General features: G+C 71.5%; 45 protein-coding genes and 1 pseudogene. 21 read left to right on the top strand and 25 right to left on the bottom strand.

Features of this window, described 5'->3' with window-relative positions; translation table 11 throughout:
* A partial coding sequence (locus ACFQ7Q_RS02205; protein ID WP_383548601.1) for an FAD-dependent monooxygenase occupies window positions 1-903 on the bottom strand: 903 nt, incomplete at its 3' end.
* 276 nt (window positions 904-1,179) lie between these two features.
* Here ACFQ7Q_RS02205 and ACFQ7Q_RS02210 point away from each other — a divergent pair.
* Window positions 1,180-2,220 (top strand): isopenicillin N synthase family dioxygenase, encoded by a 1,041-nt coding sequence (locus tag ACFQ7Q_RS02210; RefSeq protein WP_383548604.1) that lies wholly within the window; start codon window positions 1,180-1,182, stop codon window positions 2,218-2,220.
* Window positions 2,221-2,387: 167 nt separating this feature from the next.
* Here ACFQ7Q_RS02210 and ACFQ7Q_RS02215 read toward each other — a convergent pair whose 3' ends face one another.
* Window positions 2,388-3,497, bottom strand: coding sequence for a citrate synthase 2 (locus ACFQ7Q_RS02215; RefSeq protein ID WP_383548607.1), 1,110 nt, complete (start codon window positions 3,495-3,497; stop codon window positions 2,388-2,390).
* A 218-nt stretch (window positions 3,498-3,715) separates the two neighbouring features.
* Here ACFQ7Q_RS02215 and pdxH point away from each other — a divergent pair, with 218 nt between their 5' ends.
* Window positions 3,716-4,348, top strand: a complete 633-nt coding sequence (pdxH, locus tag ACFQ7Q_RS02220) for a pyridoxamine 5'-phosphate oxidase (protein ID WP_383548720.1) — start codon at window positions 3,716-3,718, stop codon at window positions 4,346-4,348.
* Here the strand turns inward: pdxH and ACFQ7Q_RS02225 are convergent.
* Window positions 4,340-5,218 (bottom strand): winged helix-turn-helix transcriptional regulator, encoded by an 879-nt coding sequence (locus tag ACFQ7Q_RS02225; protein ID WP_383548609.1) that lies wholly within the window; start codon window positions 5,216-5,218, stop codon window positions 4,340-4,342. The genes pdxH and ACFQ7Q_RS02225 overlap by 9 nt on opposite strands.
* Before the next feature lie 122 nt (window positions 5,219-5,340).
* On the opposite strand from ACFQ7Q_RS02225, the gene ACFQ7Q_RS02230 reads away from it, so the two are divergent.
* From ACFQ7Q_RS02230 to ACFQ7Q_RS02245, 4 genes are all read left to right on the top strand, one after another.
* Complete coding sequence (locus ACFQ7Q_RS02230) at window positions 5,341-6,144, top strand: ABC transporter permease (protein WP_383548612.1); 804 nt, start codon at window positions 5,341-5,343, stop codon at window positions 6,142-6,144.
* A 1-nt stretch (window position 6,145) separates the two neighbouring features.
* Window positions 6,146-7,120, top strand: coding sequence for an ABC transporter ATP-binding protein (locus ACFQ7Q_RS02235; RefSeq protein WP_383548614.1), 975 nt, complete (start codon window positions 6,146-6,148; stop codon window positions 7,118-7,120).
* Window positions 7,117-7,938 (top strand): ABC transporter permease, encoded by an 822-nt coding sequence (locus ACFQ7Q_RS02240; RefSeq protein ID WP_383548617.1) that lies wholly within the window; start codon window positions 7,117-7,119, stop codon window positions 7,936-7,938. The genes ACFQ7Q_RS02235 and ACFQ7Q_RS02240 overlap by 4 nt, the downstream gene beginning before the upstream one ends.
* A 443-nt stretch (window positions 7,939-8,381) precedes the next feature.
* A complete protein-coding gene (locus tag ACFQ7Q_RS02245; RefSeq protein ID WP_383548620.1) occupies window positions 8,382-9,719 on the top strand; it encodes a PAS domain-containing protein in 1,338 nt (445 codons plus the stop codon).
* Window positions 9,720-9,741: 22 nt separating this feature from the next.
* Here the strand turns inward: ACFQ7Q_RS02245 and ACFQ7Q_RS02250 are convergent, their stop codons facing one another.
* Genes ACFQ7Q_RS02250 through ACFQ7Q_RS02265 form a run of 4 tightly spaced genes read right to left on the bottom strand, consistent with a single transcriptional unit; the run spans window position 9,742 to window position 13,293 of the window.
* Window positions 9,742-10,941, bottom strand: coding sequence for an ABC transporter permease (locus ACFQ7Q_RS02250; RefSeq protein ID WP_383548623.1), 1,200 nt, complete (start codon window positions 10,939-10,941; stop codon window positions 9,742-9,744).
* Window positions 10,941-11,756, bottom strand: coding sequence for an ABC transporter ATP-binding protein (locus ACFQ7Q_RS02255; protein WP_383548625.1), 816 nt, complete (start codon window positions 11,754-11,756; stop codon window positions 10,941-10,943). The genes ACFQ7Q_RS02250 and ACFQ7Q_RS02255 overlap by 1 nt, the downstream gene beginning before the upstream one ends.
* On the bottom strand, window positions 11,753-12,814 hold the full coding sequence (locus tag ACFQ7Q_RS02260; protein WP_383548628.1) for a peptidoglycan-binding protein: 1,062 nt from the start codon (window positions 12,812-12,814) through the stop codon (window positions 11,753-11,755). Before ACFQ7Q_RS02260 ends, ACFQ7Q_RS02255 begins: the two co-directional genes overlap by 4 nt.
* Entirely contained in the window at window positions 12,811-13,293 is a 483-nt protein-coding gene (locus tag ACFQ7Q_RS02265; protein WP_383548630.1) for a hypothetical protein, read from the bottom strand. The genes ACFQ7Q_RS02260 and ACFQ7Q_RS02265 overlap by 4 nt, the downstream gene beginning before the upstream one ends.
* 89 nt (window positions 13,294-13,382) lie before the next feature.
* Here ACFQ7Q_RS02265 and ACFQ7Q_RS02270 point away from each other — a divergent pair, with 89 nt between their 5' ends.
* Both ACFQ7Q_RS02270 and ACFQ7Q_RS02275 read left to right on the top strand, forming a co-directional pair.
* A complete protein-coding gene (locus tag ACFQ7Q_RS02270) occupies window positions 13,383-14,042 on the top strand; it encodes a response regulator transcription factor (protein ID WP_383548632.1) in 660 nt (219 codons plus the stop codon).
* Window positions 14,039-15,247 (top strand): ATP-binding protein, encoded by a 1,209-nt coding sequence (locus ACFQ7Q_RS02275; protein WP_383548634.1) that lies wholly within the window; start codon window positions 14,039-14,041, stop codon window positions 15,245-15,247. Before ACFQ7Q_RS02270 ends, ACFQ7Q_RS02275 begins: the two co-directional genes overlap by 4 nt.
* A gap of 14 nt (window positions 15,248-15,261) precedes the next feature.
* Here ACFQ7Q_RS02275 and ACFQ7Q_RS02280 read toward each other — a convergent pair whose 3' ends face one another.
* Both ACFQ7Q_RS02280 and ACFQ7Q_RS02285 read right to left on the bottom strand, forming a co-directional pair.
* Window positions 15,262-15,525, bottom strand: coding sequence for a hypothetical protein (locus ACFQ7Q_RS02280; RefSeq protein WP_383548637.1), 264 nt, complete (start codon window positions 15,523-15,525; stop codon window positions 15,262-15,264).
* 4 nt (window positions 15,526-15,529) lie between these two features.
* A complete protein-coding gene (locus ACFQ7Q_RS02285; RefSeq protein ID WP_383548640.1) occupies window positions 15,530-20,179 on the bottom strand; it encodes a DUF6531 domain-containing protein in 4,650 nt (1,549 codons plus the stop codon).
* A 186-nt stretch (window positions 20,180-20,365) separates the two neighbouring features.
* Here ACFQ7Q_RS02285 and ACFQ7Q_RS02290 point away from each other — a divergent pair, with 186 nt between their 5' ends.
* Window positions 20,366-20,875 (top strand): hypothetical protein, encoded by a 510-nt coding sequence (locus tag ACFQ7Q_RS02290; RefSeq protein WP_383548643.1) that lies wholly within the window; start codon window positions 20,366-20,368, stop codon window positions 20,873-20,875.
* 37 nt (window positions 20,876-20,912) lie between these two features.
* On the opposite strand, the gene ACFQ7Q_RS02295 is transcribed toward ACFQ7Q_RS02290, so the two are convergent.
* A complete protein-coding gene (locus tag ACFQ7Q_RS02295; protein ID WP_383548646.1) occupies window positions 20,913-21,641 on the bottom strand; it encodes a DUF6333 family protein in 729 nt (242 codons plus the stop codon).
* 147 nt (window positions 21,642-21,788) lie between these two features.
* Here ACFQ7Q_RS02295 and ACFQ7Q_RS02300 point away from each other — a divergent pair, with 147 nt between their 5' ends.
* The gene (locus ACFQ7Q_RS02300) at window positions 21,789-24,107 is read left to right on the top strand and encodes an LPXTG cell wall anchor domain-containing protein (protein WP_383548649.1); all 2,319 of its coding nucleotides are present in this window, start codon (window positions 21,789-21,791) and stop codon (window positions 24,105-24,107) included.
* A gap of 153 nt (window positions 24,108-24,260) precedes the next feature.
* Window positions 24,261-25,001 (top strand): DUF2470 domain-containing protein, encoded by a 741-nt coding sequence (locus ACFQ7Q_RS02305; RefSeq protein ID WP_383548652.1) that lies wholly within the window; start codon window positions 24,261-24,263, stop codon window positions 24,999-25,001.
* Here ACFQ7Q_RS02305 and ACFQ7Q_RS02310 read toward each other — a convergent pair.
* Entirely contained in the window at window positions 24,998-25,765 is a 768-nt protein-coding gene (locus ACFQ7Q_RS02310) for an SIS domain-containing protein (protein WP_383548655.1), read from the bottom strand. The genes ACFQ7Q_RS02305 and ACFQ7Q_RS02310 overlap by 4 nt on opposite strands.
* Window positions 25,766-25,914: 149 nt before the next feature.
* Here ACFQ7Q_RS02310 and ACFQ7Q_RS02315 point away from each other — a divergent pair, with 149 nt between their 5' ends.
* Window positions 25,915-26,607, top strand: coding sequence for a metal-dependent transcriptional regulator (locus tag ACFQ7Q_RS02315; protein WP_362362954.1), 693 nt, complete (start codon window positions 25,915-25,917; stop codon window positions 26,605-26,607).
* A 501-nt stretch (window positions 26,608-27,108) separates the two neighbouring features.
* The gene (locus ACFQ7Q_RS02320; RefSeq protein ID WP_383548659.1) at window positions 27,109-27,960 is read left to right on the top strand and encodes an alpha/beta fold hydrolase; all 852 of its coding nucleotides are present in this window, start codon (window positions 27,109-27,111) and stop codon (window positions 27,958-27,960) included.
* A gap of 9 nt (window positions 27,961-27,969) precedes the next feature.
* Here the strand turns inward: ACFQ7Q_RS02320 and ACFQ7Q_RS02325 are convergent, their stop codons facing one another.
* The 4 genes from ACFQ7Q_RS02325 to ACFQ7Q_RS02340 form a co-directional block, all read right to left on the bottom strand.
* Window positions 27,970-29,166, bottom strand: coding sequence for a serine hydrolase domain-containing protein (locus ACFQ7Q_RS02325; RefSeq protein ID WP_383548662.1), 1,197 nt, complete (start codon window positions 29,164-29,166; stop codon window positions 27,970-27,972).
* 132 nt (window positions 29,167-29,298) lie between these two features.
* Window positions 29,299-30,165 (bottom strand): arginase family protein, encoded by an 867-nt coding sequence (locus ACFQ7Q_RS02330; RefSeq protein ID WP_383548665.1) that lies wholly within the window; start codon window positions 30,163-30,165, stop codon window positions 29,299-29,301.
* Between the two features lie 12 nt (window positions 30,166-30,177).
* Complete coding sequence (locus ACFQ7Q_RS02335; protein WP_383548668.1) at window positions 30,178-30,420, bottom strand: DUF397 domain-containing protein; 243 nt, start codon at window positions 30,418-30,420, stop codon at window positions 30,178-30,180.
* Entirely contained in the window at window positions 30,417-31,235 is an 819-nt protein-coding gene (locus tag ACFQ7Q_RS02340) for a helix-turn-helix domain-containing protein (protein WP_383548671.1), read from the bottom strand. Before ACFQ7Q_RS02340 ends, ACFQ7Q_RS02335 begins: the two co-directional genes overlap by 4 nt.
* An 82-nt stretch (window positions 31,236-31,317) precedes the next feature.
* On the opposite strand from ACFQ7Q_RS02340, the gene ACFQ7Q_RS02345 reads away from it, so the two are divergent.
* Window positions 31,318-31,728, top strand: a complete 411-nt coding sequence (locus ACFQ7Q_RS02345) for a hypothetical protein (protein WP_383548673.1) — start codon at window positions 31,318-31,320, stop codon at window positions 31,726-31,728.
* Between the two features lie 20 nt (window positions 31,729-31,748).
* Here ACFQ7Q_RS02345 and ACFQ7Q_RS02350 read toward each other — a convergent pair whose 3' ends face one another.
* The 6 genes from ACFQ7Q_RS02350 to ACFQ7Q_RS02375 all read right to left on the bottom strand — a co-directional run bounded on the left by ACFQ7Q_RS02350 (window position 31,749) and on the right by ACFQ7Q_RS02375 (window position 38,022).
* On the bottom strand, window positions 31,749-32,846 hold the full coding sequence (locus ACFQ7Q_RS02350; RefSeq protein WP_383548676.1) for a hypothetical protein: 1,098 nt from the start codon (window positions 32,844-32,846) through the stop codon (window positions 31,749-31,751).
* A gap of 116 nt (window positions 32,847-32,962) precedes the next feature.
* Window positions 32,963-33,706, bottom strand: a complete 744-nt coding sequence (locus tag ACFQ7Q_RS02355; protein ID WP_383548678.1) for a class I SAM-dependent methyltransferase — start codon at window positions 33,704-33,706, stop codon at window positions 32,963-32,965.
* Between the two features lie 279 nt (window positions 33,707-33,985).
* Window positions 33,986-34,444 carry an SSI family serine proteinase inhibitor gene (locus ACFQ7Q_RS02360; RefSeq protein ID WP_383548681.1) on the bottom strand — a complete coding sequence of 153 codons (459 nt, stop codon included), beginning with the start codon at window positions 34,442-34,444 and terminating at the stop codon, window positions 33,986-33,988.
* A 381-nt stretch (window positions 34,445-34,825) separates the two neighbouring features.
* Complete coding sequence (locus tag ACFQ7Q_RS02365; RefSeq protein ID WP_383548684.1) at window positions 34,826-36,436, bottom strand: transporter; 1,611 nt, start codon at window positions 36,434-36,436, stop codon at window positions 34,826-34,828.
* Window positions 36,433-37,278 (bottom strand): ABC transporter ATP-binding protein, encoded by an 846-nt coding sequence (locus tag ACFQ7Q_RS02370; protein ID WP_383548687.1) that lies wholly within the window; start codon window positions 37,276-37,278, stop codon window positions 36,433-36,435. Before ACFQ7Q_RS02370 ends, ACFQ7Q_RS02365 begins: the two co-directional genes overlap by 4 nt.
* A 57-nt stretch (window positions 37,279-37,335) precedes the next feature.
* Window positions 37,336-38,022 (bottom strand): bifunctional DNA primase/polymerase, encoded by a 687-nt coding sequence (locus tag ACFQ7Q_RS02375; protein WP_383548690.1) that lies wholly within the window; start codon window positions 38,020-38,022, stop codon window positions 37,336-37,338.
* Window positions 38,023-38,285: 263 nt separating this feature from the next.
* Between ACFQ7Q_RS02375 and ACFQ7Q_RS02380 the strand changes: the two genes are divergently transcribed.
* The 3 genes from ACFQ7Q_RS02380 (at window position 38,286) to ACFQ7Q_RS02390 (ending at window position 42,658) form a co-directional block, all read left to right on the top strand.
* Window positions 38,286-39,668, top strand: coding sequence for a transcriptional regulator (locus ACFQ7Q_RS02380; RefSeq protein WP_383548692.1), 1,383 nt, complete (start codon window positions 38,286-38,288; stop codon window positions 39,666-39,668).
* Between the two features lie 179 nt (window positions 39,669-39,847).
* On the top strand, window positions 39,848-41,359 hold the full coding sequence (locus tag ACFQ7Q_RS02385) for a hypothetical protein (RefSeq protein WP_383548695.1): 1,512 nt from the start codon (window positions 39,848-39,850) through the stop codon (window positions 41,357-41,359).
* A 60-nt stretch (window positions 41,360-41,419) separates the two neighbouring features.
* Complete coding sequence (locus ACFQ7Q_RS02390) at window positions 41,420-42,658, top strand: glycosyltransferase (protein WP_383548697.1); 1,239 nt, start codon at window positions 41,420-41,422, stop codon at window positions 42,656-42,658.
* On the opposite strand, the gene ACFQ7Q_RS02395 is transcribed toward ACFQ7Q_RS02390, so the two are convergent.
* The gene (locus ACFQ7Q_RS02395; protein WP_383548700.1) at window positions 42,645-43,937 is read right to left on the bottom strand and encodes an ABC transporter substrate-binding protein; all 1,293 of its coding nucleotides are present in this window, start codon (window positions 43,935-43,937) and stop codon (window positions 42,645-42,647) included. The two genes, ACFQ7Q_RS02390 and ACFQ7Q_RS02395, sit on opposite strands and share 14 nt — an antisense overlap.
* Before the next feature lie 204 nt (window positions 43,938-44,141).
* On the opposite strand from ACFQ7Q_RS02395, the gene ACFQ7Q_RS02400 reads away from it, so the two are divergent.
* Complete coding sequence (locus tag ACFQ7Q_RS02400; RefSeq protein WP_383548723.1) at window positions 44,142-44,588, top strand: hypothetical protein; 447 nt, start codon at window positions 44,142-44,144, stop codon at window positions 44,586-44,588.
* Window positions 44,589-44,634: 46 nt separating this feature from the next.
* A complete protein-coding gene (gene purU, locus ACFQ7Q_RS02405; RefSeq protein WP_383548703.1) occupies window positions 44,635-45,486 on the top strand; it encodes a formyltetrahydrofolate deformylase in 852 nt (283 codons plus the stop codon).
* A 63-nt stretch (window positions 45,487-45,549) separates the two neighbouring features.
* On the opposite strand, the gene ACFQ7Q_RS02410 is transcribed toward purU, so the two are convergent.
* Together ACFQ7Q_RS02410 and ACFQ7Q_RS02415 are read right to left on the bottom strand one after the other, a co-directional pair.
* Complete coding sequence (locus tag ACFQ7Q_RS02410; protein WP_383548705.1) at window positions 45,550-46,830, bottom strand: maleylpyruvate isomerase N-terminal domain-containing protein; 1,281 nt, start codon at window positions 46,828-46,830, stop codon at window positions 45,550-45,552.
* Window positions 46,827-47,408 carry a sigma-70 family RNA polymerase sigma factor gene (locus ACFQ7Q_RS02415; protein ID WP_383548708.1) on the bottom strand — a complete coding sequence of 194 codons (582 nt, stop codon included), beginning with the start codon at window positions 47,406-47,408 and terminating at the stop codon, window positions 46,827-46,829. Before ACFQ7Q_RS02415 ends, ACFQ7Q_RS02410 begins: the two co-directional genes overlap by 4 nt.
* Window positions 47,409-47,629: 221 nt before the next feature.
* Here ACFQ7Q_RS02415 and ACFQ7Q_RS02420 point away from each other — a divergent pair.
* Window positions 47,630-47,995: pseudogene (locus ACFQ7Q_RS02420) on the top strand (STAS domain-containing protein); the annotation flags it as partial.
* Between the two features lie 153 nt (window positions 47,996-48,148).
* Window positions 48,149-48,667 carry an EF-hand domain-containing protein gene (locus tag ACFQ7Q_RS02425; RefSeq protein ID WP_383548711.1) on the top strand — a complete coding sequence of 173 codons (519 nt, stop codon included), beginning with the start codon at window positions 48,149-48,151 and terminating at the stop codon, window positions 48,665-48,667.
* On the opposite strand, the gene ACFQ7Q_RS02430 is transcribed toward ACFQ7Q_RS02425, so the two are convergent.
* A complete protein-coding gene (locus ACFQ7Q_RS02430; RefSeq protein ID WP_383548726.1) occupies window positions 48,654-50,174 on the bottom strand; it encodes a class I adenylate-forming enzyme family protein in 1,521 nt (506 codons plus the stop codon). The two genes, ACFQ7Q_RS02425 and ACFQ7Q_RS02430, sit on opposite strands and share 14 nt — an antisense overlap.
* Window positions 50,175-50,199: the final 25 nt, after the last annotated feature.

Raw genomic sequence — 50,199 nt, forward strand, 5'->3', positions numbered from 1 at the left:
CTCGCCGTAGCGGTCGACGATCCGGTGGCTGATGCGGAAGACGGAGGACCAGCGCAGCGCGGAGACGCGGGTGGGTGTGGGTGCCAGCCGGTCGACCACGGCCTGGATGTGGGACAGCTCCGGCGCCCGGCTGCCCTCCAGGCCGTGCGCCACGCCGTCGCCGCTCGCGTCGCCCCCCTGCGCGGAGAGCTCCGGCGGGACCGTCATCGACATGCGGTAGCGGCCCGTGCCGGGCAGCGGGATGCAGACCAGCGCGTCGTCGGTCGAGCCGTCCTCGGCGTGGCGCAGGGACCGCAGGCCGTAGCCGTACGGCAGGTCCCAGTCGGCCTCGACGTCGCCCAGCATGTACTCCTCGGGGAAGGCCCCGCCCTCGAAGCCGAGGCCGAGACCCTTGCGGACGGTGCTGTGCGCGCCGTCGCAGCCGATCAGATAGCGGGTGCGCAGCTCCTCGTCCTCGCCGGAGGCGGTCCGCAGCCGGGCGGTCACCCCGTCCTCGTCCCGGGTGAAGGACAGCAGCTCGGTGCCGCGTTCGATGGTGGTGTCCAGGCCCGCGACGTACTCCTCCAGGAGGCGCTCGGTCTCGTACTGCGGCAGCGCGGCGAATCCGTACGGCACCTCGGGGGGCAGCGCGAGCTCGATCCGCGCGACCTCCCGGCCGTTGACATGGATCAACTGGCCGCGCAGGGGGACGGCGGCCTCCAGGACGGAGCGGGCCAGCCCCATCCGGTCCCAGATCTCCAGGGTGCGCGGCTGGATGCCGACCGCCTTGGCGTACGGAAGGCGGGCCGGCAGCCGGTCGATGATGCGGCAGGGCACCGCGCGGCGGCGGAGTTCGGCGGCCGCGCTCAGCCCCACGGGGCCGGCGCCCACGATCAGTACGTCGGTTGTACGGGCGTGTGCCACGGGTGCCTCCCTGAACACCTGGCCCCCGGACCGGTCCGTACACCATGGTGACCCGGTGGCGTGACCCGCGCCACATACGTCTCGCGCGCCCCGCAGTACGCTGGTCCCATGCTTTCGCTCGTACGCCGTCGCCACGTGGACTTCGTCCGCGTCACGAGCATGGGCTGTCGGCGCTCCGCCTGACCTCGTAGCCCCCCTCTCCACTTCAGGCACCCGCGCCCCCGCCCCACCCCTGGCGGCGCGCCCGGGCCCCGTAACACCCCGCGGACGCACACCATGACGCAGACCTCGTACAGCTCCCAGCTCCCCATCGTCGACCTCGCCGCCGCCGACCGCGGCCCCCAGGCCCGGCGACTGCTCCACGCGCAGCTCCACAGTGCCGCTCACGACGTCGGCTTCTTCCAGCTGATCGGGCACGGTGTGACCGAGGACGAGACCCGGGCGCTCACCTCCGCCATGCGGGCGTTCTTCGCGCTGCCGGAGGCCGACCGGATCGCCCTCGACACCACCAACTCGCCGCACTTCCGCGGCTACACCCGCATCGGCGACGAGCGCACCGGCGGCTCCCGCGACTGGCGCGACCAGCTCGACATCGGCGCCGAGCGCCCCGCGCACGTCCCCGGCCCCGGCGAGGCCCCGTACTGGTGGCTCCAGGGCCCGAACCAGTGGCCCGCCGCCCTCCCCGAGCTGCGGCTCGCCGCCCTGAACTGGGTCGAGCGCCTCAGCAGGGTCGCCGAGCGGCTGCTGCAGGAGCTGCTGGCCTCGATCGGCGCGCCCGCCGACTTCTACGACGACGTCTTCGGTGACCGGGCCCACCCGCACCTGAAGCTGGTGCGCTACCCGGGAAGCGCCGATGACGGCGCCGACCAGGGCGTCGGCGCCCACAAGGACTACGGCTTCCTGACGCTGCTCCTTCAGGACCACGTAGGCGGCCTCCAGGTGGAGCGCGAGGACGGCGCCTTCCACGACGTACCGCCGCTGCCCGGCGCGTTCGTCGTCAACCTGGGCGAGCTCCTCGAAGTGGCGACCAACGGCTATCTGATCGCCACCAACCACCGGGTGGTCTCCCCGCCCGCGGCGACGGAGCGCTACTCCGTCCCGTTCTTCTACAACCCGCGGCTCGACGCCCGGATCGCCCCGCTGCCGTTCCCGTTCGCCTCGACGGCGCCCGGGATCACGACCGACCCGGCGAACCCGCTGTTCGCCGAGTACGGCCGCAACGAGCTGAAGGGCAAGCTGCGCGCCCACCCGCTGGCCGCGGCCCGCCACCACGCGGACCTGCTGCTCGCGGACGAGCGCCCACTCGCAACCGCCTGACCCCACCCACCACCTACGCCCCGAGCTGACCGGGGCCCCGGACACGGCTGAGCCCGCCCGGGGCCCCGCCCCGGGGCCTGACATGGCGGAGCCCGGCCCCCGCGGTCGCGGAGCCGGGCTCGGGCGGGGCGGGCTGTGCGGGCGCGCCCCGGTACGCCTGTGCGGGATCAGCCCGCGAACGCCGCCAGGTCGGCGTAGCCCGCGATCTCCTGCGGGTCGCGCCGGCCGGGACCGATGTAGCGCGCCGAGGGCCGCACCAGGCGTCCCGTGCGCTTCTGCTCCAGGATGTGCGCCGACCAGCCGGCCGTACGGGCGCAGCTGAACATCGACGTGAACATGTGCGCCGGGACCTCGGCGAAGTCGAGCATGATCGCGGCCCAGAACTCGACGTTCGTCGCGAGGACGCGGTCGGGGCGGCGGTTGTGCAGCTCCTCCAGGGCGGCCTTCTCCAGCGCCTCCGCGACCTCGAAGCGCGGCGCGCCGAGCTCCTTGGCCGTACGGCGCAGGACGCGGGCGCGCGGGTCCTCGGCGCGGTAGACGCGGTGGCCGAAGCCCATCAGACGCTCGCCCCGGTCGAGGGCCTGCCGCACGTACGCCTTGGCGTCGCCGGTCCGCTCGATCTCCTCGATCATGCCGAGGACGCGGGACGGGGCGCCGCCGTGCAGCGGACCGGACATGGCGCCGACGGCGCCGGACAGGGCCGCGGCCACGTCCGCGCCGGTGGAGGCGATGACGCGCGCGGTGAACGTGGAAGCGTTCATGCCGTGCTCGGCGGCCGAGGTCCAGTACGCGTCGACGGCCTTGACGTGCTTCGGGTCGGGCTCGCCGCGCCAGCGGATCATGAACCGCTCGACGACCGACTCGGCCTTGTCGATCTCGCTCTGCGGCACCATCGGCAGACCCTGGCCGCGCGCAGACTGGGCGACGTACGAGAGCGCCATGACGGCGGCCCGGGCGAGGTCCTCGCGGGCCTGCTCGGCATCGATGTCGAGGAGGGGCTTGAGGCCCCATACGGGGGCGAGCATGGCGAGCGCGGACTGGACGTCGACGCGGATGTCGCCGGAGTGCACGGGGATCGGGAACGGCTCGGCCGGCGGCAGACCGGGGTCGAAGGCCCCGTCGACGAGCAGGCCCCAGACGTTGCCGAACGAGACGTGACCGACCAGATCCTCGATGTCGACGCCGCGGTACCGAAGAGCGCCGCCCTCCTTGTCAGGTTCGGCGATCTCCGTTTCGAACGCGACGACTCCCTCGAGTCCGGGTACGAAGTCGGACATCAGGCGGCTCCTCTATCGATGATCAATCATCCGGGTGTTGGTCGGGAATCAACAGTCATCCAGCGGAAGAGTCTGTACGGTTCCGATGATGCGGGGAAGCGTGACATCCGGCACACTGCGCCGATCCGGCGAGTAAGGGTTAGCGGACAGCCGTGCCGGGCAGACTGCGTCTCTGCGGCAGGATGGCCTCTGTGACAGACGCTCTCGATCCCGCCGACATGCGCGAGCAGTACCGCACCACGGAGCTGACTGTGGCCGACCTCGCCCCCGAACCGATCGAACAGTTCACGCGCTGGTTCAAGGAGACCGCCACCAACCCGGCGATCCACGAGCCGAACGCGATGGTCGTCTCGACCGCGGCCCCCGACGGCCGCCCGTCCTCCCGCACGGTGCTGCTGAAGCACTTCGACGAGGCCGGCTTCGTCTTCTACACGAACTACGGCTCCCGCAAGGGCACCGAGCTGGCGGCCAATCCGTACATCTCGCTGCTCTTCCCCTGGCATCCGCTGGCCCGCCAGGTCATCGTCACGGGCCGGGCGGTGCGCACCGGCCGGGACGAGACGGTCGCCTACTTCCGCACCCGCCCGCACGGCTCCCAGCTGGGCGCCTGGGCCAGCCACCAGTCCTCGGTGATCGAGTCCCGCGAGGAACTCCTGACCCGTTACGAGGAACTGGCCGCACGCTACCCGGACGACGAGCAGGTTCCGGTACCGCCGGAGTGGGGCGGCTTCCGGGTCGTGCCGGAGACGGTGGAGTTCTGGCAGGGCCACGAGAACAGGCTGCACGACCGGCTGCGGTACGTGCGGGCGGAGGACGGCGACGACTGGCGCGTGGAGCGCCTCTCACCCTGACGCCTTCGCCGCCTCCGTGAGCGCCGTCTCCACCGCGTGCGGGATGTCCGTGACCGGGAACTGCGCGTGCCGTACGGTCCGCTCCCGGTCCACGACCAGGACCGCGCGCTTGAGCCGCAGGGCCTGTCCCGCGCGGAAGGTCGGCAGTCGGAGCGCCGCCGAGAGCCGGGCGTCCATGTCGGACAGCAGCGGGAAGGGGATCTCCTCGGCGGCGGCGAAGGTCCGCTGCTCGTCGGGGCGCTGGGTGGAGACTCCGTGGACGGCGACGCCGGCGGCCGTGAACCGCTCGTACGCGTCCCTGAAGAGCCGGTTCTCCAGTGTGCAGCCGACCGTGCCGGGGATGTCGTTCCAGCCCTCGGGCAGCGGGCTCGGCCGCCCGGTCGCGGGGTAGCAGAAGAGCACGGTGGCGGTGGCTTCCGGGTCCACCGGGTCCCGCTCGTCGCCGGTGTGCGCGGGCAGCGTGAGGCGCGGCAGCCGGGTCCCGGGGAGCTCGTGGACGCGGTGGGCCTCGGCGCTGTGCTCGTCGGCGGAGGCGGTGAGGGTGCCGTCGCCGAGCAGCCAGCGGTCGGACCAGTCCTGCATCGCGACCAGGACGGGGAGCAGGGCGCGGCCTGCGGGGCTGAGCCGGTACTCGTACCGCACCGGCCCCTCCTGGTAGGGCACCTTGTCGAGCACGCCGCTGTCGACCAGGTGGTTCAGTCGCTCGGCGAGCACCTTGCGGGAGATGTCGAGCTCGCGCTGGAGCTCGTCGAAGCGGTGCCGGCCGCGGGCGGTCTCCCGGACGAGCAGCAGGCTCCACCAGTCGCCGACGACGGCGGCGGCCTGGGCGATCGCGCAGGCGGCGTCGCGCTCGGGCACGGCTCGGGCCATGGTCTCCTCCTCGGTCGGTCGACCGCTCCATCTTGCGCCATCGAGTGAGTTCCCGATAGAAACTCACAGTAAGTTTCCAATCGGAACTCACTGATCGATTCACGGGGGAGGGGATCGCCCACATGCCCATAGCCTGGGCAACCGTCTGGCGCACCTGGCAGATGACCCGCCGCGCCTATCCATGGACCTACGCCGTCGGCACGGTCCTCCCGGCCGCGCTCGCCATCTCGCTCGCGTACCTCGGCTATCACGCAATCGGCGGCGGAGCCGTCGCCGGCGACTTCGCCGAAGGCAGCGGCACCACCGCCTACCTCGCCTACATCGTCGTCGGCGCGACCGCCTTCCAGTTCACCGTCCGGCTCATCCTCTGGTCCGCGAAGGCCCTGATCACCGAGCAGCGGCAGGGCACCCTCGGCGCCCTCCTCATCGCACCGGCCGGCCGCTTCCCGTACCTCGTCGGCTTCACCGCCTTCGCCGTCCTCAGCAGCCTCGTGGAGTTCCTCGCCCTGGGCGTCGTCGTCGCCCTGCTCCAGATCTCCGTCCCGGTGGCCTCCGTGACCGGCCTGCTCCTCGGCGGCCTCGCGCTGATCGGCGCGGTCTTCGCGCTCTCCGTCGGGCTCGGCGGCCTCATGATCGCCGCCGGTGAGGCGCACATCTCCCAGAACACCGTCTTCATCGTCCTCGGCCTGGTCGGCGGCTTCACCTTCCCGCGCACCTACCTGCCCGAACCCCTCCAGTGGTTCGCCGAAGTACTCCCCACCACCGCGGCGACGGACGTCCTGCATGCGGCGACCACCGGCGGGCAGCCGCTGACCGACCTCCTTCCGAGGCTGGCCGTCTGCGCGCTGCTGAGCGGCGCCTACCTGTTCCTGGGCCTGAGGTGCCTGCCGTGGGCCGAGGCCCGCGCCGTAGAAAGGACGTACTGACATGACGGGCATTCAGGTGCGCGCGCTGCGCAAGGACTTCCCGGTACGCGACAAGGGGCCCTTCGGCCCCCGCAGCCTCAAGAAGGCCGTCGACGGCCTCGACCTCGACATCCCGCCCGGCCGGATCACCGGCCTTCTCGGCCTCAACGGCGCCGGCAAGACCACCACCATCAAGATCCTCGCCACCCTGCTGCGTCCGACCTCGGGCGCGGTCACGGTCGACGGCCTCGACACGGTCGCCGACGCCCGCGCCGTACGCCGCCGCATCAACCTCATCGCGGGCGGCGAGCGCATGGTCTACACCCGGATGACCGGCCGGGAGAACCTCTGGTACTTCGGTCAGCTCTACGACGTCCCGAAGCGCGAACTGCGCACCCGGATAGACGAGTTGCTGACACTGGTCGGCCTGTCGGACGCGGCGGACACCATGGTCGAGCGCTACTCGCGCGGCATGACCCAGCGCCTCGCCATCGCCCGCGGGCTGATCAACCGGCCCGCCTACCTCCTGCTCGACGAGCCCACCCTCGGCCTGGACGCCCCGATCGCCCGCGACCTGCGGCGCGTCGTCGCCCGCCTCGCCGAGGAGGGTACGGGCGTCCTGCTGACCTCCCACTACCTCGCCGAGGTCGAGGAGCTCTGCGGCCATGTGTACGTCATCTCCGCCGGCCGTCACCTCGCGGAGGGCAGCCCGGCGGAGCTGAAGGCGGCCACCGGCAGTCACCGCACGATCCGCCTGACGGTCACCAACCCGAGCGAGGCGACGGCCGCGGTGGCCGCGCGTCTCGGCGCGAGCTCCGAACTCCTGCCCTCCGGAGCCGAGTTGATCACCCTGCGCCATCCGGACGACATGGCGGGCCCGCTGACGGCCGCGATCGTCGGGGCGGGCGGCTCGATCGGAGGCCTGGAGATCGCCGAGGCCAGCCTGGAGGACGCGATCCTCGCGCTCGCCGAGACCGGCGAGGAGGCCCTCGTATGAACCACGCCGTCCGCGTCTTCGCGGCGGAGGCCCTGAAACAGCACCGCCGTCTCTTCGGCCAGCCCCTCGTCGTCTTCTCGATGCTGGTCTGGCCCGTCCTCCAACTCGCCACCACCTACTACACGTTGCGCCCCGTCGCCACGGCCTCCCCGGCCGCCGCGAACTGGCCGCTCGCCGCCGACCCCGACCGGCTCCTCGCCTTCCTGGCCACCGGCACCCTCGCGTACGCCTTCTTCTTCTCCCTCGTCCAGAGCGCCTGGCACCTCTCCTTCGAGCGCGCCACCGGCACCCTGGAACTCCTCTTCCTCTCCCCGGCCGGACGCCTCACCCTCATGCTCGCCAACGGTGCCGGCGCCCTGCTCCAGAACGCCTGGCTCCTCACCTGCTTCACCGTCGCCGCCCTCACCGGCTTCGGCGCGCTGTCGGTCTCGGCCTGGTGGATGTACGGCATCGTCTTCCTCGCCCTGCTGATCCCGGCGGTCGCGTGGGGAGCGTTCCTCAACAGCCTGCTGGTCTTCTCCCGGGACTCGGCGTTCCTGTACACGATCCTCGACGAGCCGCTCTGGTTCGTCTCCGGCGTGCGCCTCCCGCACTTCGCCCTGCCCGCGGCGATCCAGATCGTCGGCGCCGTCTTCCCGCTCACCGGCAGCCTGATCGCGGTCCGCGGAGCCCTCCTCGAACACCGCACCCTCACGGAGCTGGCCCCGACGCTCCTGGGCCTCGCCGCCCTGAGCGCGCTCCTGCTCGGCGCGGCCGCGGTGATCCTGCGGGTGGGCGAGGCCAGGTCCCAGCGGACGGGCAGGCTCTCGCTGGCCTAGGACCCGCCCGGCGGAGAACGCAGACGACCCGTGGGCCTTGGTCCCGTCCGCTCGAGTTCGGACGAGAGCCGGCCGGACTACCGGCGGCCCACGGGTCGGGTGACTGCTTGGGTTTCGGCAGGTGGCCTGCCGAGGTGCACAGAGTGCGACGGCAGGCCGTTAGCCCGCAGTCACCTCACGAATCCGAAAAGAAATCATGTTCTCGGATCACCTCCTTTCGCGTGTGCTCCACACCATAGGAAGCGTTCCGCGAAGCCTCAAGCGATTTATTCTCCGATTTCCCGGCGGGCCCGCCGGGCCGGCGCGGGCGGCCGCATCCCCCGTGTTCGTTTCCGGGACGCAACGATTTCATGGAACCGGGTGTGTCCTGCGTCACGTTCAAGTTGAATGATCGGGGGCGTGCGGGTGCACGCGACGTACACCGTCCTGCAGGGGGTGCCGGGATGAGTGCTGCCAGGAGTGAGACCACGTCCGTGCCGGGTGACGATCTGCTCGCCGCGTTGCTCGACGGGATGGACGCGGCGCTCTGCGCATTCGACGCCGGCGGGACCGTCACGCACTGGAACAAGGAGGCCGAGCGGATCCTCGGCTGGTCCGCCGGGGAGGCCGTCGGACGGCGCGGGTTCGAGGGGTGGGCCGCGCGGCGGGCCGACGCGGCCCAGGCCCTGGAGCGGCTGATGGCCGCGATGGCGGCGCCGGGGCGGCTGGTGCACGAGTTCGCGCTGGTACGGAAGGACGGCGGGCGGGTTCTCGTACGGACGCAGTCGGCCGGGGTGCGCGGCGCGGACGGCAAGCCCGCCGGGGTGTACTGCGCGTTCAGCGAGGTGCACGCGCAGATAGATCTGGAGCGTTCGATCGCGCTCAGCGAGGCGCTCTTCGAGGACGCGTCCTGGGGTGTCGTCCTCGTCGACGTGGACCTGCGGCCCACCACCGTGAACGGGCATGCCGCCCGGGCGATGGGCGGGGGCCGCACCACACTGCTCGGCCGGCCGCTCGGGGAGCTGATCGTGCAGGGCGTCGAGGAGCTGGAGGGTGCGCTCCAGCACGTGCTGGCGGAGGGTGCGCCGCGGGCCCTGGCCGAGGTGTGGGTGACGCTGCGCACCGCGGAGGGCGACCGGCGGCGGTGCTGGCGCAGCGGCTTCGTACGGCTGTCGTCACCGCTCGCGGAGGAGCCGGTGCCGCTGGGCGTGGGGTGGCTGTTCCAGGACGTCACCGAGGAGCGGCTCGCGGAGCAGGAGGCGGACCGGCTGCGGTTCCGGTACAGCCAGTTGCACCGGGCGGGCGTGGCGGCGGCCGAGTGCGAGGACCCGAGGGAGGCGGCGACGGTGCTGCTGGACTTCGCGCTGGCCGGGTTCGCCGACCACGCGCTGGTGGACGTGGCGGTGGGGGATCGGCGGCTGGTCCGTGTGGCGGCCACCCCGGGGGGCGAGCCCGGCCCGGTCGTCCCGGTCGCGGGCGGCGGCATTCCGGTGCGGTACCCGGCGGGTCACCCGGTCCTCCAGGCGGTGTCCCGTACGGGCCCGGTGCGCGCGTCGGCCGCGGCGGCGAGCCCGAAGGGCGCGGAGGAGTGGGCGGCGGAACGCCACTGGCCGCGCGACGCGGTCCACGCGCTGTGCCTGCCGCTCCGCAGCCGGGGCCGCACGGTCGGCGCGGTGACCTTCCTCCGCGGCGCCTCCCGCACGGCCTTCGAGCGCCCGGACGCGGTCTACGCGGAGGCGGTGGCGGTCCGTGTGGCGTCGTCCCTGGACCTGGCGACCGTGGTCACCCCGCCGACGCCGTGACGAACGGCCACCACCCCGTCCTCTACGCCGTCGCCAGGGCCAGCGTCGGGGACAGGCGGGAGGCGCGGACCGCCGGGTAGAGGCCCGCCACCGTGCCGATCGCCAGCGTCGCCGCGAATCCGCCGCCCACCGCCCACAGCGGCACCACCCACGGCAGCCCGCCCGTGGACGCGTACACGCCCGTCGCCGCCGCGCCCAGCGCCACACCCGCGAGGCCGCCGAGGCCCGACAGCATCAGGGACTCCGTCACGAACTGGATCCTGATCTGCCCCCGCGTCGCGCCCAAGGACCGCCGCAGCCCGATCTCGTGGCGGCGCTCCAACACCGAAATGATCATGGTGTTGGCCACCCCGACCCCACCCACCAGGAGCGCGATCCCGCCCAGCCCGAGCAGCAGCGTCGAGAACGCCCCTTCCGTCGCCGCCTTCGCCTTGAGCGCCGACGAAGGGTCGCCGACCGACACGTTCTGCGGGTTCTGCGGGTCGATCGTCGGGGCCAGGAGCCGCTGGACGTCCCGTACGGACGCGTCCGTGGACCGCTCGTACACCGCCGTCGGATGCCCGTCGAAGCCCAGGAGCGGCCCCGCGCCCTCCCAGCCGGCCAGCGCCGAGCGTTCGATCTCGGGGGCGAGCGGCAGCGGGTCGAGGACGCCGATCACGGTGAAGTACCGGTCGTCGATCCACACCTGCTGCCCCGGCCGGGTGATGCCCAGCCGCTCGGCCGCGACATGGCCCAACACCACGGATGGATAGCGCCCGTTGGCGGCGTTCAGCCACGTCCCGGACGCCATCCCGCCGCGCAGGACGTCGAGCAGTCCCTCCGTCGCCGCCTTCACCGAGATCCCGCCGGTCTCGGCCTCCGGGATCTTCTCGGAGCGGCGTACGGAGCTCTTGAGGTCCCCGGTGCCGGCGGCCTCCTCGACCCCGGCGATACGGCCGACCATGCCCACCGCGTCCTTGGGCAGCTTGACCTCCTGCCCGCTGAACATCCCCTCGCCCGGCTCGGCGACCAGCATGTTCGTGCCGAGCGCGTCGAGCTGCCGGAGCAGCTGGGCCTGGCTGGAGGCCGAGATGCCGACGACCGCGATCATCGTGGCGATGCCGATGGCGATCCCCAGCGCGGAGAGCGCGACCCGTACGGGTCGGCTCCGCAGCCCGGCGGAGCCGACATGGAGGACGTCACGCGGGCCGAGCCGGGCCGCCGAGAGTTTCGTACGGGACATCAGGCCGCCCCCTCTCCGCCACCGGAGCGGGGGGCCGCGGCATCGGCGCCCATCCACGCACCACGGGGTCCACACGCGGACCCCCCACCTCCTCCGTCACCGACACGGTCCGCGGGGCCCACACGGAACCGCCCGTCGCCCCCGCATCCCGTGTCCCCCACCACACGTCCGTCCCGGATCCTGACCTGGCGGGGCAGGCGGGCCGCGATCTCGCCGTCGTGGGTGATCACCGCGATCGTCGCGCCCTCCGCGTTCAGGTCGTGCAGCAGCTTCATCACCGCCTCGCCCGACGCCGAGTCCAGCGCGCCCGTCGGTTCGTCGGCGAGCAGCAGGGCCGGTTCGCCGACCACCGCGCGGGCGATGGCGACCCGCTGCTTCTGCCCGCCCGACAGCTCGTGCGGCCGGTGCTTCATCCGGTCGGCGAGCCCCACCCGGGCCAGCGCGTCGGCGGCCATCCTCCGGCGGCGGGCCCGGGGCAGCCCCGAGTACAGCAGCCCCTCGGCCACGTTCTCCAGCGCCCCCACGCCCGGCACCAGGTGGAACGCCTGGAAGACGAAGCCGATACGACGCGCCCGCAGCGCCGACAGCCTGCGGTCCGTCAGGGAGGCCACGTCGTGCCCGGCGATCTCGACCGTTCCGGCGCTGGGCCGGTCCAGGGTGCCGACGATGTGCAGCAGCGTCGACTTTCCGGAGCCGGACGGTCCGACGATCCCGAGCAACTCCCCTTCCCCGATGGTGAGATCGACGCCGTCGAGGGCCCGGACGCCGCCCGCGTACTCCTTGGTGACCCCGGAGAGTCGTACGACCGTGGTCATGCGGACGGCACCCCGACCTTCATGCCCTCGCGCAGCCCGTCGCCGCTGACCTCGACCCGGCCCTGCCCGAACATGCCGAGCTCGACCTCCACGTCCCTGGCCGTCCCGTTCTCGACGACCTGGACGCCGAAGCCGCCACCGGGCAGGGCGAGCAGCGCGTTGACGGGTACGGACAGGACGTCCCGGCGGGTCTCGCCGGTGAGGTCGACGGTGACCGGGGACTGGTCGACGCCCTTGACCTTCGCCGGGTCGTCGAAGGAGACCGTGACGGGGATCTTCGGGGTCCTGTCCTGCGGGTCGTCGCCGACCTTCGCGGTCTTCCCGACCGCCGACACCTTCCCGGGCAGCTCCGTTCCGTCCGGCAGCAGGACCTTCACCCGGGTGCCGGCCTTCGCCGACGGGGCGTCCGAGACCGGGAGTTCGAAGCGTACGACCCGCTCGGAGCCGGTCACGGTGAGCACCGGACCGCCCGGTGCGACCCGGTCGCCGGGCGAGGCGCCCGCCTCCTTGATCCGTACCGCACTGCCCGCGAAGGCGATCTGCTCCGGGCCGACCGTGCCGGTCTGCTTCAGCTCGTGGGACTTCTGCCAGCGCTTGACGGCGGCCGCGGTCTTCGCGGTGTACTCCTCGTCGACGTCGAAGCCGGTGTACCCGAGGGCGGCGAGGTTCTCCTCCAGCTGGTGGACGTCCTTGCCCTTGTCGCCGGTCCTGAGCGTCCTGTACATGGGTTCGGCGCCGTACATCAGCCGGACCGGGCTGCCCTCGACCTCGTACAGCCGCCCGTCGCGTTCGACGACCGAGCCGGCGCCCGCGACCCAGGTGAGGATCCCGGCCGGGCCCGCGTTGATCTTCCGCTCGCCGAGGTGGCCGAGGGTGCCGTCCTGCTGGGAGCTGTTGCTGAGGTCGCCGCGGGTGACGGGTGCGGTGGCCTTCGGCAGCCCCTTGGAGTCGGCGGTGACCTCGGGCTTGTCAGGAGCGGTCAGGGCGGTGACGGCCGCCCCGCCGCCGGCGACCGCGACGATCGCCACCAGGGCGACGACGAGCCTGCGCCGGCTCATCGGGCCACGCTCTCGCACGCCTTGGCCGCCTTGTCGAACTTCTGCTTCTCGGCGCCCTTCGGTATCGGCATCGCGGCCTGCGCGCCGCCGTCGAACTTCGGATCGGGCATGTTGAAGCCGTTCTCGCGCATGCACTTCGCGTACGCGAGGGCCTTGTCCTTGTCGGCCTGCGTGGGCTCCTTGCCGAGACCGGCGCCGCCGCCCTTGCCCCGGCACGCCTTGAACGCCTTCTCCATCTTCTCCTTCGACATCCCGTCGCCTCCGATGGTGAGCCCGACGCCCTGCTCGCCCGGCTTGGGCTCGGGCACGTCGAGGCCCTGCTCGCGCAGGCACTTGCGGTGCTCGAAGGCCTGGTCGGCCTTCTTGCCCTCCTCGTTCGCCTCGGGGGCGTCGTCGCCGCCGGAGCAGGCGGCCGTGAACAGGGAGAGGGCGGCGAACGAGGCCGCGGCGGCCAGCTTGGTCTTGCGTGAGGTCGTCATGGGCGGGAGCGTGCCGCGAAGGGATGTTTCGCTTCTCTCAGCGGATGGGTTAACACCGGCGAAAGGTCCCCTTCGGATACACAGGGGCCATGCGCGTACTGGTGGTGGAGGACGAGGCGTTTCTCGCCGAGATGATCGCCGAGGGGCTGCGCCGCGACGCGCTCGCCGTGGACGTCGCGGCCGACGGCCTCGAAGCGCTGCGCAAGCTGCAGCTCGGCGAGTACGACGTCCTCGTCCTGGACCGCGACCTGCCCGGGATGCACGGCGACGACGTGTGCCGGCGGGTGGTCGAGCAGCGGCTGATGACCCGGGTGCTGATGCTGACCGCGGCGGGGACGGTACGGGACCGGGTCGAGGGCCTCGGTCTCGGCGCCGACGACTACCTGACCAAGCCCTTCGCGTACGACGAGCTGCTCGCCCGGGTCCTGGCGCTGGGCAGGCGTGCCAGGCCCGCGCTGCCTCCCGTCCTGGAACGGGCCGGGCTCGTCCTCGACACCGCGCGTCGCCAGGCCAGCCGGGACGGGCGCCATCTGCACCTGTCGCGGAAGGAGTTCGCGGTCCTGGAGGCGCTACTGCGGGCCGAGGGAGCGGTGGTGAGCGGCGAGGACCTGATCGAGCAGGTCTGGGAGGAGCACACGAGCTACCGCACGAACGCCGTGCGGGTCACGCTGAGCAAGCTGCGGGCGAAGCTCGGTGAGCCGCCGGTGGTGGAGACGGTGCCGGGCGCGGGCTACCGGATCTCGTCATGAGGCGGGTGATGACGGGGGAGCGGTCCCGGCTGACGGTCCTGTACGGCGGGCTCCTGCTGCTGGCGGGCGGGCTGCTGACGGGTGTGGTCTATCTGCTGGTGAAGGAGGGCCTGTACTCCTCGATCAGCGTGGCGATCACCGGCGCGGTGCCCGCGCGGCGGCTGGAGGACCTGCCGACGGCGTTCCCGACGGCCTACCGGAGCGCCGTGCCGGCGAGCCCCGCTCCGACGGTGCCCGGCCAGGTCTCCGCCGAGACGCTCACGGTGGCGCGGACGGTCAGCGACGCGGCGGAGTCCGCGGCCCTGGAGCGGCTCCTGACGGTCTCGCTGATCGTCCTCGCCGTGTACGCGGTCCTCTCGGTCGCGCTGGCCTGGTGGATGGCGGGCCGGGTGCTCCGGCCGGTGGCCGTGATCACCGAGACGGCGCGTCGGCTGTCGGGCGAGAACCTGCACGAGAGGATCGCGCTGGAGGGCCCGCCGGGCGAGCTGAAGCGGCTGGCCGACACCTTCGACGTGATGCTCGGCCGGATGGAACGGCTGGTCTCCGCGCAGCAGCGCTTCGCGGCGAACGCGGCGCACGAACTGCGCACGCCGGTCGCCGTGCAGCGGGCGGCGGCCGAGATCGGGCTCGCGGGGGAGCCGTCCCCGGAGCGGGTCGCCCGGATCAGGGGGAAGTTGATCGAGGTCGCCGACGACAGCGAACGGATCATCGAGGGGCTGCTCCTGCTCGCCGCCTCCGAGGAGGGGCTGCGGGAGCGGCGGCCGGTGGCGGTGCACGAGGTGGCCCGCGAGGCGGTGGACGCGCTGGCGGCGGAGGCCGCGGAGCGCGGGGTGGCGGTCACGGTACGGGCCCGGCCGCTGACGGTCGACGGCGACGCGGTGCTGCTGGACCGGCTGGTCCACAACCTGGTGGTGAACGCCGTGCGCCACAACTTTCCCGACGGCCGTGTGGAGGTCCGTACGGGCCCGGACATCGGCATCGAAGTGACGAACACCGGCCCCGAGGTTCCGCCCGACACGGTCCCGCTCCTCTTCGAACCCTTCCGCCGCCTGACGGCCCGCACCCAGGCCCCCGACGAGGGCGCGGGCCTGGGTCTCTCGATCGTCGACTCGATCGCCCGGGCCCACGACGCCACCACGGAGGCGTTCCCGAACCGGCAGGGCGGTGGCCTGACGGTACGGGTGCGGTTCGCGGCGTGCGGCTGAGTCCCGGACGAGAGTCAGTCGTCGCTGCGGAACCGGCGCCCGATCTCGATGTCCTTCTCCAGCGCGCTCAGCCGTGGCGGGGTCCTGGACGGGTCCAGAACCACTACATGAAGCCGGTCGCCCGCCGCCGGGGGCGGCACCTCCTCCGACCACCACGAGGGATGCTTGACCTGGTCGATGAAGCCCTCCCCGCCGTCCGCGGTTTCCATCGTCACGAACGATCCCACCATGGTCACCGCCTTGATCACCACGTCGAACTCCTCGTGAATCCTGACCACGCCGTCATCCCTTCTCGCCGTACGGAATCCATGTCCGCTTCATGACCAGCTCGTTGAACCGGTCGAGCTTGTCCACCGGAATCGCCCACTCGATCCGTGGTGCACCGTTCTTCCCGTTCGTGTCGTGCACCTTCATGTACTCGGAGCTGGTGAACTCCTTCAGGAAGTCCGGGTGCATGTCGTACCGCACCATGCCGTTCGCGAAGTTGACCCCGCCGTTCGGGCTCCAGTACTCGGCGGCCACGTCCCGCTCACCGAAGTAGATCTTTCCATCGGTGAGGTAGCCGTGGCCCATGTCCACTCCCTTCTGGTGGTTCGCGGGGTTCGGGCCGTGCTCCTTCTCGTACTCCTTGTCCTTGTGCTTCGGCGTCCGGTAGATCGGGAAGGTCGGGCACTCCGGGGCCAGGCCGAGGTGGTCCGTCCAGGTGTGCGGGTTGTGGACGTACGTGAACGGGTTGGCGGCCGGCGAAAGACCCAGCGGGTCGGAGGTGAGGTAGCGCGCCACCTCGGGGTCGTAGTGCCGGAAGTGGTTGTAGTTGAGGCCCGTCTCCGGGTCGAAGTACTGGCCCGGGAACCGCAGCGGGGTGTAGGCGACGCTGTCCGCCGCCCAGGTCGTCGTGCCCCACAGGGTGGTGCGGGTGCGCCAGGCCGTCTCGCCGTTCTCGTCGAGCAGCTCCCTCGGTGTGCCCACGAGATCGGTGACGATCGCGAAGAAGCGGCGGTCGACCTCGTCCTGACCGGCGAGGTGCTCGGTCTGGGCGACGGGACGTGTCCCCTGGTGGTCCCAGGTGAGGGCGACCGGACGGGGCAGCTCCGCGGAGGTGGTCACCTGCTCGCACAGGAGCAGCCCGTCCCAGGTGAAGTCGGTCCGCTCGACCACCTCGCCCGCGTCGTCCAGCCGCTGCTTGGCGACCCGTCGGCCGAACGGGTCGTAGAGGTAGCGCCAGCGCGTCCCGTCCGGGGTGACGACCCCCACGAGCCTGTCCTCGGCGTCCCAGTCGTAGCTCCAGGTCTCCACCTTGCCGGAGAGGTGCGCCTTCCGGCGCAGGGTGACCCGGCCCTGGCCGTCGTGCTCGTAGCGGACCCGGCCGGCGCGTTCGACACGGGTGCCGGTGTAGGTACGCGCGCCTGTCGCCTCATGGCCGGGGTGGGAACGGGGCCAGTCGGCCTCGGTCTGGTTGCCTGCCTCGTCGTACGCGTAGCGCTCGCTCCAGCCCTCCGCGTGGACCGCGGTCACCCGGCCGACGGCATCCAGGTCGAAGGTCCGTCGGCCGGTGTGCTGGTCGTCCGTGGAGAGGAGGGTGTGGTCGGCGCGGTAGCCGTAGTCGCGGTGGTGGAGCCTGCGGCCGGCCGCGTTCCGCACCGACTGGGTCGTCAGACGGCCCAGCTCGTCGTAGGCGTGCGCGAGGGTGAACACACCGCCGAAGTCCCGGGTGGTCTCGTGCCCGGCAGCGTCGTAGCCGAAGCCGATCGTGCGACCCGCCGTGGTCAGCCGGGTGCGGTTGCCCGCCGCGTCGAAGGCCCAGTGGCTCGTCGCCCCGACCGGCGTGGTGCGGGCCGTACGACGGCCCATCGCGTCGTACGTGTGCGTCAGCGTGCGCCCGTTGACGGACTCCGCGACCGTCCGGCCCCGCTCGTCCCGGGTCATCGACAGGGCGACATCGGGAGCGGTGGCCGCGAGGAGCCGCCCGCACACGTCGTAGTCGAAGGCGGTGATCCGTCCCTCGGCGTCCTTGCGCACCATCCGCCCGAGGGCGTCGTGCTCGTAACGGACCTGCTGCCCCAGCGCGTTGGTACGGCTGGTCGTCCGGCCCACCGCGTCGTGCGCGTACCCGACCGTGCGGCCGTCGAAGTCGGACTCGCCGACCAGCCGGCCCGCCGCGTCGTAGGAGTAGTTCCAGGTCAGCCCCTGGGGGTTGACCACCTGGGTGAGACGCCGCTCGGTGTCGTGCACGAACTCGTGCCGCACTCCGTCCGGAGCGGTGCGGGAGCGCATGAGGTCGAAGTGTGTGTACGTGAACCGCGCGACGCCGCCCAGCGCGTCGGTGTGGGTCAGGCAGTTGCCCTCCCCGTCGTACGTCCAGCTCTGCTCGGACCCGTCGGCCTCGACCCGGCGGGCGAGCAGACCTTCGGTGGTCCATTCGAAGGAGACCGTGTGCCCGAGCGGCCCGTCGACGGCGACGGTCCGCCCGAAGGCGTCGCGGCGGTAGCGCGTGACGGCGCCCAGGGGGTCGGTGACCGCCAGGGGCAGACCGTGCGGATCGCGGTCGATGACCGCGGTGTGGCCCAGGGCGTCCGTCACCGACACGGGCGCGCCAGACCCGTCGTACACGAAGGTGGTCGTGGCGCCGTTCTCATCGGTCGACCGGACGCGGTTGCCGCGCGCGTCGTACTCCTGGCGCAGCTCCACACCGTCCGGAAGCACGGTGGTCAGCGGCAGGTCGAGGTCGTTGTAGACGCAGGAGAGCGCGGTCCCGTCGGGATTGCGCACGGCGGTCAGGTTCCCGCGCTCGTCCCAGTCGAGACGGGTGGTGTGGCCCAGCGCGTCCGTGCGGCTGAGCAGGTTGTCGTGGCGGTCCCAGCTCTGATGGACGGTGTTGCCGAGCGGGTCGGTCGTCGCGACGACCTGGAGGTGCTCGTTGAAGCGGTGGACCGTGGTGGCGCCGGTCGAGTCGGTGTAGCGCGTCACCCGGTTCTCCGGGTCGTACGCGAACGTGGAGGAGAGGAAGCCGTCCGGGCCGATGGTGCGGACGACGCGGCCCGCGTCGTCGTACGCGTAACGGAACGTGGAGTCGTTGCGGTCGGTCCAGGACGTGATCCGGTCGTCCTCGTCGTAGCCGAACCTCAGCGCCAGACCGGAGGAGTTGACGACCGCGTCGAGGTTGCCGCGCTCGTCGTAGCCGTACGTCAGGAGCGTGACCGGGCCGTCCTGCCCGCGCAGCGCAAGGCCGGTGACGCGCTGCGCCTCGCTGTGGACCTGGACGGTGTATCCACCGCTGTGGGTGACGGCGGTGGGGGAGCCGTCGGGGCGGCGGGAGAACACGACGTGGTTGTCGTTGCGGTCGCGGATCTCGGCGAGCCAGTAGCCGATGGACGCGCGGTAGGGACTGCCGGTGAAGGTACGGATCAGGCCGGTGTGCGGATCGCTGACCGTGTACACGGTCTCGTCCTCGTGCTGCCCGCCGTGGGCGAGGGGCAGCCGGTCACCCTCCAGGGGCAGCACGGGCTCACCGCCCGGCCGCGGCAGCTCTGGATAGACGAGCAGGGAGCCGTCCTCGCGGGCCCATACCGCGCCCGCGCCGAAGGGGTCGAGTTCGAGCCGCTCGTCCAGACTGGATGCCCAACTGCGGCCGAACCACTGACCGTTGCGGTACTCCGACAGATGGGTGCGGCGCAGCACCAGCGGCAGGACGCCGGGCAGCGCCAGGTCCGTCTGCGGCAGGGTCATCTCGCCGGTCACGACGTCGACCGGGTCGTTCTCGCACACGGTCTTGTCGAGGGAGATGGCATTGCGGCGCGGCTCGTCGCGCGCGCCGCGCAGCGGCTCGGGCCGCGTCCGGTCGGAGCCGGGGTTCTTGCTGTTCGGACCGTCGTCGACCGTGCTCTTCCGGTCCCTGCCGCCCTTGTCGTCGTCCTGTTTGCGTTCGCGGGCGAGGCGGTCGCGGATGTCGTCGTCGTTGTTCTTGTGGTCCTTGGATATCTGCCGGACGGCCCTGGGCAGGGTCTCGCCGACGTGGTCGCCCATGGTCTTGGCGGACTTCACCAGCGCGCCCATGGCCTTCTCGATGACCGGGTCCAGCGCGTCGGCGATGTCGTCCCGGCCCTTGTTGCGCCCCTGCGCCGTCTTCGCCTTCGTCAGCTTGCCGGCGGTCTTGCCGTGGATGCCGACGCTCACACCGTTCAGCTTCGTACCGGCGTTGTCGTGTTCCTCGTGCTCGATGTGGAAGCCCTTGCCCTTGCCACCACCACCACCGCCGGCGGAGGCGAGGTTCAGGCCCTCCTTGGCCCCCTGCACGCCCTCGTTGAATCCGTCCTTGCCGGCCTGCTTGGCCTGGTCGACGTCGACCCCGTCCTGCAGTCCCAACGCGGTCGCCCCCAGCTGGACCACGAGATCGGCGGCCATGCCCTCCAGCGCCGCCACCGCCGGCTCGGTCATCACCCCCACGATGTGACCGACGGCCTCCTCCATCGCCCCCGTGATCAGCTTCAGCAACTGCTTCTTCGTGAACGCGATCGCACCCGCGCCCAGCAGCGCCGACAGACCACCGGTCACCGGTATCAGCGCCATCGCCAGACCGGTCTGACCGGCCAGGATCCCGAGCTCCGCGACCGCCTTCCACTTCATGGCCTCGATCGCACCCGCCGCCATGTCCAACGCGCCCGCGATGGTCCGGGCCGCGGAGACCATGTCCTTCAGATGCTTGCCCTTGACCTTGCCCCAGTGCTCGTTCAGCGCCTCCAGCGCCTCACCGTGCCCCGACGAAAGCAGCCGCTCCATATGGTTGTTGGCGAGCTGACCGTCGTCCGCGAGGTCGTCCGCGAACTCCCGCAACGCGTCCGCCATGTCCCGGTAGGCGTCCTCGTCGACGTTCGGCCAGTTCACCCCCACCAGATCCAGCAGCGTGTCAGCCCAATCCGGCACCGTGACAGCCACGATTCCCATCCCCCGTTGCTTGTTGCCACCAGCAAAGGTTGAACACACTAGTCGTACGGGAGTTCCAGGGCGACGCCCGGCCGTGCGGGTGCCGGTGGTCTCAGACCCGGGCGGCCCTCGTCTCCCCCGCACGGCGGAGGCGGTTCGTCGCCGTGGACGAAGTGCGGCGAGGGGGGCCCGACCAGCATGGACGTCATGACGACGACCGCATCCCTCACCGCCCTTGCCCCCGCCCCTGTTTGGGCCCGACGCGCCGCGCATGCCATCGCGCTGTGCGCCCTTCCGTCCGGCCTGTGGCGCGTCGCCATGGCGTCCGGGGTCTACGTGGGCTACAGCGACCAGGTGTTGCGCGACGTCTTCGACATCCCGGGCTGGGGCGTCGCGTACGTCATCGGCCTCTCCGTCCTTGCCGAGGTGGCCGCGCTGTTCCCGCTGCTGCTCGTCAGCGACCGGTGGCGGCCGCTGGCTCCCCGAACCCTCGCCGCCGCGTCCTGGACCGCCTCGGCCGTCCTGGTCCTGCTGGCGCTGTGGCAGCTCGTGGTCGCGTTCACCGTCGAGAGCCGGACGTACATGGAGAGCGGTACGGCGCAGACCGTCTGGTGGTTCGTCTTCGCCCCGCTCTTCGCCATCCCGGCCCTGATGACCGCGGTGACCTGGTCGTACGCGAGGCGGCATCGGACTCGTGCCCGGGCCTGACCCGGCGACGTACGCGCGGCAGGGCCCGGTCCACCGCTCAGTCCCGGATCCAGTTCTCCTCCATCAGATCCGTCGCGGCATGGGTGTGCCGCACGCGGAACACCGACGCCCGCACCCTCCGCCGGCGCCACGGGCGTTGCGGTCCGAGGATCAGTTCCCCGAGCCCGCCCCAGTAGGTCGAGGTCGGGTTGTCCGGGTCGTACGCGACATCGGCCTCCTTCGCCGTCCGCGCCGTCACCCCGCAGGCGTCCAGAACGGCCCGGGGGTCACCGTCCAGTGACCACAGCGACGTGTCGTCCTCGCAGGGCCAGCCCTCGGAGTGCACGGGCTCGAAGCCCGGAACCACCCAGGCGGCCTCCTCGTGGGTCTCACCACGGTCCACCGACGCCCCGCCGACGATCTTCGCACCAGGGAACCGCTCCGCCAGTTCCTTGACCTGCTCCAGTACCGGCCACGAGTTTCCGTCGTCCGCGAGAGCGGGGTCCGAGATGCCGATCACGTTCCCCCACACCCCGACCTGGATCCACTCCAGGTCGGCGCGTGTCCGCAGCGAGAATCCGTCGCTGATGTTGCGTTCCCCGTGATACTCCAGCACCTGGTCGATCGTCCCGAAAGACGCGGCGAACTCCCGCGCCCGTTCAGGGTCATTGGGCGGCCACTCCTGTGAGTGGTCCGGAAACGGTGGCAGCACGAGCGTGATCGTGTAGGTCCCCGACCCCCGCACCGGTGCCTGCGGCGGGCAGGTCCAAAAGCTGTTCTCCGTCATGTTCGTCACCGTAGCCCCACAAACACTCGACTCTATCTCCGTGCATCCAGGGCGAGTTGGCGCCTAGGCTGCCTCGGCCGGTGTCAACGACCAACGGGGGCCACTGACCCCGGCCCATCCATCCTGGGCCCCCCAGGAGAACTCGACGTGAACCATTTAATACATCGGTCGCGACGGCGGGCCTGGGCCCGCGGCGTCCTCGCCCTGGCCTGCGCGTCCGTCATGGCACTGGTCGGCCTTCCCTCGCTCGACAGCGCCGAGGCCGCGCCGCCGCCGCTGAAGCCGGGCAAGCGCTGCGACGAGCTGTTCGGCCTCAAGGGCACGCCCACGAAGGCCCTTCCGGGGGGTGACGCCTCTCGGGTGAAGGACCTCTGGGACCAGTACGAGTACGTGAACCCCGGTATGGAGTTCGACGGTCTCAACCCCACCCAGAAGCAGCTGGACGAGGCGGGGACGGACTACAAGAAGTACCCGCACAGCGACCCGAAGCGCATCTACGCCCGCTTCAACGCCCAGAAGCGCTGGAAGAACTTCGACGACTATCTGACCAAGCAGTACATCCCCAACCAGGGCAACGACCCGCGCGGGGAGGCGTTCGAGAAGAAGGTCGTCAAGGACATGGGCCTGACCGGCCCGGACTGGATCTGCCAGAAGGAGGTGTACTTCACCGATCCGGACACGGGAGAGCGTCACAAGCGGGTGCTCGACGCGTACAACAAGAAGACCCGCGAGATCGTGGAGATGAAGTCCAACGGCAAGCCGGACGGATCCCAGACGCGCGCCGACAAGGCATGGGCCCGCCACAAGGGCTGGAGTTCGTACAAGTACACCTTCGTCTTCGGCGAGAAGCAGCAGGGGGAAGCCCGTACCTTCATGAAGGAGATGAAGGAGGCCGCGGGCAAGGACGCGCTGGGCCGTGACCGGGTGCGGTCGTACAACTTCCACTCCGACCACAAGCCGCAGGCGCCCAAGGGCACGGAGAACGGTCAGTACCGGCGCAACGACCAGTTCATGTCCAACGGCGCGGGGAAGAACACCGGCTCCCGCGGTGGTGGCAACAACCTCATCAAGCAGTCGCCGCCCAACCCGCAGACCCTGAAGGAACAGCTCGACCGGATCAGGGCGAACGACCCGCAGGGCCGGATGCCCAAGGGCCCCGGCGGCATCGACTTCTCCACCCTGGACCTGCGCTTCATCGGCAAGCCCGTCAAGGGCGAGGGCCTGAACTACGCGTTCGCCGCGAAGCAGGTCGCCGACGAGTACGCGGCCGGGTGGGGCGGCCAGGAGAAGGCGCAGCTCATCTCGGACTCGTTCTTCACCTGGCTCGCCCTGACCCCGGAGAAGTTCTGGGTCAACCTCAACCCGGACCAGCCCGAGCTGATCATGGACTCCGCGTTCGGCAAGACCGACGCCGGCCGGGTGCTGCTCGACGCCGACCTGGAGATGAAGCGCGACTTCGCCGACGCGATGAACCCCAAGAAGCGCCCTGAGGCCGACCGGTACTGGAAGTCGATGCCGCGCAACTCCCAGGGCGTGCCGTGCTGGTTCCAGGTCCGCAACTGGATCGAGCCCAAGACCGCCGTGGTGCGCGAGGAGAACGGCGGGATCCACATCCTGGACACGCCGCTCGCGGTCAAGTCCCAGTATCTGAAGATCGACAACGTTCCGCCCGGCTCGTACCTCTGCGACTTCGACGAGGCCGAGAAGAAGTGGGCCGAGCGTCAGGTCAACACGCTGATCACGCCCGAGGTCGAGAAGCGGGTGAACGAGGACCCGCGCTACGCCGACCTGCGTCGCGTCTACACCGCCCGCGTCGCCGCCGAGTTCATCCGGCAGCAGGACGCGCAGGCTCCCACCGACTACCACAACGTCATCAACAGCAACGATGTGAAGCGGTGGCCGCTGCGGGGCGAGAACAAGGACTGGACGCGGGAGAAGACCTACCAGGCGTACCTGAAGTCGCTGCGCGACGGTGAGGCGAGCTGGGAGCACGACGCCGGTGGCGGTCCGTACACCTACAGCGTCGGCGGCGTGGACTTCTCCAAGCAGCCCAAGCGCAACATGAACCCGGTGAGCTTCCGTACCGAGCACCGCTACAAGCCGCGCACCACACAGTTCGCCGTCGGGCAGATGACCGATGACGCGGACAAGGACGGCTACGTGATGCTCGGCGGGAACACCGACGGCAAGTCCGGCGGTGGCGGCGATCCGACTCCGGACCCGACTCCGACGGACAGGCCGACGGACAAGCCGACCGACGCCCCGTCGACACCCGCGCCGTCGACTCCTCCGTCGGGTGGCGACGACGGCGGCACCACCCCGCCCGGCAGGGACCCCGAAGGCGATCTCGCCGACACCGGCTCCGACACGCCGATCGGTCTCATCGCCGGAGTCGCCGCGGCCCTCGCGGCAGCCGGCGCGGCGCTGATGTGGTTCAAGCGCCGACGCAGGACCACCGGAAGCTGACCGGTCGCCCCAGCGACAAGCGGTACGACAGCGGCCCCGCACCCACGCCATGGGTGCGGGGCCGCCCGCGTGCGGGGCGCCGCTCGGCGGGAGGGGCTTCACCCGCACCCCGAAGGGCTGCTAGGTTAGGCAAGCCTAACCTAAGGAGTTCAGATGGCCTTCGCCAAGGCGCGCCGCACCGGGCCGACCGACGCCGAGCGGATCCGCTCCGTCATCGCCGCCGCCGGCTCCCTGAGTCTGACGACGGACGGCAACAGCTACGACCTGGTGGCGATGCACGACGTGGACGATGCCGGCCGGCTCGCGCTGCACGCCCCTGCGGACAGCCCATTGGCCGCAGAGGTCGCGTGTGCTCCCCGTGGCATGCTCTCCGCGCTGCTGGAGTTCACGGACATCGCCCCGATCGCGGTCCGCCACCGCGTCAGGGCGCGCGTCACCCTCGCGGGACGGCTCACGCCCTCGCCGCTGCAGACCTCGCCCGGCGTGCTCGTGCTCCGGCTCGATGTGGCGAAGGCGAGCATCCAGCGGGGCGCGCTCGTCGAGCACGTCGGCCCGGACGACCTGGCCCGTGCCGCTCCGGACGTGCTGGCCGTGACCGAGGCCGCGATGCTGACGCACCTGGAGGAGGGCCATCGGGACGTCGTCGAGCGACTGGCCCGCCTGGCCGACCCGCATCTCCCGCACGCCGCGACCCGCGTCGCACCCCTCGCGCTGGACCGCCACGGGATCACCCTCCGGTGCGAGTACGCCCACGGCTACGCCGATCTGCGGATCCCGTTCAGGACTCCCGTACGGGACGTGGACGAGGTCGGCAGGCAGGTGGAGTTCCTCCTGCGCCGCGCCGTGGCCGCGCCCACCGGAGAGTGGGCGGGTCGCGAAGAGACGGGCTCCTAGTGCCGGTAGAAGATCCGGTCGCGGTACTCCGTCATCACCCGGCCGTTCCACTCGTGCCCGCCGTCGACGTTCCCCGAGCGCAGCAGCGGCGGCTCGATGCCCAGACGGACCATCTCCTCGGCCGCCGCGGCCATCGTGGCCTGCATCAGGGCGCTGGTGACGACCGTCGAGGCGGGCGCGAACGGGGCCTCGATGGCCTCGTGCGTGAGCTCGGCGTCGCCGACGGCGATGCGCGAGTCGAGGACGATGTCGCAGTGGTCCTTCAGATACGTCCCCGAGACATGCCGGGACTTCGTCTCCGTCGCGTACGCCACCGAGGTGACGCCGATGACGGTCAGGCCCAGGGCGCGCGCGTTCATCGCCATCTCGACCGGCAGGGCGTTGCGGCCCGACAGCGAGATGATGATCAGTACGTCACCGGCCTTGGCGGGGGAGGAGTCGAGCACCGCACCCGCGAGGCCGTCCACGCGCTCCAGGGCCGAGCCGAGCGTCGCCGGCATGACGTCGACGCCCACCACTCCGGGCACGGCGAGCAGGTTCATCAGCGCCAGTCCGCCCGCCCGGTAGACGACGTCCTGGGCGGCGAGCGAGGAGTGTCCCGCGCCGAACGCGAAGAGGCGGCCGCCGGCGGCGACGGCCTCTGCGATCGCGGTTCCGGCCGCGGCGATCTCCTCGGCGTCCTCGTCGCGGACCTGCTGCAGCAGGCCGATCGCGGCGTCGAAGAACCGTCCGGCCAGCTTGGACTCGCGCGCGCTGTCGCCCATTCCCGAAGCTCCTTGTCGTCGTGTCGCGGATCACGGTGCGGTCTGGACCATTGCTCTGTCAATACCGCCTTTCCCCGGCGCGGCACGGTTGTCTGTGGCATGCGTCAGAATTGGGGCAGGGCCAGCGCACGACTCATCGAGGGGCACGTATGTCCGGACTGATCGACACAACGGAGATGTATCTCCGCACCATCCTCGAGCTCGAAGAGGAAGGTGTGGTCCCCATGCGCGCCCGGATCGCGGAGCGGCTCGACCAGAGCGGCCCCACGGTGAGCCAGACGGTGGCCCGTATGGAGCGCGACGGTCTGGTGACCGTCGCCGGCGACCGGCACCTGGAGCTCACGGACGAGGGCCGTCGACTCGCCACGCGCGTGATGCGCAAGCACCGGCTCGCCGAATGCCTGCTCGTCGACGTGATCGGCCTGGAGTGGGAGCAGGTCCACGCCGAGGCGTGTCGCTGGGAGCACGTGATGAGCGAGGCCGTGGAGCGACGCGTTCTGGAGCTGCTCCGGCACCCGACGGAGTCGCCGTACGGCAACCCGATCCCGGGTCTGGAGGAGCTGGGCGAGAAGGCCGAGGCGGAGTCCTTCCTGGACGACTCCATGGTCTCGCTGGCCGACCTGGACGCGGGCCAGGAGGGCAAGACGGTGATCGTCCGCCGGATCGGCGAGCCGATCCAGACGGACGCCCAGCTGATGTACACACTGCGGCGCGCGGGCGTGCAGCCCGGTTCCGTGGTGAGCGTGACGGAGTCGGCGGGCGGTGTTCTCGTCGGCAGCAGCGGCGAGGCGGCCGAGCTGGACGCCGACGTGGCGGCGCACGTCTTCGTGGCGAAGCGCTAGCCGGGACCAGCCGCCGGCCGGGGTCGAAGCCTCGGCCGGGAGCAGGCGTCGGCCGAGGCCGAAGCGTCGGCCGAGGACCCTCCTCGGGGCCCCGGGAGTCCCCCTCCTGCTTCCTCGGGCCCGTTTTACGGCGGAATCACCACGCCCGCACCCTCGGCGTGCCACGCTGGGGGGAGCCGTACGGCCGGGGAGGGGTGTGGGATGACGAAGGCGTCCGGGGCGGTGCGTGAAAAGACAGAGGGCCCCGGCGCCCATGGGCGCCGGGGCCTGTCCTCCCCTGTGCTGACCCGGAGCCCCGAGCTCCCAGGGTCATTCCCCTCGGACCGTTTTCCCCGAGCGGTCCGCCTCCCGCTGAAGATCTCCCCTCGGCGGCGCGCGTCAATCCTTGAGCCCCGTCACTCGAACGAGGGGTGTTGCGTGGCAGATCCGCATTTTCGAATAAGGGTTCGATAGTCTGGCGGTGCTCGACACGCTCGATGGAAAGAGGGGGTGCCAGGAAACATGGTGCGACGTCTCGACGTCACCGGGGCCGACGGCGTACGCCTGGCTGCCTGGGAGTTCACGGAACCGCGGGCGGAGACGGCCGGGTCCGGCGTCTTACTCCTGCACGGTCTCATGGGGCGCGCCTCCCACTGGGCGCCCACCGCTCGCTGGCTCGCCGACCGCCACCGGGCCGTCGCGCTCGACCAGCGCGGACACGGCCGCAGCGACAAGCCGGCCACCGGCCCCTTCACCCGCGAGGCGTACGTCGCCGACGCGGCCGCGGCCGTCGAGCAGCTCGGCCTCGGGCCGGTCACCCTCATCGGCCACTCCATGGGCGCCCTCACCGCCTGGCAGCTCGCCGCCGAGCGACCCGACCTCGTCCGCGCCCTGGTCATCTGCGACATGAGGGCCTCGGCCCTCGGGGCCGCCTCGCAGCGGGAGTGGCAGGACTGGTTCCGCCGCTGGCCGGTCCCCTTCGCCTCGCTCGACGCCGTACGGAAGTGGTTCGGCGACGAAGACCCCTGGGTCGAGCGGCCGAACCCCGCTCGCGGCGAGTTCTTCACGGAGGTGATGACCGAGCGCCCCGACGGCTGGCACCCGGTCTTCGACCCCGCCCAGATGCTGACCTCCCGCGAGACCTGGGTCCACGACGCCCACTGGGACTCGCTCGCCCAGGTCCGCTGCCCGACCCTCGTCGTCCGCGGCCTGGACGGCGAGTTGGGGCGCGCGGAGGCCCAGGAAATGGTCCGCGTCCTGCCCCGAGGGGCGTACGCGGAGATCCCCGACGCCGGCCATCTCCTCCACTACGACCAGCCGGAAGCCTGGCGCACGGCGATCGAGCCGTTCCTCAACGGCGTCCTGACGTCCTGACACCCGGGCTCAGCGCGGCTGGACCGCCCCGTCGTACACATGGTCGGGCGTCACGATCGCGGTGATCGCCCGGGCGACCAGCGTGCTCGGTTCCTGGCCCTGGGAGGAGATGTCGGTGTTGAGCATGAGCACCAAGGTCGCCTTCTGCGAGGGTAGGTAGACGGTCACGGTCTCGTAGCCCGGGATGGAGCCGTTGTGCCCGAGCCAGCCACTGGCATCGAAGATGCCGAGGCCGTAGCTGGTGCCGGGGAAGCCCGTCGGCAGCGTCTTGAGCCGCTCGGCCTGGGTCTTCGGGCTGAGCAGCTCCCCGGTGGCGAGGATCTTCGCCCAGCGGCGCAGATCCTCCAGGTCCGAGATCATCCCCCCCGCCGCCCAGGCCCAACTGGGGTTCCAGTCGGTGGAGTCGGCGACCTCGCCGCTCAGCGTCTGGTTGGTGTACCCCCGCGGGTGCGGCTCGGGGAACTCCAAGCCCTCCGGGAACAGCGTGTTCCGCAGGTCGGCCGGGCGGAGCACCCGCTTGTCGATGAAGTCGGCGAGCCGGTGACCGCTGACCTTCTCGACCACCAGGCCGAGGAGGATGAGGTTGCTGTTGGAGTACTGGAACTGTGCCCCCGGCGCGAAGGTGTTCTTGTGCCGGTAGCCGTAGGCGAGCACCTCGTGCGGGGTGAACGAGCGCTGCGGCTCGCTCACCAGATCGTGGAGGAAGTCCGGGTCGGACGTGTACGGGAAGAGGCCGCTGCGCATCTCGGCGAGGTGGCGCAGGGTGATCTTGTGGCCGTTGGGCACACCGCGGATGTAGTCGGAGATCGGGTCGTCCAGCCGGACCTTGCGGTCGTCGACGAGCTTCAGGAGCGCGGTGACCGTGAAGGTCTTGGTCTCGCTGCCGATCCGCACATAGCCGTCCGTGGTCATCGGCTTGCCGGTCACCTTGTCGGCGACACCGAACGCGCGGACGTAGCTGCCCTTGCCCGGCATCCACAGCCCGGCGACGAGCCCGGGGATGCCGGCCTGCTTGCGGACGTCCTCGATGGTCTTGTCGAGACGAGCGGTCAACTCGGGACCGAGACCGCCGGGCGGGCAGTCCTCCCCGCCGTGGTGGGCGACGGTGGAAGGGACGGCTGTGGCGGGAGTGATGGCCACCGGGGCCAGCACGGACGCCACGAGCAGCGCGGCGGCGAACAATCGGCGGGCGGGGGTACGTCGCATGTCGGGGGCGCCTCTTCCGGTTCAGGATCGGGAACGCCAACGTGACCCCGCCGATGCCTTGGTACGCCTCTTCCCGGGCCCGGAGCCCCGGTGATTCCACTCGTTCGGACCCGGACGACGCGCCGGAGCGCGTCAGGCGTGCCGCGTCCGTGCCGAGAGCCCCCGCCGCAGGCACTCGGTCAGCCGCGCCGCGATCGTCCCGTCGATGTCGAGGCGCGGGTTGAAGATCGTGACGTCGAACCCGACGGCCCCCTCGTGGCCCAGCGCCGTCCGCAGTACGTCCTCCAGCTCCGCCCAGCTCAGCCCGCCGGGCTGGCGGTAGTCGACGGCGGGCATGACCGCGTCGTCCAGGACGTCGACGTCGAGATGGACCCAGAACCCCTCGCCCAAGGTCAGCCGGCCCATCACCTGACGGACCGCCTCGGCGGCGCCGACCGCGCGCACGTCGTCGAGGTCGAGGGCGCACAGCCGCAGCGGCAGCGGTTGCATACCCGCCGCGGCGGACTCGACGGTGTCCCGGAACCCGAACGCGACGACGTCCTCGTCCTGGACGAGCGGCCCCCGCCCTTCGAGATCGGCGAGCAGCCGGGGACCGCGGCCGGTGGCCAGGGCGAGCTCCATCGACGCGACCTCGCCCGTCGGCTCGGCGGACGGCTGGTAGAAGTCGGTGTGCCCGTCGAGGAACAGCAGTCCGTAGCGGCCACGGCGGCGCAGGGCGAGGAGGTTGCCGAGCAGGATGCTGCAATCCCCGCCGAGGACGACGGGGAACCGCCCGGAGTCGAGAACCTCGCCGACGGCATCCGCCAGCCGTACGGAGTACTCCGCGATGCCGCCCGGATTCAGTACACCGGTCTCGACGTCCCGCTTCGGGTCGTACACGGGCGCCTCGACGCGCCCGACCCGTGTCATTCCGTCGAGCAGGGCCGCCGGCAGGTCTTGGACGCCGGACGGCCGCAGCCCGAGCACGGACGGAGCTTCGATGATCGCCGGTTCACGCACGACCCGAGTGTGTCAGCGCTCCCCGAACTCCCGAAGGAAGCGGGACCAGGCGTCGGGGGTGACGCTGAGGGAGGGGAGGGAGGTGTCCTTGGAGTCCCGGACGTGGACGGAGTGGGGGCAGGCGGCGACCTCGACGCAGTCGCCGCCCTGGGGGCCGCTGTACGAGGACTTGGTCCAGGAGACGGCGACCTCGACGCAGTCGCCGCCCTGGCCGCCGCTGTAGCTGCTCTTGAACCAGTTGAGGTCGGTGCTCATAGGTCTCGTGCCACCCGTTCGATGAGGACTGCGGAGTCTTCCGGATTGAGGGCCTGGGCCCGCAGGGCGCCGTATCGTGCGAAGACATCTCCGACGTCGGGCTGTTCGCTGAGAAAGTACCTCCCGCCCTGCCCCTCGACATAGACGAGTTGACTGCGGCGCCCGGCGGTTTCCAACAGGGTGAAGGGCCCGTCGAGTCCGGCATGGGTCTCGCGGTCCTCCGGCATCACCTGGATGGTGACGTTCCTCAGATCGGCGATCTCGCGCAGGTGCAGCAGGTTCTTCCTGAGGACATCTTTGCCGCCTAGAGGCTTGGTCAGCGCGACCTTTTCCAGGACGAAGCTGACCAGCGGTGCGGGCTTGCGGAAGAGCACCTGTTGTCGCGCCAGCCGGGCGGCAACACCCGCCTCGACCTCCTCGTCCTCCAGGCTCGGGACTGCGCCATCGAAGACGCCATGTGCGTAGTCCTCAGTCTGGAGCAGCCCAGGGATCAGACGATTCTCGTACTTGTGGATGCCCACTGCCTGTAGTTCCTCCACCACGTAATCCTCGAACCAGGCTGCGATTCCACTCGCCGTCACCTCCTCCGCGACCTCCAGAAGTGCACCTTGTGCACCCAGCATCGGGTCCGCGATCGCGACGAAGTTCCCCCTCGGCCGACGCTCCCCGCGCTCGATCATCGCCACCTGGGACTTGGAGTATCCGGTCTCCTTCGCCAGCGCATCCTGCGATACCCGCGCCCGTTCCCGGTAGAAGCGCAGGAGTCTCCCGAAGGCCTTCGCGGCCCCCGGACCCCCGTTGTTCCCGATGTTCACAACCCACCTCCCCAAGTGCACAGTCGTGCACAAACAGCCTGTGGTGCTGGTCACAGTAGAGCCGCGCCGGAAAGCTTGCGGCATGAGTTCACGCAAGTCACTTGACAGGGTGCCTTCTTGGGTTCCCGCCACCGGTCATGCCCTCCGGCACGCGGGTGTTCACTTCGACGCCGTACGCATCGGGGGATTCCTGGGGGAGGACGTGGCGTACCGGCTCATGGAGTTCACGGACTTCCGCGCCGGGCCGATCGTCCGCGAGGCCACCGGTGAGAAGAACCTGTACTTCCTGTTGCCCCCGCAGACCGCCGTCGCCCACGTCTGGCCCGCCCCGGCGCGGGCGCTCAGCCGCAACGGTCGGAGCGAGGCGTTCGTCGGCGTTCCCGCGCTCGACGGCACGACCTGGCCGCTGGACTGGCGGTCCCTGCCCACGACCGAGGAGCCGTTCGTGGACCCGGACCTGCTGTACGAGATGGTCGTTCGGGCGGTGCGGTGATCGTGCCCGTCACCCTTGGCCTAGCGGACGAGCGCAAGGACGAGGGCGAGGGCGAGCAGGACCGCGCCGACGGCGGCCGAGCCGATCTTGAGGAAGTGCCTGATCCGCTGAGGCGAGAGATACGGGAAGACTTCGATTCCGGTCCGTCCGGGGAAGACGTAGAAGACCCGGTCCGGCTCGGTGGGGACCTCGACCCGGGCCAGGGGAAGGTGTCGTAGGACCACCCGCCTCGCGACCTCGCCGTGCCGTCTGCCGAGCCGGGGCGCGATGACCTTGACGTGCGTCGGGTCCAGATCGGCGGGCAGCTTCTCGCCCTCGTCGAGGACGGCTTCCGCCCACCGGCCGGCACCCTCCGTCCGTTGCCGTACGAGGATCGGAGGCCGCTGCTCGGGCAGTTTCACCCGGTCGGTGTCGCCGTGACGCTCGACGACCGCCCCCGTCCAGGTGCTGAGGCTGCCGGTGCCCGCGCACACCGTGTGCGGGACCGTCCCCTTCCCTCCGCAGTCCTCGCAGTCGACGGAGCCCTTCCCCCGGCAGTCGGGGCACTTCGTACTCCCGCGCCCGGAGCACTCGGGACATGCCGCCTTGGGCTTGCCGCACCGTACGCAGTCGACGCGCTCGTCGGCGCCGGGGGCGCTGCGGCCCGCACGGGGGTGGCCCTGTGGGCGTCCGGTGCCGTGGCACCGGACGCACGAGTCGGTGCCACGGCAGGCGGGGCACGGTCCGGTGGGCTCGCACGGGCGCCGCTTGCTTCCCTGGCACAGCTGGCAGCGCCATCTGCCGTTGCCGCAAGCGCAGGTCCGCTGCCGCACCGAGCCGCGCCGTACCAGCTCCAGCGTCTCCCGCTGGGCCGGGTCGGACGGCGGGGGGATGTGGTGCTCCGCCAGTTCGGTGTACTCCGGGAGGTCGGAGAGGTCGACCCGGCCTGGCTTCTCCCGGGGTGCCTCGGTGCGCGTCTCCAGGGAGCGGATGATCTCGCCGTCGAGGATCGAGTGCCAGGTGATCCGTGCGGCGCCGGGGGTGGTGAGGGAGGCCGGTGTGCCGCGGCCGGAGAGATGGCGTTCGACCGCGCGGAGTATGTCGTCGTCGGGGAGTCTTCCGGGCGTGGCCTCGGCCAAGGCGTTTCTCCCTGTCGATGGTTCGCGAGAGGCGACCTCCGCAGGATAGGAGGCCCCCCGCAGGCCATCAAGGGCCGTACGGGGGGCTCGCGTTGGTTGCTGGAGCGGTGGGCCGGTCAGGCGCGGCAGCGGAGCATTTCCAGCGGAGGGTGGGCGAGCAGGTCCGCCCAGAAGTCCTCGCCGTGCTCACGGATGCCGGCTTCGGACACCGTCAGCGGTACCCACTCCACCTCACTGAAGCCGGCCGCCGCCAGACAGTGCTCGTAGACCTCGCGGCGCGGGGCCGCGGCGACGATGCTGATCGGCTGCGGGTCGAGGAGAGCGGTGACCCGCACCCGCGGACCCGTCTCGATCTCCTCGCCGAGCGGCTCGCAGTGGAACCCGTACGTGCCCAGGGACGCGCAGTCGAAGGCGTAGTCGGGCTTCTGGGCGAACACGAAGAACTCTCCACCCGGCACCAGGCTCCGGTGGATGTTGCGACACATCCGCTCCATCGCCGCGATGTCCTCGGCGTAGTTGAGGCACTGCACCGCCAGCGCGATGTCGAAGCGCCGGTCGAGAGTCTCCAACTCCTCCACGGCACCGACCTCGTACCGCACACCCAGCGGGTCGCGCTCCTCGATCTGCCGCGCGGCGGCGATCATCTCGACGGAGATGTCGACGCCGAAGACGTCCGTGGCGCCGCGCCGCTTGAACTCCCTGCTGTAGAAACCGGTGCCGCACGCGAGGTCGAGGACCGACTTGCCGCTCACGTCCCCGACCATGCCCAGGAAGCTCGGCACCTCCCCGAATCGCGTCAACGGCAGGGCCTTGAACCCCTCGAACGCCTCACCGATCTCGTCGTACTGCTGCACGCTCACGTGCCGCCCCCTCGTCTGGCTTCGGTCGGTACGTGGCCACGCCGGACCTCCGGGTGGCCAGTGCAGCGAGTCTCCTCCGGCACCGCCGACGGCCCGTACTGGCAAATGCACCAAAGAAGTCGGCCGGTCGAGCCCCGGATCACCCAAGGTCCGCCGGGCCGCGGGCCGCGCGACGGCGTCCGGCCGGGCGCGCTCGGGTCATGCTCCGGACGACGCCGGCCGACGCCCGGACCCCGAGTCGAGCGGGATCCTGACGCCGGCGGCGGGCGGGCCGAGCCGTCAGAACGTGAAGACGGAGCTCCTGGTCATGCCGACGTTCATCTCGCACGCGTTGCCGTACGTCGCCGTCCAGCTGACCCGCTTGCCTTCCCACACTCCGTCGCCGGTGAGCGTGACCGGGTCCCAGATCTTCGTACAGGGGCTGTTGCTCCAGGCCACGGTCAGTGCGGCGAGGTCTCCGTCGACCGACGTCAGGTCGGCGCAGGCCAGTTCGGGCGCCGGGTGGGTGCCGCTGGGCGTGGGGGCGCAGTTGAGGGTGACCGCCCTGGCGACCGTCGCCGTCGCCGCGTCCTCGCCCCTGCCGATCGCGAGCACGAGCGCCGACGGCGGGTAGAGGCCGGTCGGCGTGGCGGTCGAGGGTGCGGGCTCGGCCTGGGCCGGCGTCGCCGCGACGCCGATGAGGGCGAGGCCGGTGGCGAGAGCGGTGGTGAGAGCGGTGTTGCGGAGGACGTAACGCACGGGGGTGTCCCTTCGAGGCGGGTGCTACTTGATTGCGCGCCGGAGTCTTGTCGATGCGGAGGGTGATCGCCAATCCCCCGCCGCTTTCCGGCCGCACCCCCGTTCGGGCGCCCGACCGACCGGTCGTTCAGGCAGCTGGGGAGGGGTGCGGTGAGTCGCCGCGAGCCGTCGTGGGCGGCTTTTCGTCTCAGTGGTACAAGCGCGAACAACCCCTTGACCTGCGACGATCTGAAATTGGTTCTCCATTGGAGTAAAAGCGAAGGGTCCTGTTCGACTGGAAGACCTCCAGTCGAACAGGACCCGCGTCCGCTCGTCCGCGCCCTCAGAGCGCCATGTGAGTCCGGACGTACTCCTCCTCGGCCTCGGGCGAGGAGGGCGTCGTCACTTGCTCACCGCCGCGAGGATCTCCGGCAGGCGCTGCGCCGTCCTGGGCGCCGCGATCTTCAGGCCGGCCCAGGCGAGCAGGGCGCCGTACAGCGCGCCACCCGGGAGCAGGATCCAGAGCAGGGACTCCTGCTCCGTCACGTTGAGGTAGATCGTCGCCCCGATCACCGGGCCGCACAGCAGTGCGCCCGCGATCATTCCGGCGAAGATCGACATCCAGGCCAGCCCGCCCTGCCCCGGAGCGACGTTCTTGTACGCGCTGTCCTGGGGGATCGAGTACGGGAAGACCGCCGAGGTCACGGCGCCTGTCGCCAGCATCGCGCCGAGCAGGGCGAGGGCCAGGCCCAGCGCGTCCGGGTACGAGGACCAGTCGCCGAGGACAGCGGCGGTCGCCGTCGTCACCAGGACCGTGAACGGCAGCGTGATCAGCAGCAGCGCCAGGGCGCGTGCCCGCAGCTCGGCGTACGCGTCCGCCGTCGTCGAGATCGTCTGCGCGACCATCCAGAACGCCGAGGTGTCCTGCCCGAACTGGTTGTACATCTGGATGCCGAGCATCCCCGAGGCGAAGCACGCGAAGTAGATCGAGCCCGTGCCCTGGAGGGCGTTGAACATCGGCACGATCGCCCCGACCGCGAGCGAGGAGATCCACGCTCCCTTCGTCTTCGGGTCGCGCCAGACGTAGCGCAGGCTGCGCTCCATCACCGTGCCCGTGCGCCCGCCCGGCAGCAGCCGTCCCAGCAGCCCCGTCCCGGCACGGTCGCGGCCCGTCTCGGACGCCGCGCCGATCGTCGAGCCGTCCGGGGTCGTCATCAGCTGCACCAGGCTCCGCTGCCACCAGTACAGCAGCGCCCCCAGCACCACCACGGTCAGCAGCAGTTGGGCCGCGGCCACCGCGTGGTCACCCCTGCTCGCCGAGTCCACCGCGGCGATCGCCGACGAGGGCGGCAGCCAGCTCGCGACCGCGGCCGCCGGTTCGAGCGAGGACAGGCCCCCGGCCTGACTCAGCCGCTGGGCACCGAAGTTCACCACCTGCATGCCGACCGCGATCATCAGACCGCTCAGGATCGCCAGATCACGGCCCTTGCGCGAGGTCAGCAGCCGTACGTTGGCCGCGGCGACCGCACGCGACAGCGCCACGCACACCACGACCACCAACGGCACCGCGAGCACCGAGGCCGCCACGCCCGCCGCGCCGTGTGCCAGCGCCAGACAGGCGCCCAGTGCTATGCAGAGCGTGAACATGGGCCCGACACCCACCAGCGAGGCCACGAGCAGCGCGCGCACCAGCGGGCGGGGCCGCAGCGGAAGCATCACGAGCCGGGACGGGTCGAGCGTCTCGTCCCCGCCGGGGACGAACAGCGGCATCACGGTCCACGACAGCGCGAGCACCGCGGTCAGCAGCACCACGATCGAGTCTGTGTCCGCGTTGCCCCGCATCAGCACGAACGAGAGCAGCATCGCCGCCGCGAAGACGGCCGTGATCACGATCGAGCTGATGTACGCGGCGGTACGGCCCGCCGACTGCCGCAGCCCGTTGCGTAGCAGCGACAGCTTGAGCCGTACGAAGACCGAGGTCAGGGAGGCGGGGGCCGGTGCGACCGCGGTCATCGGGCGGTACCGCCGCCCAGCCAGTCCAGGGAGTCGCCGGCGGCGTCGCGCCCGTTCGCGCCCACCAGCTCAAGGAACGCGGCTTGCAGGGAGGGCGCTTCGCCCCGCACCTGTGCCAGCGGGCCCTGGGCCCGGATCTGCCCGGCGGCCATCACCGCGACCCAGTCGCACAGCGACTCCACCAGCTCCATGACATGGCTGGAGAAGACGACGGTCGCGCCCGAGCCGGTGTACCGCTCCAGAACGCCCCGGATGGTCTGCGCGGACACCGGGTCGACGCCTTCGAACGGCTCGTCGAGGAAGAGCACCTCGGGATTGTGCAGCAGCGCCGCGGCGAGCCCGATCTTCTTGCGCATACCGGTCGAGTAGTCCACGACCAGCTTGTTCTGCGCCCCGGCGAGGTCCAGGACGTCGAGCAGCTGGGCGGCCCGCTTGTCGACCTCGGCGCCGGGCAGCCCCCGCAGCCGTCCGCTGTACGCGAGGAGTTCACGGCCCGACAGCCGCTCGAAGAGACGCAGCCCCTCCGGCAGGATGCCGATCCGGGCCTTGACCTCGGCCACCGACTCGGGGTCGCGCCACACGTCGTGACCGGCGACCAGGATGCGGCCGGCGTCGGGCCGCAGCAGACCGGTGATCATGGAGAGGGTGGTGGTCTTGCCGGCGCCGTTGGGCCCGACGAGACCGATGAACTTGCCCGCGGGCAGCACGAGATCGATGCCGTTCACCGCGATCTGCTGCCCGAAGCGCTTCCACAGCCCCTCGACACGAACGGCGGGCACCGCACCCGATTCCGGTGCGCTGCCCGCCTGTTCGAACACTCCGTCAAATGCCTGGTCAGGCATGTTGCGTCAACCCCTCGGTTGTCCCCGTACGTACGAGCACACCCTAAGGGCGACCTGCTACGGCCGACGCGCCCTCGCCGCCGCCGCTTCCCGGCCGCATGCGTAGGCGAGAGGACTGATCAACTCCTCGGCGTCCGGCAGCCAGCGGTTGGCCGCGGTGGGCCGCCGCGCCCACTGCACCGCCCCGGATCCGCCGACCCGGGTGGGCGGCGCCGCGACGTAGTGGCCCTCGCCCCGCGTGACCAGGTCGATCGAGGCGGGGGCCCAGCCCAGCTTGCGGACCAGGTCCGGGACCTTGGTGGCGGCGCCGGGCAGGACGAAGAAGAGCATCCGGCGGTCAGGGGTGCAGGTCACCGGGCCGAGCGTGAGCTCCATGCGCTCCATCCGGGCCAGCGCCAGGAAGCCGGCCGACTCGGGCACGTCGATCGCGTCGAAGGTACGGCCGGTCGGCAGCAGGATCGACGCCTTGGGCTGCTTCGACCACATGCGGCGTGCCCCGACGGCGCTGCCGGTCGCCTGCGTCGACCAGTCGGGCCTGGCCGGGTGGGCGCCGGGGGTGGCGCAGCTCTCGACGCCGCAGGAGCAGCGCTCCCTGCCCTCCACGGCTTCCAGCCAGGTCCCGGGGAACACGTCCCAGTGCCGCTCTTCCGCGTACCGCACGGCGCAGTCCAGCAGCAGCTCGCCTCGCTGCTTGGGGATGTGTGCGGCTTCCGTGACTCCGATGGTCTCTTCCACGGTGAGCACAACTCCCGCCGTCACCTGGGGTTACGGGCGGGGTGAAGAGCGGTGTGGAGCATCGATCCTGCATACGGGGCGCATGGGTGCACGGGTGGGGGCGCGCGTGGGCCCGCGAAGCGGTGGGTGGGTAGCCCCCATCGGGGGGTGTCGCCCGGGGTTCCGTACGGCTGGGCGATGCGTCCGGTTTCGCGTGTTCACATCGGCATTGACCGGATATCCGCCGGGCAGTGATCAGTTCTCGGATCGCTCTCCGGCCTCAGGGGGTACTCATGGCAGCCAGGCCACTCGTTGCCCGTCAGCCGAACGAACGGCTGCAGGCGCTGATTCAGGAGGCCGCGTGCTCCAACGCCGGCCTCGCCCGCAGGGTGAACATGGTCGGGGCCGAGCGCGGTCTCGATCTGCGCTACGACAAGACGTCGGTGGCGCGCTGGCTGCGCGGGCAGCAGCCGCGCGGCCGGGCGCCGGGGATCATCGCGGAGGCGCTGGGCCGCAAGCTGGGCCGCACGGTCACCATCGACGAGATCGGCATGGCGAACGGCAAGAACCTGGCCTCCGGCGTCGGGCTGCAGTTCGCGCCGACCGTGCTCGGCGCGATCGAGCAGGTCTGTGAGCTGTGGCGCAGCGACGTGGGGCGCCGGGACTTCCTGTCCGGTTCGACCGTGGCGGCCTCCGCGCTGGTGGAGCCCAGCCGGGACTGGCTGATCACGGGCGCGGACGCGCAGGTGGCCCGGTCGGCCGGGTCGCGGGTGGGGTTCTCGGACGTGGAGGCGGTCCGGGCGATGACGAGTGCGCTGGTCGACCTGGACCGGCGGTTCGGCAGCGGGCACGTCAGGCCGGTGGTGGTGCACTACCTGAACAGTGTGGTGGCGGGGATGCTGTCGGGCTCGTACCGGGAGGCGGTGGGCCGGCAGCTGTTCGCGGCGGTCGCCCGGCTCACGGAGCTGGCCGGGTACATGGCGGTGGACACCGGGCAGCCGGGGCTCGCCCAGCGGTACTACATCCAGGCGCTGCGGCTCGCGCAGGCGGCGGGCGACCGGGGCTACGGCGGGTACGTGCTGGCGGCCTCGATGAGTCATCTGGCCGCGCAGCTCGGGAACCCGCGGGAGATCGCCCAGCTGGCGCGGGCGGCGCAGGAGGGCGCGCGGGGGCGGGTGACGCCGAGGGCGGAGGCGATGTTCTACGCGGCGGAGGCCCGGGGGCATGCGCTGCTCGGGGACGCCCACTCCTTCGAGGCGGTCGCGGGGCGGGCCGTACGGGCGCTGGAGCAGGCCGATCCGGAGTCGGGGGACGACCCGGACTGGATCGCGCACTTCGACCACGCGTATCTCGCGGACGAACTGGCCCACTGCCACCGGGATCTGGGCCGTCCGGAGGCGTCGGCCCGGGCGGCGGAGGAGTCGCTGAGCGGCCATCCGCGGACGCGGGCCAGGCGCCGGGCGATCGGTCTGGTGCTGCTCGCCTCCGCGCAGGTGCAGAGGCGCGAGGTGGAGCAGGCCTGCCACACGGGGACGCAGGCGCTGGAGCTCCTGGCCACGCTGCGGTCCTCGCGCGGGGCGGAGTATCTGGACGATCTCAGGGAGCGACTGGAGCCGTACGCGGGGGAGCCGGCGGTGCGGGAGTTCGGGGCGCGGCTGGAGCTGTTCGCGGCCTGACTTCGTGTGACTGCGGTCACCGCCTCGCTCGCTCCGCGGCGCGGATCGGCAGCGGTGGTGCGGCAGTTGTGTGTGGGGTTGTTGTGGGTCTGTTACCGGACTCACACGTGTGTGCGCGGCCCTGGACGCACCCGGTAGCGTGAGCCGACGATTCCGTAGGTCCATCAGTAGGAGTCCCGGTGACGCAAAGCGGACAGGGTCCGGAGCCGCAGTATCCGGCGGTACGGCCCACGCACGAAGGTGTCGTGCTGCCCGCCGAGGGCGGCGTGGAGACCGGCCCGGCCGCAGGCCCGGCCGGCGGTCAGCCGTGGGGCGGCGCCTGGGGTCCCGGTGGGGCGCCGCAGGGGCAGCCCCTGCCGCCGGCCCAGCCGCTGCCGCCGGAGGCCGTGCCGGGTGGTGCCGCGGACATGCAGGCGACGCAGTACATCGCGCCGGTCCCGCCGCAGGGCGCCGGACCGGGGCCGATGCCCGGACCGATGCCGGGTGGCATGCCCGGGGCGAACGGGGACATACCGGGCGCGCACCCGCTCCCGTCCCACCTTCCGCCGGAGGGCGGCTACGGCTTCCCGCCGCCGGCCTCCTCGCAGAGTGGCTACGGATACCCTTCAGCGGCTCCCGCGCAGGGCGGCTACGGATACCCTCCGGCCGCGCCCGCGCAGGGCGCCGCTGACATGCAGGCGACCCAGCACATCCCGCCGGTCGGCGCGGCGCAGGGCGGGCCGGACACGCAGTTCCTCGGCACCGGGCCGCTGCAGCAGCAGCCGGGCGCTCCCGCCCAGCCGGCCGGCGCCTCCGACGCGACCCAGTACATCGCTCCCGTACCGTCGCAGATGCCCGGCGAGCGGCAGCCGCCCGCCGAGTTCGACAACCTCTTCCGCAGCGACGCGACGCAGCACCTCCCGCAGCCGCCGCAGCACACCCAGCCGCCGCGGGCGCAGCAGTACAGCCCCCAGCCGGCTTCGCAGCAGTTCCACCAGCCCGCCCAGCCGTCCCCCTTCCAGGGCGCCTACCAGCAGGACGCGTACCAGGACGCGTACGACGACGAGCCCGAGCCGCGCCGCAAGTCGCCCGTCGCCCTCATCGCCGCCGTCGTCATCGGCTGCGCGATCGTCGGCCTCGGCGCCGGCGCGCTGCTCAGCGGCGGCGACGACGACAAGAAGAAGAAGGACCCCGGCCAGAACGTGGCCGCCTCCTCCGGAGCCCCGTCCACGGGCACGACGGAGAAGGCCGCCGACCCCGCGGAGCCGCAGGCGAAGGCGCTCGACAAGCTGCTCGCGGACAGCAACAACAGCCGTGACGCGGTGATCCGTTCGGTCGAGGCCATCAAGCAGTGCAAGAACCTCGACCAGGCCGCCACCGACCTGCGCGGAGCCGCCCAGCAGCGCCGGGATCTGGTGACCCGGCTGCAGGCGCTGTCCGTCGACAAGCTGCCGGACAACGCCGCCCTGACCGCCGCGCTCACCAAGGCGTGGCAGGCGTCGGCCGCCGCCGACGACCACTACGCCGCCTGGGCGGACCAGATGAAGCCCAAGAAGGCCTGCAAGGGCGGCAAGGCCCGCGGCACCAGCCAGACGGTGGCGGCGACGAAGAAGAGCGGGGAGGCGACGACCTCCAAGCGCCAGGCGGCCTCGCTCTGGAACCCGACCGCCACGAAGTACGGGCTGCCGGAGCGGACGCCCACCCAGCTGTAGGGGAAGGGGAGTTGCTCTCCCTTTTCGTGAGCAGGGCACAGCCGGAACGGGGAGTGGCGTATGCGTGTGGTGGTGTCGACGTACGGGGCGCGTGGCAGCGTCGAACCGATGGTGGGGCTCGCGGTGCGGCTGCGGGAGCTCGGCGCGGAGGTGCGGGTGTGCGCGCCGCCGGACGAGGAGTTCGCCGAACTGCTCGCCGGGGCCGGAGTTCCGCATGTGCCGGTCGGTCGGCCGGTGCGCGCGATGGTGACCACGGTGGTGCCGGGTTCGACGGTGGGCCTGGCGCAGCGGGCCGCCGAGTTGACGGCCGCGCAGTTCGGTCCGGTCGCCGCGGCGGCCGAGGGGTGTGACGCGCTGGTGGCCTGCGGCCCGTTGCCGGTCACGGCAGGCGCGCGGTCGGTGGCCGAGAAGGCGGGCATCCGCTACGTGCATGCGAGCCACCAGCCGATCATCCTGCCGTCGCCGCACCAGCCTCCGCCCGCGCGGCGAGGCCGTCCGCTGCCGCCGGGGGTGAGCGACAACCTGGAGCTGTGGGAGATCGACGCCCGGAACGCCGACGAGATGTTCGGCGAGTTGATCGACTCCCACCGGGCGACGATCGGCCTGCCGCCGGTGGACAACGTCCGCGACTACGCCTTCTCCGAACAGCCGTGGCTGGCGACGGACCCGATCCTGAGCCCGTGGCCGCCGACGGACCTCGACGTCGTGCAGACCGGAGCGTGGTTCAGGCCGGACGAACGTCGGCTCCCGGCCGCGCTGTCGTCGTTCCTGGACGCCGGCACACCGCCGGTCTACGTGGGCTTCGGCAGCACGCCCGTCAGCGCATCGAAGGACGTCGCCCGGGTGGCCGTCGAGGCGATCCGGGCACAGGGCCGCCGCGCGATCGTCTCCCACGGCTACGCCGGCCTGGACGTGATCGACGACAAGGACGACTGCCTCGCCGTCGGCGAGACCAACCACCAGGCGCTGTTCGCCCGGGTGGCCGCGGTCGTGCACCACGGAAGCTCGGGCACCACGACGACCGCCGCCCGGGCCGGCACGCCCCAGGTGGTGGTACCCCAGGGGGCCGACCATCCGTACTGGGCGGGCCGGGTCGCCGAGTTGGGCATCGGCGTGGCGCACGAGGGACCGACTCCGACCGTCGAGTCCCTGTCGGCCGCGCTCGCGACGGCCCTGACCCCCGAGACCGGCGCGCGGGCGAAGGCCGTGGCCGGCCAGGTCCGTACCGACGGGGCGATGGTCGCCGCGCGGCGGCTGTTCGACGAAGTCCGCGGGGCGAGGAGCGTCAGGGGGCGCTGAGCACGGTGGCGCCGACGTCGACGAAACCGGGCTTCTGCGCCACGAGCCGGCCCTCGCGGACCACCTGGAAGGTCACCTCGTGGTTGACGATCCGGGGGAAGCGGGGGGCGCCGAGCATGTCCTCGTAACGCCAGCGCAGTTCGGGGGTGAGGCCGCCGGTGTCGATCTGGACGCCGCGGTCGAGGGCGTGCGAGACGGCCCCCGCCGTGATCGTGTCCTTGTCGAGCGACTCGATCACCTTCCTCAGGACGGTGTACGCGATCCAGGTCGTCTGCACGCCCGCGTCGGCCGGGTCGACACGGTTGTCGGCGAACGCGTGTTCCTTGATCACCTTGCGCATCGGCGTCCAGCGCGCGTCGTTGGCCTCCGGGTACCAACCGGTGACGTACGCGCCCTCGAAGGGGCTGTGCGCGCCGCCGGTGCGGTCGATGACGGGCTGGCTGACGCTGCCGAGCACCGAGGAGATCCGCACGCCCTCGTTGCTGTCCTTGCCGTCTCCGTCCCTGTCGCCGCCGGAGTCCTCGTCCTCGGGCAGGCGTCGGAAGGAGTCGAAGAACGTCTGGGTGCGCTCGCCGAGGACGGCGGCGACGCAGCCTTCCTCGCCGCCGGCCCTGGCGCGGGCCCGGCCGGCCTGCTCGGTGTACTCGGCCGCGTCCTCGAGCGCCGGGATGTCGGTGGCGCTCTTGTGACTGCCCTTGCTGAGGCCGGAGTTGAGGAGGTCGGGCAGCTTGTCGCCGGCGAGGGTGTCGGGCCGTACGAGGGAGACCTTGCGGCAGGACTCCGCCAGCTGGATTCCGTGGCCGGCCATGAGGGAGGCCTGGCCGCCGTTCACCGGATAGGAGAGCGGGCTGGTGAACTCGTCCTCGGAGATTCCGTAACCACCGATGTACGGGATGCTCGCGGCCTCCAGCGGGGCCATGAAGGCCCGGCCGTTCTGGCTGTAGGAGCCGACGACGGCGACGACGTCCTCGCGGACGGCCCGGCGCGCGCAGGTCGCGGCTCCGGCGGAGGTGTTCTGCTCGTTGCAGGTGAGGATGCGCAGCTCGTGGCCGTCGATGCCGCCGTTGGCGTTGACCCAGCGGGCGTACGCCTGGGCCATGGCGGGCATGCCGGGCTGGTTGGTGGCGCGGGTGCCGTCGGGGGCCCAGGTCATCACTGTGACGGGCTCCCTGGATCCCCCCGTGGTCCCAGGGAGCACACCACAGCCGGTGAGCAGCGACGCCCCGGTCGCCGCCGCCGTGACATGTGCGAGGAGTGAGGTCAGTCGCCTACCGGTCATGACCATGCACAATTCCGCCTCACGGGTAACGCAGAAGTGTGCGGGGTTCAACGCGGGGTGACGCAAAGGTGAATTGCAGGGGTCGGTCGCGGTGGGGGGAGGGGGCCGGTCGGCCGATCTTGGAAGGGAACGTACGATCGAACGGTGTCCAGTCCAGTCTCAGGTTCGGTGAACTCTTCCCGTCGCGGCCGTCGCTCCTCCACCATGGGCGGCATGCCGCTCAACGACATGCCGTGGTGGCGCTGGCGCAGCAACGCGCGCTCGGCGCTGCACATGCTTTCCGATCCCGAGTTCCACGAAACGATCTGGCTGGCCGGTCACGACGGGTACGGCGACGTCACCGACGCCGTCTACCGCCTGGTCGAGGACACGTGGCTCGACAACTGGTCCGCCGAGAAGTACGTCGGAACGATCTTCCGCGACTCCGGCGAGGCCGCGCTGGTCGACGTGGCCGTGCTGCGGGTGCTGCGGATCATGCACCAGGTGGGGCCCGATGCGCCGTTCTCCGCGTACATGGAGCACCACGGATGGCCGGAGGCCGTGCGTGCGGCCCGCGAGGCGCACGTACGGATGGCGTCGGCCGACGGCGAGGACCCCGACACGCCCCCGCGCTCCCTGGACGTGCTCCGTATCATGACGCGGTCCGCCTGACGGACGGCGACCCTGCCGTCAGGGCGGGGTGTGGCACCCTACGGGGATGACCGACCAGTACGTCCTCACGCTTTCCTGCCCGGACAAACAGGGCATCGTGCACGCCGTGTCGAGTTATCTCTTCATCACGGGATGCAACATCGAGGACAGCCAGCAGTTCAAGGACCGGGACACGGGTCTCTTCTTCATGCGGGTCCACTTCTCGGCGGAGACGCCGGTGACCGTGGAGAAGCTCCGGGCGAGCTTCGCGGCGGTGGGCGACTCGTTCGAGATGGACTGGCACATCAACCGGGCCGACGAGCGTATGCGGGTCGTGCTGATGGTGTCGAAGTTCGGCCACTGCCTGAACGATCTGCTCTTCCGCTCGCGGATCGGGGCGCTGCCGGTCGAGATCGTCGCGGTCGTCTCCAACCACACGGACTTCGCGGAGCTGGTGGGCTCGTACGGCCTCCCGTTCCGGCACATTCCGGTCACCAAGGACAACAAGTCCGAGGCCGAGGCGGAGCTCCTGGAGCTCGTCCGCGAGGAGAACGTCGAGCTCGTCGTCCTCGCCCGCTACATGCAGGTGCTCTCGGACGACCTGTGCAAGCAGCTGTCGGGCCGGATCATCAACATCCACCACTCCTTCCTGCCGAGCTTCAAGGGCGCCAAGCCCTACCACCAGGCACACGCGCGCGGCGTGAAGCTGATCGGCGCGACCGCCCACTACGTGACGGCGGACCTCGACGAGGGCCCGATCATCGAGCAGGAGGTCGAGCGGGTGGGCCACGAGGTCACCCCGGACCAGCTGGTGGCGATCGGCCGTGACGTCGAATGCCAGGCGCTGGCGCGAGCGGTGAAGTGGCATGCGGAACGCCGAATCCTCCTGAACGGTCGCCGCACGGTGGTCTTCACCTAACCCACTACTCCACGAGGGTCGGCGCCCACCACCGGGTGGGGCGGGCGCCGCGGGGCCCGGGGCCTACAGGCGGCTCAGTGAGGCCGCCGCGAAGAGGACGTCGCGGATCGCCTCGCGGTCGCCGTCCTGGCCCGCCGCCGCTTCCTCCGGTGGGACGTGGCCCGCCACCAGCTGGCAGAACTCGACGCCGTCCATGGCCACCTGCGCCACCGCGTGGTCGGGGGAGCCGAGGGCCGCCGGGGAGTCCAGGGCGATGTACCAGTGGCCCCCGCCCGAGCCCTCCACCTCCAGATGGAGCGAGCGGCCGGGCGCGCCGGCCGTCACCAGATGGCGAGGCGGGGACGCCAGGCCCGCGCGCCGCCGGTCGGCCAGCGCCGCCGGAAGCAGCCGCGCCGCCAGATCGATCATGCCGTGCAGATGCGCCCCGCTGGGCGGCTCGTACGGATACGCCACCGCGTTCGCGATGTCGTCCGCATGCACCCAGCACTCGAAGGCCCGCTCGAGCAGCGAGTCCCGCATCGGCAGCGCGAAGTCGCCGTACGTCACCGTCAGATCCGCGACGCCCCGCCCGGCGAACGACACCGTGCGGATCAGCGTGTGGCTCTGTTCCCGCCAAGGCTCGCGCACCCCGCGCGTCGGCGGATGGTACGAGCCCTGCCAGTACGTCTCCGTCCGCTCCGTCGGCGACACCTCCGTGGCCGAAGGCCCCAACGGGTCGTCCAGACCGAGCGCTGCCGACACCAGGCCGTCCACCGTCAGCAGATGCCCGATGACCCCGGCCACCGTCGTCTTGCGGCTCATCGGACGCTCGCCCTCGAACCACTTCAGCCGCACCGGCGCGTGCCACTCCGACTCGCCGATGTCCCGCAGCAGCGCGTCGAGCCGGGCCGTCTCCGCGTCGTACGACGTCGCCCAGGCGGGCACCGGGATACGGGCGGGGCGCCGGCCCAGACAGTTCTCCAGGACCCGGGAGCGCAGCAGCGGATCGAGGTCCAGATCCCGCTCGGAGTGCAGCAGCCCGACCGCGTCCCGCAGCCTCAGCGCCTCGTCCGCGCACGGCGCGCACACCGTGAGGTGGTCCTCGACGGCCTGGGTCTCCTCGGCCGAACACGCCGACAGCGCCCACGCCCCGAGGAGGGACTTGAGCACACTGTGCGGCGGCACGACCGGCGGAGGAGGAGGCGGGGGTGCGGGTGCGGGCGGGGGAGCGGGCTCCTCCGCCGGCTCGGGCGCCCTCACCTCGGGCCGTCCCGTCAGGTCCGCGTGGTCGTCCGCGGCCGACCGTGGTCCCGGTATCCACGGAGCGCGCGCGACCTCGTCCGGGTCGCCGTTCGCCTCGTTCACAGCGTGCGTCCGTAGCCGGGCGGTGAGGTCCCCTCCAGCGGGCGGGTGTTCGCCGTCGACAGCAGCTGCAGTCCGAGCCGCAGCCGGCGCCGCGCCTCGTCCTCCGTCACTCCGAGGTCGGCGGCGGTCTGGCGGTAGTCCCGCCGCTGGAAGTACGCCAGTTCCAGCGCCGCGCGCAGCGGCGCCGGCATGGACGTGACGATGTAGTCCGCGCGGGCGGCGACCGAGGCCTGGCGCACCTTCTGCTCCAGCTCCTCCGCCGAGCCCTCGCCGGTCTCCGCGTACGCCGTCGCCTCCGTCTGCCGCAGGCGGTGCACCGCCTGCCGCTGGGTCAGCTTGGCGACCCACGAGCGCATGTTGCCCTGCTTGGGGTCGTAGGCGTCGGGGTTCTCCCAGATGTAGCCGAACACCTCGCGGGTGACCTGGTCGGCGGCGCTGTCGTCGTCGAGCACCCGGTGGGCCAGGCTGTGGACGAGAGAGGCGAAACGGTCGTAGAGCTCGCCGAGCGCGGCGGCCTCACCGCGCGCCAGCCGCTGCTGCATCCTGCGGTCCCAGCGCGGTGGTGTGTCCTTCGCCATACGAAGCCCTCCGGAGCTCTTCGACTGCCCTCCCGACCCGAGTTCACCGTCCAAAGTAATGCGCCCGACCGGCAGCGCACCCGCCTTTGTGGCAAGTACACCCACACAGGGCCTGGTGATGGTAGAGAAAGCGTCACCTTTCATCCGGGGTGTTTCGTTCCGCCGTGGCGGGGCAGCGGGAGGGGACAGGAAGCACTGCCTCCGTTTGAAGGGCGCTAGTCGTGACGCTCCATGTCGAGGAAGACGAGCGGGACCCCTGGACCGTGCTGCGCATCCAGGGCGAACTGGACCTGGTGACGTCGCCGCTGGTCCGCAGACGCGTCCATGACGCGGTCGCGGGCGGCCGGCACGACGTGGTCCTCGATCTGTCGGGGGTGCTGTTCTGCGACTCCAGCGGCGTGGGCGTGCTGATCGCGTCGCGCCGTCTGATGCGCTCCTGCGGCGGGCGGCTGCGGGTCGTGCTGCCCGCGCGCGGCGCGGTGGAGGGCTCGCACGTCAACCGCGTCCTGGCCGCGCTCGGCGTCCGCCGGCTCTTCGAGGTGTACGCGGACGCCACCGACGCCGTCGACGAGCGGGCCCGGCCCCTGCCCGTGGACTCCCTCGTCGGACAGACCGCCTCCGTGCCCGCCCAGACGATCCGCCCACGGAACCACGACGTGCGTCGTCTCTCCGCGTAGCGGCTCGGCTCCACACGGCCGTCCCTCTCGGCATGAGGGCCGCCTTCGTCGTACGCTCCGCCCATGGAGCCCATGGAACCCGAGCAGGACCAGGACCCCGGACAGCTCTACCAGCGCCGGATCGCCCGCCGTTTCTCCGCCTTCGACCAGGACGGCGACGGGACGATCTCGCGCGAGGACTTCAGCACGGCGGCGAAACGGCTCCTGACGGAGTTCGAGGTGTCGTTCCGCTCCGACCGGGGACAGGCGCTGTGCGACGGCGCCGAGGCCTTCTGGCAGGGCATGGCCGGGATCGCCGACGTCGACGGAGACCAGCGGGTCAGCCGCGAGGAGTTCGTCGGCGGTGCGGTGAAGCGGCTGCACGACCACCCCGAGCGCTTCGCCGAGATCGCCCGGCCCTTCCTGCATGCCGTCCTCGCCATGGCCGCGACCCCCGCCGGGGTGGAGCGCGCTCTCCTGGCGCTCGGTGTCGACCCGGAGTCGGCGGCCCTGAGCGCCCGGACGCTGCCGACCCTCGCCTCCGGCCAGGTCGACGAGGCCGCGGCGGTGACCGCGTTCGCCCACTACTTCATGACGGAGTGACCCGGCTCCCGGCGTAGCGCTCGCGCAGCTTGTACTTGAGGACCTTCCGCAGGGTCTCGTTGCGCGGCAGGGCCTCCACGACCTCCAGTTGCTCCGGCAGCTTGTGGACGGAGAGGCCCTGCGCGCGCAGGAAACCCGTGACCGTCTCCAGGGCCAGGGGTTCGGCGCCCGGCGGCTGCTCGATCACCGCGCAGACCCGTTCGCCGCGCTCGGGGTCCGGGAGGCCGATCACGGCCGCGTCGCCGACCGCCGGATGCCGGTGCAGGAGGTCCTCGATCTCCTTGGCCGAGATGTTCTCGCCCTTGCGGATGATGATGTCCTTGATCCGGCCCGTGAGGACGAGGTGCCCGCTCGCCGTCACATGCCCCACGTCGCCCGTGATCAGGAAGCCGTCCTCGTCGAAGGCGGCCGCCGACTGCGCGGGGTCCAGATAGCCCCGGCAGACCGCCTCGCCGCGCAGCCGGACCTCGCCGCCCTCGGAGATCCGTATCTCCATGCCCTCGGGCGGCCGGCCCTCCGTCGTCGCCAGGTTCTCCACCGTGTCGTCCGGCGCGCCCATCGTGATCATCGGGACCTCGGTCATCCCGTACCCGTGCGTGAGCTGGCAGCCCATCTCCCGTACGACGGCGTGATAGATCTCCGGCGGCTTGGGCGCCCCGCCGCCCGCGAGCAGCCGCAGCGTCGGGATCAGCTTGCGGCCGGGTTGTTTCCGCTGCTCGGCGAGGAACATCGAGTAGAAGGCGGTCGACCCGCCGGCCACCGTCACACCGTGCCTGCGGTACTCCGCCAGCGCCTCGGGCAGCGCGAACTGTTCGAACATCACCGCCGGGAAGCCGTAGAGCAGCAGCATCACCGTGTAGTCGGGCCCGGCGATGTGCGCGTACGGGAAGGCCATCGAGCCGATGTCGTCCTCGCTCAGACGCAGCGCGTGGGCGAGGCAGGAGCCGCCCGCGATGAGTGAGCGGTCGGTGTGCAGCACGCCCTTGGGATCGGAGGTCGTCCCGGAGGTCCAGTAGATCCACCGCACGTCGACGCCGCTCGCCGGGGCCGGCGGCAGGACGGCCGGATCGCCGTCCGGCAGGTCGTCGTACGCCTCGAAGATCCCGCGCGCCCCTAGCCGCCGTGCCATCTCCGTGTGGTCGAAGCCGCGCCACACCCCGGGCACGGCGAAGAAGTCGGCCTTGGACTCGCGCAGCGCGAAGCCGACCTCGCGGTCCCGGTAGAAGGGGATGACCGGGGACTGCACGGCTCCGAGGCGGGCCAGCGCGAAGGAGAGGACGGCGGTCTCGATCCGGGTGGGCAGCTGCCAGGCCACGACCGTCCCGGGCCGCACCCCCATCCCGTACAGCCCGGCGGCACACCGCTCGGCGCGCTCGCGCAGCTCCCCGAAGGTGAGACTCCGGTCCCCCTGGAGGAGGACGGGCCGCCCGGGCGTGAGGGCGGCCCGCCGCTCGACGAGCTCCCAGAGGGTGCGGGAGGTGCCCAGGGTGTGTGCGGTGTCGGTCACGACGATCCCCTCTCCGTCCACAACT

This window comes from Streptomyces sp. NPDC056527 (assembly GCF_042794475.1).
Classification (GTDB): domain Bacteria; phylum Actinomycetota; class Actinomycetes; order Streptomycetales; family Streptomycetaceae; genus Streptomyces.

What these genes read in the sequence shown, in the direction of transcription:
- ACFQ7Q_RS02390 (WP_383548697.1), top strand. Translation starts at nt 41,420, where the DNA reads ATGCGTGTGGTGGTGTCGACGTACGGGGCGCGTGGCAGCGTCGAACCG.
- ACFQ7Q_RS02270 (WP_383548632.1), top strand. Translation starts at nt 13,383, where the DNA reads ATGCGCGTACTGGTGGTGGAGGACGAGGCGTTTCTCGCCGAGATGATC.
- ACFQ7Q_RS02345 (WP_383548673.1), top strand. Translation starts at nt 31,318, where the DNA reads ATGAGTTCACGCAAGTCACTTGACAGGGTGCCTTCTTGGGTTCCCGCC.
- ACFQ7Q_RS02295 (WP_383548646.1), bottom strand. Translation starts at nt 21,641, where the DNA reads ATGACGGAGAACAGCTTTTGGACCTGCCCGCCGCAGGCACCGGTGCGG.
- ACFQ7Q_RS02415 (WP_383548708.1), bottom strand. Translation starts at nt 47,408, where the DNA reads ATGGCGAAGGACACACCACCGCGCTGGGACCGCAGGATGCAGCAGCGG.
- ACFQ7Q_RS02215 (WP_383548607.1), bottom strand. Translation starts at nt 3,497, where the DNA reads ATGTCCGACTTCGTACCCGGACTCGAGGGAGTCGTCGCGTTCGAAACG.
- ACFQ7Q_RS02275 (WP_383548634.1), top strand. Translation starts at nt 14,039, where the DNA reads ATGAGGCGGGTGATGACGGGGGAGCGGTCCCGGCTGACGGTCCTGTAC.
- ACFQ7Q_RS02365 (WP_383548684.1), bottom strand. Translation starts at nt 36,436, where the DNA reads ATGACCGCGGTCGCACCGGCCCCCGCCTCCCTGACCTCGGTCTTCGTA.
- ACFQ7Q_RS02380 (WP_383548692.1), top strand. Translation starts at nt 38,286, where the DNA reads ATGGCAGCCAGGCCACTCGTTGCCCGTCAGCCGAACGAACGGCTGCAG.
- ACFQ7Q_RS02315 (WP_362362954.1), top strand. Translation starts at nt 25,915, where the DNA reads ATGTCCGGACTGATCGACACAACGGAGATGTATCTCCGCACCATCCTC.
- purU (WP_383548703.1), top strand. Translation starts at nt 44,635, where the DNA reads ATGACCGACCAGTACGTCCTCACGCTTTCCTGCCCGGACAAACAGGGC.
- ACFQ7Q_RS02245 (WP_383548620.1), top strand. Translation starts at nt 8,382, where the DNA reads ATGAGTGCTGCCAGGAGTGAGACCACGTCCGTGCCGGGTGACGATCTG.
- ACFQ7Q_RS02210 (WP_383548604.1), top strand. Translation starts at nt 1,180, where the DNA reads ATGACGCAGACCTCGTACAGCTCCCAGCTCCCCATCGTCGACCTCGCC.
- ACFQ7Q_RS02305 (WP_383548652.1), top strand. Translation starts at nt 24,261, where the DNA reads ATGGCCTTCGCCAAGGCGCGCCGCACCGGGCCGACCGACGCCGAGCGG.
- ACFQ7Q_RS02310 (WP_383548655.1), bottom strand. Translation starts at nt 25,765, where the DNA reads ATGGGCGACAGCGCGCGCGAGTCCAAGCTGGCCGGACGGTTCTTCGAC.
- ACFQ7Q_RS02290 (WP_383548643.1), top strand. Translation starts at nt 20,366, where the DNA reads ATGGACGTCATGACGACGACCGCATCCCTCACCGCCCTTGCCCCCGCC.
- ACFQ7Q_RS02225 (WP_383548609.1), bottom strand. Translation starts at nt 5,218, where the DNA reads ATGGCCCGAGCCGTGCCCGAGCGCGACGCCGCCTGCGCGATCGCCCAG.
- ACFQ7Q_RS02250 (WP_383548623.1), bottom strand. Translation starts at nt 10,941, where the DNA reads ATGTCCCGTACGAAACTCTCGGCGGCCCGGCTCGGCCCGCGTGACGTC.
- ACFQ7Q_RS02395 (WP_383548700.1), bottom strand. Translation starts at nt 43,937, where the DNA reads ATGACCGGTAGGCGACTGACCTCACTCCTCGCACATGTCACGGCGGCG.
- pdxH (WP_383548720.1), top strand. Translation starts at nt 3,716, where the DNA reads ATGCGCGAGCAGTACCGCACCACGGAGCTGACTGTGGCCGACCTCGCC.
- ACFQ7Q_RS02320 (WP_383548659.1), top strand. Translation starts at nt 27,109, where the DNA reads ATGGTGCGACGTCTCGACGTCACCGGGGCCGACGGCGTACGCCTGGCT.
- ACFQ7Q_RS02260 (WP_383548628.1), bottom strand. Translation starts at nt 12,814, where the DNA reads ATGAGCCGGCGCAGGCTCGTCGTCGCCCTGGTGGCGATCGTCGCGGTC.
- ACFQ7Q_RS02265 (WP_383548630.1), bottom strand. Translation starts at nt 13,293, where the DNA reads ATGACGACCTCACGCAAGACCAAGCTGGCCGCCGCGGCCTCGTTCGCC.
- ACFQ7Q_RS02230 (WP_383548612.1), top strand. Translation starts at nt 5,341, where the DNA reads ATGCCCATAGCCTGGGCAACCGTCTGGCGCACCTGGCAGATGACCCGC.
- ACFQ7Q_RS02425 (WP_383548711.1), top strand. Translation starts at nt 48,149, where the DNA reads ATGGAGCCCATGGAACCCGAGCAGGACCAGGACCCCGGACAGCTCTAC.
- ACFQ7Q_RS02235 (WP_383548614.1), top strand. Translation starts at nt 6,146, where the DNA reads ATGACGGGCATTCAGGTGCGCGCGCTGCGCAAGGACTTCCCGGTACGC.
- ACFQ7Q_RS02370 (WP_383548687.1), bottom strand. Translation starts at nt 37,278, where the DNA reads ATGCCTGACCAGGCATTTGACGGAGTGTTCGAACAGGCGGGCAGCGCA.
- ACFQ7Q_RS02325 (WP_383548662.1), bottom strand. Translation starts at nt 29,166, where the DNA reads ATGCGACGTACCCCCGCCCGCCGATTGTTCGCCGCCGCGCTGCTCGTG.
- ACFQ7Q_RS02240 (WP_383548617.1), top strand. Translation starts at nt 7,117, where the DNA reads ATGAACCACGCCGTCCGCGTCTTCGCGGCGGAGGCCCTGAAACAGCAC.
- ACFQ7Q_RS02255 (WP_383548625.1), bottom strand. Translation starts at nt 11,756, where the DNA reads ATGACCACGGTCGTACGACTCTCCGGGGTCACCAAGGAGTACGCGGGC.
- ACFQ7Q_RS02335 (WP_383548668.1), bottom strand. Translation starts at nt 30,420, where the DNA reads ATGAGCACCGACCTCAACTGGTTCAAGAGCAGCTACAGCGGCGGCCAG.
- ACFQ7Q_RS02400 (WP_383548723.1), top strand. Translation starts at nt 44,142, where the DNA reads ATGGGCGGCATGCCGCTCAACGACATGCCGTGGTGGCGCTGGCGCAGC.